General features: G+C 46.2%; 54 protein-coding genes, 1 tRNA gene and 1 riboswitch (2 of these 56 only partly in view). Of the genes, 16 read left to right on the plus strand and 39 right to left on the minus strand.

Annotation, left to right across the window (positions count from 1 at the left end; translation table 11 throughout):
• Together FHW36_RS20510 and FHW36_RS20515 are read left to right on the plus strand one after the other, a co-directional pair.
• Positions 1-1,624, plus strand: partial view of a DUF4954 family protein gene (locus FHW36_RS20510; RefSeq protein WP_145671457.1) — the 3' portion only. 578 nt of this gene lie to the left of the window's left edge; the window shows 1,624 of its 2,202 coding nt (coding positions 579-2,202); its start codon lies off the left edge, out of view; it ends in the stop codon at positions 1,622-1,624.
• Entirely contained in the window at positions 1,612-2,220 is a 609-nt protein-coding gene (locus FHW36_RS20515; RefSeq protein WP_145671458.1) for a DNA-3-methyladenine glycosylase I, read from the plus strand. The genes FHW36_RS20510 and FHW36_RS20515 overlap by 13 nt, the downstream gene beginning before the upstream one ends.
• On the opposite strand, the gene FHW36_RS20520 is transcribed toward FHW36_RS20515, so the two are convergent.
• The 9 genes from FHW36_RS20520 to FHW36_RS20560 form a co-directional block, all read right to left on the minus strand.
• On the minus strand, positions 2,217-3,266 hold the full coding sequence (locus FHW36_RS20520; protein ID WP_145671459.1) for a cytochrome-c peroxidase: 1,050 nt from the start codon (positions 3,264-3,266) through the stop codon (positions 2,217-2,219). The two genes, FHW36_RS20515 and FHW36_RS20520, sit on opposite strands and share 4 nt — an antisense overlap.
• An 8-nt stretch (positions 3,267-3,274) precedes the next feature.
• Entirely contained in the window at positions 3,275-4,024 is a 750-nt protein-coding gene (locus tag FHW36_RS20525; protein ID WP_145671460.1) for an MbnP family protein, read from the minus strand.
• Positions 4,025-4,087: 63 nt separating this feature from the next.
• A complete protein-coding gene (locus tag FHW36_RS20530) occupies positions 4,088-5,326 on the minus strand; it encodes a sugar MFS transporter (protein ID WP_145671461.1) in 1,239 nt (412 codons plus the stop codon).
• Between the two features lie 61 nt (positions 5,327-5,387).
• Positions 5,388-6,170 (minus strand): L-fucose dehydrogenase, encoded by a 783-nt coding sequence (locus FHW36_RS20535; protein WP_145671462.1) that lies wholly within the window; start codon positions 6,168-6,170, stop codon positions 5,388-5,390.
• A 20-nt stretch (positions 6,171-6,190) separates the two neighbouring features.
• Positions 6,191-7,018 (minus strand): amidohydrolase family protein, encoded by an 828-nt coding sequence (locus FHW36_RS20540; RefSeq protein ID WP_145671463.1) that lies wholly within the window; start codon positions 7,016-7,018, stop codon positions 6,191-6,193.
• A 60-nt stretch (positions 7,019-7,078) separates the two neighbouring features.
• Entirely contained in the window at positions 7,079-7,408 is a 330-nt protein-coding gene (locus FHW36_RS20545) for an L-rhamnose mutarotase (RefSeq protein ID WP_145671464.1), read from the minus strand.
• Between the two features lie 92 nt (positions 7,409-7,500).
• Entirely contained in the window at positions 7,501-8,352 is an 852-nt protein-coding gene (locus FHW36_RS20550) for a fumarylacetoacetate hydrolase family protein (RefSeq protein WP_145671465.1), read from the minus strand.
• 22 nt (positions 8,353-8,374) lie between these two features.
• The gene (locus FHW36_RS20555) at positions 8,375-9,124 is read right to left on the minus strand and encodes a hypothetical protein (protein WP_145671466.1); all 750 of its coding nucleotides are present in this window, start codon (positions 9,122-9,124) and stop codon (positions 8,375-8,377) included.
• A 74-nt stretch (positions 9,125-9,198) separates the two neighbouring features.
• Positions 9,199-9,981 carry an SDR family NAD(P)-dependent oxidoreductase gene (locus FHW36_RS20560; protein ID WP_211172592.1) on the minus strand — a complete coding sequence of 261 codons (783 nt, stop codon included), beginning with the start codon at positions 9,979-9,981 and terminating at the stop codon, positions 9,199-9,201.
• A 147-nt stretch (positions 9,982-10,128) separates the two neighbouring features.
• Here FHW36_RS20560 and FHW36_RS20565 point away from each other — a divergent pair, with 147 nt between their 5' ends.
• Positions 10,129-10,806, plus strand: coding sequence for a M15 family metallopeptidase (locus FHW36_RS20565; protein WP_145671467.1), 678 nt, complete (start codon positions 10,129-10,131; stop codon positions 10,804-10,806).
• 2 nt (positions 10,807-10,808) lie between these two features.
• Here FHW36_RS20565 and FHW36_RS20570 read toward each other — a convergent pair whose 3' ends face one another.
• From FHW36_RS20570 to leuC, 6 genes are all read right to left on the minus strand, one after another.
• Positions 10,809-11,201, minus strand: a complete 393-nt coding sequence (locus tag FHW36_RS20570) for a hypothetical protein (protein WP_145671468.1) — start codon at positions 11,199-11,201, stop codon at positions 10,809-10,811.
• Positions 11,202-11,307: 106 nt separating this feature from the next.
• Positions 11,308-12,813 carry a 2-isopropylmalate synthase gene (locus tag FHW36_RS20575; RefSeq protein ID WP_145671469.1) on the minus strand — a complete coding sequence of 502 codons (1,506 nt, stop codon included), beginning with the start codon at positions 12,811-12,813 and terminating at the stop codon, positions 11,308-11,310.
• 27 nt (positions 12,814-12,840) lie between these two features.
• The gene (leuB, locus tag FHW36_RS20580) at positions 12,841-13,920 is read right to left on the minus strand and encodes a 3-isopropylmalate dehydrogenase (RefSeq protein WP_145671470.1); all 1,080 of its coding nucleotides are present in this window, start codon (positions 13,918-13,920) and stop codon (positions 12,841-12,843) included.
• 44 nt (positions 13,921-13,964) lie between these two features.
• Complete coding sequence (leuD, locus tag FHW36_RS20585; protein ID WP_145671471.1) at positions 13,965-14,564, minus strand: 3-isopropylmalate dehydratase small subunit; 600 nt, start codon at positions 14,562-14,564, stop codon at positions 13,965-13,967.
• A 15-nt stretch (positions 14,565-14,579) separates the two neighbouring features.
• Complete coding sequence (locus FHW36_RS20590; protein WP_145671472.1) at positions 14,580-15,332, minus strand: class I SAM-dependent methyltransferase; 753 nt, start codon at positions 15,330-15,332, stop codon at positions 14,580-14,582.
• A gap of 11 nt (positions 15,333-15,343) precedes the next feature.
• Positions 15,344-16,741 carry a 3-isopropylmalate dehydratase large subunit gene (leuC, locus tag FHW36_RS20595; RefSeq protein ID WP_145671473.1) on the minus strand — a complete coding sequence of 466 codons (1,398 nt, stop codon included), beginning with the start codon at positions 16,739-16,741 and terminating at the stop codon, positions 15,344-15,346.
• Between the two features lie 296 nt (positions 16,742-17,037).
• Between leuC and FHW36_RS20600 the strand changes: the two genes are divergently transcribed.
• Both FHW36_RS20600 and FHW36_RS20605 read left to right on the plus strand, forming a co-directional pair.
• Positions 17,038-18,447 carry a hypothetical protein gene (locus tag FHW36_RS20600; protein ID WP_246121202.1) on the plus strand — a complete coding sequence of 470 codons (1,410 nt, stop codon included), beginning with the start codon at positions 17,038-17,040 and terminating at the stop codon, positions 18,445-18,447.
• Positions 18,448-18,480: 33 nt separating this feature from the next.
• On the plus strand, positions 18,481-19,044 hold the full coding sequence (locus FHW36_RS20605) for an NADPH-dependent FMN reductase (RefSeq protein ID WP_211092307.1): 564 nt from the start codon (positions 18,481-18,483) through the stop codon (positions 19,042-19,044).
• On the opposite strand, the gene FHW36_RS20610 is transcribed toward FHW36_RS20605, so the two are convergent.
• Positions 19,039-20,166 carry a hypothetical protein gene (locus FHW36_RS20610; RefSeq protein ID WP_145671476.1) on the minus strand — a complete coding sequence of 376 codons (1,128 nt, stop codon included), beginning with the start codon at positions 20,164-20,166 and terminating at the stop codon, positions 19,039-19,041. The genes FHW36_RS20605 and FHW36_RS20610 overlap by 6 nt on opposite strands.
• Before the next feature lies 1 nt (position 20,167).
• Positions 20,168-20,809, minus strand: coding sequence for an ABC transporter ATP-binding protein (locus FHW36_RS20615; RefSeq protein WP_145671477.1), 642 nt, complete (start codon positions 20,807-20,809; stop codon positions 20,168-20,170).
• Positions 20,810-21,260: 451 nt separating this feature from the next.
• Here FHW36_RS20615 and FHW36_RS20620 point away from each other — a divergent pair, with 451 nt between their 5' ends.
• From FHW36_RS20620 to FHW36_RS20630, 3 genes are all read left to right on the plus strand, one after another.
• Entirely contained in the window at positions 21,261-22,235 is a 975-nt protein-coding gene (locus FHW36_RS20620; RefSeq protein WP_145671478.1) for a ribonucleoside-diphosphate reductase small subunit, read from the plus strand.
• 104 nt (positions 22,236-22,339) lie between these two features.
• On the plus strand, positions 22,340-24,718 hold the full coding sequence (locus tag FHW36_RS20625; protein ID WP_145671479.1) for a ribonucleoside-diphosphate reductase subunit alpha: 2,379 nt from the start codon (positions 22,340-22,342) through the stop codon (positions 24,716-24,718).
• A 117-nt stretch (positions 24,719-24,835) separates the two neighbouring features.
• Complete coding sequence (locus FHW36_RS20630) at positions 24,836-25,402, plus strand: ester cyclase (protein ID WP_145671480.1); 567 nt, start codon at positions 24,836-24,838, stop codon at positions 25,400-25,402.
• A gap of 156 nt (positions 25,403-25,558) precedes the next feature.
• Here the strand turns inward: FHW36_RS20630 and FHW36_RS20635 are convergent, their stop codons facing one another.
• The 6 genes from FHW36_RS20635 to FHW36_RS20660 form a co-directional block, all read right to left on the minus strand.
• Positions 25,559-25,960, minus strand: a complete 402-nt coding sequence (locus tag FHW36_RS20635; protein WP_145671481.1) for a hypothetical protein — start codon at positions 25,958-25,960, stop codon at positions 25,559-25,561.
• Positions 25,961-26,085: 125 nt separating this feature from the next.
• A complete protein-coding gene (locus FHW36_RS20640; RefSeq protein ID WP_145671482.1) occupies positions 26,086-26,496 on the minus strand; it encodes a hypothetical protein in 411 nt (136 codons plus the stop codon).
• A 423-nt stretch (positions 26,497-26,919) separates the two neighbouring features.
• Complete coding sequence (locus FHW36_RS20645) at positions 26,920-27,228, minus strand: hypothetical protein (protein WP_145671483.1); 309 nt, start codon at positions 27,226-27,228, stop codon at positions 26,920-26,922.
• A gap of 355 nt (positions 27,229-27,583) precedes the next feature.
• Positions 27,584-27,868: a hypothetical protein gene (locus tag FHW36_RS20650; RefSeq protein ID WP_145671484.1), complete on the minus strand. Its 285-nt coding sequence runs from the start codon at positions 27,866-27,868 to the stop codon at positions 27,584-27,586.
• A gap of 12 nt (positions 27,869-27,880) precedes the next feature.
• Entirely contained in the window at positions 27,881-28,051 is a 171-nt protein-coding gene (locus tag FHW36_RS31085; protein WP_145671732.1) for a colicin E5-related ribonuclease, read from the minus strand.
• Positions 28,052-28,213: 162 nt separating this feature from the next.
• The gene (locus tag FHW36_RS20660; RefSeq protein ID WP_145671485.1) at positions 28,214-28,822 is read right to left on the minus strand and encodes a TrmH family RNA methyltransferase; all 609 of its coding nucleotides are present in this window, start codon (positions 28,820-28,822) and stop codon (positions 28,214-28,216) included.
• A 111-nt stretch (positions 28,823-28,933) separates the two neighbouring features.
• On the opposite strand from FHW36_RS20660, the gene FHW36_RS20665 reads away from it, so the two are divergent.
• Positions 28,934-31,633 (plus strand): AsmA-like C-terminal region-containing protein, encoded by a 2,700-nt coding sequence (locus FHW36_RS20665; RefSeq protein ID WP_145671486.1) that lies wholly within the window; start codon positions 28,934-28,936, stop codon positions 31,631-31,633.
• Between the two features lie 85 nt (positions 31,634-31,718).
• Positions 31,719-32,102 (plus strand): SdpI family protein, encoded by a 384-nt coding sequence (locus tag FHW36_RS20670; RefSeq protein ID WP_145671487.1) that lies wholly within the window; start codon positions 31,719-31,721, stop codon positions 32,100-32,102.
• A 57-nt stretch (positions 32,103-32,159) separates the two neighbouring features.
• Here the strand turns inward: FHW36_RS20670 and FHW36_RS20675 are convergent, their stop codons facing one another.
• The 5 genes from FHW36_RS20675 to FHW36_RS20695 all read right to left on the minus strand — a co-directional run bounded on the left by FHW36_RS20675 (position 32,160) and on the right by FHW36_RS20695 (position 40,041).
• On the minus strand, positions 32,160-35,342 hold the full coding sequence (locus FHW36_RS20675) for an efflux RND transporter permease subunit (protein WP_145671488.1): 3,183 nt from the start codon (positions 35,340-35,342) through the stop codon (positions 32,160-32,162).
• A 28-nt stretch (positions 35,343-35,370) separates the two neighbouring features.
• On the minus strand, positions 35,371-36,507 hold the full coding sequence (locus FHW36_RS20680; RefSeq protein WP_145671489.1) for an efflux RND transporter periplasmic adaptor subunit: 1,137 nt from the start codon (positions 36,505-36,507) through the stop codon (positions 35,371-35,373).
• 19 nt (positions 36,508-36,526) lie between these two features.
• Positions 36,527-37,861: a TolC family protein gene (locus tag FHW36_RS20685; protein ID WP_145671490.1), complete on the minus strand. Its 1,335-nt coding sequence runs from the start codon at positions 37,859-37,861 to the stop codon at positions 36,527-36,529.
• Positions 37,862-38,268: 407 nt separating this feature from the next.
• Entirely contained in the window at positions 38,269-39,168 is a 900-nt protein-coding gene (lipA, locus tag FHW36_RS20690; protein WP_145671491.1) for a lipoyl synthase, read from the minus strand.
• Between the two features lie 36 nt (positions 39,169-39,204).
• Complete coding sequence (locus FHW36_RS20695; RefSeq protein ID WP_145671492.1) at positions 39,205-40,041, minus strand: hypothetical protein; 837 nt, start codon at positions 40,039-40,041, stop codon at positions 39,205-39,207.
• Positions 40,042-40,210: 169 nt separating this feature from the next.
• Between FHW36_RS20695 and FHW36_RS20700 the strand changes: the two genes are divergently transcribed.
• Entirely contained in the window at positions 40,211-40,618 is a 408-nt protein-coding gene (locus FHW36_RS20700; RefSeq protein WP_145671493.1) for an OsmC family protein, read from the plus strand.
• Positions 40,619-40,725: 107 nt separating this feature from the next.
• Here the strand turns inward: FHW36_RS20700 and FHW36_RS20705 are convergent, their stop codons facing one another.
• Positions 40,726-42,009, minus strand: coding sequence for a DUF2851 family protein (locus FHW36_RS20705; protein WP_145671494.1), 1,284 nt, complete (start codon positions 42,007-42,009; stop codon positions 40,726-40,728).
• Between the two features lie 129 nt (positions 42,010-42,138).
• Positions 42,139-42,256: riboswitch (SAM riboswitch) on the plus strand.
• A 185-nt stretch (positions 42,257-42,441) separates the two neighbouring features.
• Between FHW36_RS20705 and FHW36_RS20710 the strand changes: the two genes are divergently transcribed.
• Both FHW36_RS20710 and FHW36_RS20715 read left to right on the plus strand, forming a co-directional pair.
• The gene (locus tag FHW36_RS20710) at positions 42,442-43,620 is read left to right on the plus strand and encodes a trans-sulfuration enzyme family protein (protein ID WP_145671495.1); all 1,179 of its coding nucleotides are present in this window, start codon (positions 42,442-42,444) and stop codon (positions 43,618-43,620) included.
• 96 nt (positions 43,621-43,716) lie between these two features.
• Complete coding sequence (locus FHW36_RS20715) at positions 43,717-44,898, plus strand: homoserine dehydrogenase (RefSeq protein ID WP_145671496.1); 1,182 nt, start codon at positions 43,717-43,719, stop codon at positions 44,896-44,898.
• Between the two features lie 59 nt (positions 44,899-44,957).
• Here FHW36_RS20715 and FHW36_RS20720 read toward each other — a convergent pair whose 3' ends face one another.
• The 4 genes from FHW36_RS20720 to FHW36_RS20735 are packed head-to-tail and all read right to left on the minus strand — an operon-like array spanning position 44,958 to position 47,867.
• The gene (locus tag FHW36_RS20720) at positions 44,958-45,527 is read right to left on the minus strand and encodes a Maf family protein (RefSeq protein ID WP_145671497.1); all 570 of its coding nucleotides are present in this window, start codon (positions 45,525-45,527) and stop codon (positions 44,958-44,960) included.
• Positions 45,528-45,529: 2 nt separating this feature from the next.
• A complete protein-coding gene (locus FHW36_RS20725) occupies positions 45,530-46,471 on the minus strand; it encodes a geranylgeranylglycerol-phosphate geranylgeranyltransferase (RefSeq protein ID WP_145671498.1) in 942 nt (313 codons plus the stop codon).
• Between the two features lie 14 nt (positions 46,472-46,485).
• Complete coding sequence (locus FHW36_RS20730; RefSeq protein WP_145671499.1) at positions 46,486-47,007, minus strand: KdsC family phosphatase; 522 nt, start codon at positions 47,005-47,007, stop codon at positions 46,486-46,488.
• Between the two features lie 44 nt (positions 47,008-47,051).
• The gene (locus FHW36_RS20735) at positions 47,052-47,867 is read right to left on the minus strand and encodes a Rossmann-like and DUF2520 domain-containing protein (RefSeq protein WP_394349243.1); all 816 of its coding nucleotides are present in this window, start codon (positions 47,865-47,867) and stop codon (positions 47,052-47,054) included.
• 415 nt (positions 47,868-48,282) lie between these two features.
• Between FHW36_RS20735 and topA the strand changes: the two genes are divergently transcribed.
• Complete coding sequence (gene topA, locus FHW36_RS20740) at positions 48,283-50,631, plus strand: type I DNA topoisomerase (RefSeq protein ID WP_145671501.1); 2,349 nt, start codon at positions 48,283-48,285, stop codon at positions 50,629-50,631.
• 127 nt (positions 50,632-50,758) lie between these two features.
• Positions 50,759-51,631: a transglutaminase-like domain-containing protein gene (locus tag FHW36_RS20745; RefSeq protein ID WP_145671502.1), complete on the plus strand. Its 873-nt coding sequence runs from the start codon at positions 50,759-50,761 to the stop codon at positions 51,629-51,631.
• A 101-nt stretch (positions 51,632-51,732) separates the two neighbouring features.
• Here the strand turns inward: FHW36_RS20745 and FHW36_RS20750 are convergent, their stop codons facing one another.
• The 5 genes from FHW36_RS20750 to FHW36_RS20770 form a co-directional block, all read right to left on the minus strand.
• Positions 51,733-51,951 (minus strand): hypothetical protein, encoded by a 219-nt coding sequence (locus FHW36_RS20750; RefSeq protein ID WP_145671503.1) that lies wholly within the window; start codon positions 51,949-51,951, stop codon positions 51,733-51,735.
• A gap of 87 nt (positions 51,952-52,038) precedes the next feature.
• A complete protein-coding gene (gene der / locus FHW36_RS20755; protein ID WP_145671504.1) occupies positions 52,039-53,352 on the minus strand; it encodes a ribosome biogenesis GTPase Der in 1,314 nt (437 codons plus the stop codon).
• Between the two features lie 57 nt (positions 53,353-53,409).
• Complete coding sequence (gene era / locus FHW36_RS20760) at positions 53,410-54,279, minus strand: GTPase Era (protein WP_145671505.1); 870 nt, start codon at positions 54,277-54,279, stop codon at positions 53,410-53,412.
• Between the two features lie 100 nt (positions 54,280-54,379).
• Positions 54,380-54,451, minus strand: a tRNA-Met gene (locus FHW36_RS20765).
• A 110-nt stretch (positions 54,452-54,561) separates the two neighbouring features.
• Positions 54,562-54,966, minus strand: coding sequence for a single-stranded DNA-binding protein (locus FHW36_RS20770; RefSeq protein WP_145671506.1), 405 nt, complete (start codon positions 54,964-54,966; stop codon positions 54,562-54,564).
• Positions 54,967-55,207: 241 nt separating this feature from the next.
• On the opposite strand from FHW36_RS20770, the gene FHW36_RS20775 reads away from it, so the two are divergent.
• Positions 55,208-57,583 (plus strand): TonB-dependent receptor, encoded by a 2,376-nt coding sequence (locus FHW36_RS20775; RefSeq protein WP_145671507.1) that lies wholly within the window; start codon positions 55,208-55,210, stop codon positions 57,581-57,583.
• Positions 57,584-57,649: 66 nt separating this feature from the next.
• Here FHW36_RS20775 and FHW36_RS20780 read toward each other — a convergent pair whose 3' ends face one another.
• A protein-coding gene (locus FHW36_RS20780) for an alpha-L-fucosidase (protein ID WP_145671508.1) crosses the window boundary here: on the minus strand, positions 57,650-57,671 show its 3' end. It continues 1,787 nt past the right edge of the window; 22 of the gene's 1,809 nt are visible here — the last part of the coding sequence; its start codon lies off the right edge, out of view; its stop codon occupies positions 57,650-57,652.

Consider the following 57,671-nt stretch of genomic DNA (forward strand, 5'->3'; position numbering starts at 1 on the left):
CCTGTGGACCCGCTACCGCGATGACGACGCCCTGCAACAGCAGTTTAAAAACTTTACCGAAAAACAATTCGATAAAAGGCGCGGTTATTACGGCATGGTAGGCGATCGTACCGTGATCAAGAATTGTAAGATGATCAAAGACGTGACCATTGGTACGGATGCCTATCTAAAAGGAGCCAACAAGTTAAAAAATCTCACCATCAACAGCAGCGCCGACGCCTCTTCCCAGATAGGAGAAGGTTGCGAAATGGTAAATGGTGTAGTAGGCTATGGATGCCGTGTATTCTACGGCGTTAAAGCCGTTCGCTTTGTGATGGCTTCCCATTCCCAGCTCAAGTATGGCGCCCGGCTAATCAACTCCTACCTGGGCAACAATGCCACCATTTCCTGCTGCGAAGTATTGAACTCATTGATTTTCCCGGCACACGAGCAACATCATAATAACTCGTTCCTTTGCGCCGCACTGATCATGGGGCAAAGCAATATGGCAGCCGGCGCCACCATCGGTTCCAATCACAATTCCCGCGGGGCTGACGGCGAAATCATTGCCGGCAGGGGATTCTGGCCGGGACTCTGTGTGAGCCTGAAACACAACTCTAAATTTGCCACCTTCACGCTGATATCCAAAGGTAACTATATGTCTGAACTGAATATCCCCATTCCGTTCAGCCTGGTGGTAAATGACGAACACGATAACCGGCTCAAAATAATCCCTGGTTATTGGTTTCTCCATAACATGTATGCCATTGCCCGCAATTCCTGGAAGTATGTAGACCGCGACAAACGTACCGATAAAGTACAGCTCATTGAATACGATTACCTGGCGCCCGACTCTGTAGAAGAAATGTTCCATGCGCTGGCCATTATGGAAACAGCTACCGGGAAAGCCTGGTATGCCCTCCCGGAAAATACGCCTAAAAAGGAATTAACGGAAAAGGATCTACGCAAAAAGGGGAAAGAACTGTTGCTGCATCACCAGGAAGAAGTATCCAGGCTCCATATCCTCGCTACCGGCTTTGAAAACAGTTCCCGCGAAGTACAGCTGCTCAAGGTGCACCGTGCTTACCCGGTGTTCCGGGAGATGATTGTACTCTACGGTATCAAAAATATCCTGGCTGCCAATAAGCCGTCCTTCCTGGCTTTACAGGCTGTTGCCAAAACTGCGAAAAGAGGCGAATGGCTGAATATCGGCGGACAACTGATGAAAGCCGATACGGTGACCCTGCTCAAATCGAAGATCAAGAAGAATAAAATCAGCAGCTGGCCACAGCTACACGCCGCCTATGAAGAAATAGGCAGCGGCTATGCCGCCGATAAGCTGCAACATGCTATCGCCGCCCTGCTGGATATCAAAGAAGTATCGCTGAAAGATTTAACGCCCGCCCTGCTGGCAGAGTGGATGAATGAAACCACCCGCACCATGGAGTGGATCACGATACAAATAAAACGCTCCCGCGAAAAAGATTACAAAAATCCTTTCCGCCGCCTGGCCTATGAAAGCGAAAAAGAAATGAATGCCGTAGTGGGCAGCCTGGAAAATAATAGCTTCATTCATCAAACTATTACCGACCTTGAGTCCTATAAAGAAAAAGTACATCAAATTATAGGAGAATGGGAACTGTAGAAAAAATACGCTGCGGTTGGGCAGGTAAAGACAAGCTTTACCAGGACTACCACGACCAGGAATGGGGCACCCCCCATCATGATGACACCCACCTGTTCGAAATGCTTTGCCTGGAGGGGGCCCAGGCGGGACTTAGCTGGTACACCGTGCTCACTAAAAGAGAAAACTACCGCAAAGCATTCAGTAACTGGGATGCTAAAAAAATAGCGAAGTACGACGAAAAAAAGGTAGCGCAACTCATGCTCAATGAGGGCATCATCCGCAACCGCCTTAAAATAAACTCCGTTATTGGTAACGCAAAGGCTTTTCTCGCTGTTCAAAAAGAATTCGGCAGTTTTGATCAGTATATCTGGTCATTTGTCAACCACCAGCCCATCCACAACCACTTTAAAACAATGGCGGAAGTACCTGCCAAAACAGCGATCTCCGATGCTATGAGTAAGGACCTGCTGAAACGGGGTTTTAAGTTTGTGGGCTCTACTATCTGTTATGCGTATATGCAGGCAGTAGGAATGGTAGATGATCACATAGCGGATTGCTGGAGGAGTGGGAAGGGGAATATGACTACCAGCATATCACCTGAAAAAGACAACTAATTAATCAACACCTCACTCAATTCCTTATTATTTAAAAACGAATAATCTGTCAGTGTGTTCAGGAAAAAGTAAAGCTGCCTTTTTTCTCTATCGGAAAGTGGGATACCTGGTTTCACCAGGGGATCGGTGGTTGGAGTTACTTTAATACCGTGGTCGTAGAAGTCAAATACCTGGAAGATATCGAAGAAACGGCCGTCGTGCATATAAGGGGCGCTTTTAAGGATATTGCGCAGGGAAGGCACCTTAAAACGAAGATTATCGTCGGTATTACCGGTGATTTTCATACGACCTACATCGTTCAGGGCAGGCAGATAGGGAAGCCCGTTACTGCGGTAGGTTAGATCGGTAAACAGTGGTTCTTTATGGCAGGCAGCGCATTTCTCCTGGAATACGCTATAGCCGGCTTTTTCCTCATCTGAAAAGGTGGCTCCGGGTAAGTGTTGTATAACGCTATCGTATTTGGAATTGGCAGATACCATAGTGGCGATAAACTGGGTAAATGCCTTAAACATGCGTTCACTGGTAATTTCGGGAGAACCGAAGGCCGCTTTGAACATTTTACGATACTGGGGATCTGCCTGCATTTTCTGCAACAGCTCTTTCAGGTCCATGGCCATTTCATTATGATCGGTGAGCGGGGTAAGCGGCTGTATTTCGAGATGATTCACACCCCCATCCCACATAAAAGCTTTTTGCCAGATCATATTGAATAGTGTGGGTACGGATCGGGTGCCCTGCTGACCGGCTACGCCGTGCGCCAGCGCATGATCAAAATGTCCGAATGCCGCGAACTGCTGGTGGCAAAAGCCACAGGATACAGTGCTGTCTTTCGACAGGCGGTAATCATAAAACATGAAACGGCCCAGCGCTACCCCGGGTTTAGTAAGCGGATTGCGGGAGAAATCGTATACCGGCCGGGGAAAGTGCGATGGCAGCTGCAAAAAATAAGGCGCAGGCTCGCCACGGTGAGGCTTTCGGGCACCCGCCTGCACCAACGCCAGCCAGGCGCAAAACGCTGCTATGATATATATCGCTTTATGCTTCATGTACGCTATCAGTCGGATATACCCGTTACCCGGAACATATGCTGGTAATTACTGGCTACCTTACGCGCATTCACCCCTGGCGCCATAATGACCGCCACCTGTTTGAAGCTCACGGTATCTGGTAAAAACCATTTGGCGACGTCGGCGCTGAGTTGCACCTGTGGCTGTTTTCCGGTGGCTATGGTTAATGGCTGCGGGAAGGGAAGCTCCACATATTTCAATACCTGGTTGGCAGCTTTATAACCACCTGTATGAAACAGAAATTCCTTTGTGGGAGAAGTTATTACCGGGGAATATCCTTCCAGTTGCGCCATAATATACCCGCTGTTCCAGGTCCAGAACATGCCCGATTCCACTGCCAATGCGCCGGCTTGTACGCCGCTTACATTGCGGATACTGTCCACCCCGATAAGAAAACGAATACTTTTATATTGCCCGGCGGGTACGTTATCTAACCGTATTATTTTAGAACTGTCGATAGCATCATCTACCAGGAAATAAGATACGGGCAAGATGCTTCTTTTGCCATCTACTGTTTCCAGGGAAAAATTACTGAGGAAATAACGGAAACGGCTAATCGTAAAAGGCTCGCCGGAGGAATTAGTATAAGTTACCTGTTTTCTTTCCAGCGGCTGTGCGCCCATGATATGCGTGATATGCAGCTGCAGGGACGGATCACCGTTGCCCGGAGCGCCGGCAAACAGGATGGCTATCAATAGGAACCAACCAGCATAGGCAAAAAAAGTCCGCAAAATCATGGTATCCTCTTTTACAGGAAGTTACATGATTTTGCGGATTATATATGAAAAAGAAATAACTGGTTATACTCTCTTATACCCCTTCCAACCGTATAGGAACACGATGAAAAAGCAGATAGTAGGAATACCGTAGGAAATAGCCAATGACTGCCATTCGGTAACAATACCCATTACATAAGGCACAGAAGCACCTCCCACTATAGACATTACCTGGAAGGAAGCGCCCCGCTTGGTATTTTTTCCCAGGTCTTTTACGCCCAGCGCAAAAATGGTGGGGAACATGATAGACATGAAGAAGAAAACAGCGATCAGCGCATACACAGAAGGCGCACCGTTACCCGTCATCACAAACGCGCATAAGCACATATTGATAAACGCATAAATAGCGAGTAACTGGTTAGGGGCAACTTTACGCATTAACGCGGTACCCACAAAACGGCCTCCCATAAATAAAGCCATGCCTACAGACAACAGGTAAGATGCGTTTTCGGTGGAAATACCATGCCAGTAAGCGGTAACGTAGTTGATAAACAGCGCTCCTACTCCTACCTGTGCCGCCACATAGAAAAACTGGGCTACTACGCCAAGTACAAAGTGACGGTGGGCAAAAAGCGGGCGGGTATCTTCCATTACTTCCTTTCCCTCCTGCTCTGCTTCTTTAATTTCAGGCAGCGGTGTTCTGTAAAAGAATCCTGCAATCAATAACACCACCACGCCAATGGCGATGTAGGTCAGTTTTACCGTAGTCAGGTCATTGCTGCCACTTCCAAAAAACAACTTGGCGCCGATGATAGGCCCCAGGAAAGAGCCCAGTCCATTAAAGCATTGCGATAAATTGAGTCGTTGTTCAGAGGTTTCTTTAGCACCCAATACTGTTACATATGGATTGGCAGCGGTTTCCAGGCAAGCTAATCCACAAGCCAGGATAAATAATGCCGCCAGGAAAAAATCAAAATTGAGTGCATTGGCAGCCGGATAAAACAGGAAAGCACCAATGGCATATAACATCAGCCCCAGGATAATACCTTTCTTGTATCCGAATTTATTCATAAACATTCCTGCGGGCAATGCCATCAGGAAATAAGCACCAAAATAAGCGCCTTGTAATAAGGTAGAACGTTTGGTGGTAATATTCAATACTTCCTGGAAATGCTTATTCAACACATCTAACAGACCATAAGCCAGTCCCCACAGGAAAAACAGGCTGGTCACTAATATAAACGGGAAAAGGTAGCTACCTGGCTTTGCGCCGGTATCCTTGGTACTGGTATAGGTGGAATTACTTACTGCGCCTCCGGCCATAACGAAGAATTTAATGTTTCAGGTAAAATATATAATGATAACGTGTATTGGCTCTTGTTCCTTAGCTGATGGATCTGTCGAGATGGGTGTAACCACCATCTACATAAACTATTTGTCCGGTTGTATGAGACGAACGTGGCGACAGCAAAAATACGGTGGTGTTGGCGATTTCTGCTGAAGTGGTCATTCTTCTTTCGAATGGAATTTTGGCCGTGATGGATGCCAGCTTTTCCTGCGGGTTAGGTAAGGAATTAATCCATGTTTCATACAATGGTGTCCATACTTCGGCAGGGATCACGGTATTGATACGGATGGAATACGGCAGCATTTCTACCGCCCATTCGCGGGTAAGTGCATTGATAGCGCCTTTGGAAGCCGCATAGCCGCTGGTATTACCCTGACCAGTGGTTGCTACTTTAGAACCGATGTTTACAATATTACCTTTGGTAGCTTTCAGGTAAGGCAATGCGAAATGAGCCAGGTTGTAGTAGTGGGATAAGTTATTTTGCAATGATTGCATAAATCTTTCCGGGCTACCATTTTCCAGGCCTACGCCGTCGTTGGCGCCGGCATTGTTTACCAGTCCGTCTATTTTGCCATACTTAGCTACAGTTTCAGTGATTACTTTTCTGCAGTCATCTACCAGTCCGAGTTCGGCGGTAACAGCGAGTGCCTTACCACCGGCGGCGATGATGTCATTGACTGTTTTTTCATTGTCTGCCGTACTTCTGCCGGCAATTACCACAATACCTCCTTCTGCAGCTACCAGCTTAGATATGGCTTCTCCAATGCCTTTAGCGCCACCGGTAACTATTATCACTTTCTCCTGTAATCCTAAATCCATAGTGTGTATGATATTATTTTTTATAGATGATAAAATGAGCAGGCATTACCTCCCATTATTTGTTGTTGTTCTGATGTTGATAACGTGCTGATGAAATCGGTGACGATATGTTTCACCTCATGGTATTGTGCTGCCAGCAGACATACGGGCCAATCGGAGCCATATACCAGCCTGTTGGCGCCAAATGCCTCCAGGGCCACTTCCAGGAAGGGCCGGAAATGCGCGGGCTTCCACTGCTGCCAGTCGGCTTCTGTAACCAGTCCGCTCAACTTGCAATAGACATGCGGAGCCCGGGCGATGCGCCGCATTTGTGCGGCCCATTCTGCCAGTTCACCGGTTTTAACATACGGTTTGGCCAGGTGATCGATGATGAGCGCCTGGTCGGGAAACAGCTGTACAAACTCTTCTACGGCAGGTAACTGTTTTGGATATACGAGGATATCATACGTGAACTGGTGTTGCGCCAATGCTTTGATACCCCGGCAGAAATCTCCTCCCAGCAGGAAATTGAAATCCGGTTCTGCCTGTACAATATGACGGAAGCCTTTCAGCAGCGGGTGGCCGGCATATTGTTGCAATTGCTCATGGATGTTATCGGCCCGCAGGTCGATCCAGCCCACTACTCCCTTGATAAAGTCGTGCTTTTCGGCAAGCGACAGTAAAAAGGAAGTTTCTTCGACCGATTGATCGGCCTGTACGGCTATACAGCCATGAACACCATTATCTTCCAGCACCGGTATTAAATCTTCCGGCAAAAAATCGCGGCGGATCACCTGCATGGATTCATCTATCCAGGCATCCCGAACCGGCTGATACTGCCAGAAATGTTGGTGTGCGTCAATAACCATATAAGTATTTGTGTGATACTCCTGTCCCCCGCCATGCGCAGGGGACAGGAGCACATAGTATTACAATGCAAAAATTTGTTCCATGATCATCCACTTCTCGCCGTTTTTGGCTACCGGCAAAGATTGCTGGTATTTCCACATCAGGTCTTCCCATACTTTTACCGCAGGGTTAGCCGCATCCATGGCTGCTTTACGTTCGAAAGAGAAAGTATCATCTACTTCCATGATCATAAATAAACGGTTACCGATGCGGTAAATGTCCATGACCGTAATACCGGCGTCCGTAATGCTTTTCTTTATTTCGGCAGATACGTTGCGGTGATAAGCTTCGTATTCACTGATCAACTGCGGATCATCTACCAGGTCCAGTGCCAGACAATATCTTTTCATCCGTTAATATTTGTTTTTTAGTTGTCGGATGGAACCTCGCATTAACATTGCCTTATGTGATGAAGAATTTATCATGCTCGGTTTCATACCGGTTATTTATAAGCTACTGCTGTTTGTTTGGAAGTGCCCAGGCCATCAATGCCCAGTTCAATCACATCGCCTGCCTTCAGGTATACCTGTGGATTCATACCCAGGCCCACTCCTGCCGGTGTACCAGTAGAGATGATATCTCCCGGGAGCAAGGTCATAAACTGGCTGAGGTAAGAAACCACGTATTGTACATTGAAAATGAAGTTGGAGGTGTTGCCATCCTGCATTTTCTGGCCATTAACGGTGAGCCATAAACGAAGATTATTTACATCGGCAATTTCATCTTTGGTAGCCATCCATGGGCCCAGGGGAGCAAACGTATCGCAGCTTTTTCCTTTCACCCATTGTCCGCCTCTTTCAATCTGGAAAGCTCTTTCGCTATAGTCGTTGTGGAGGCAATAACCGGCTACATAGTCCAGCGCATCTTTTTCCTCTACATAAGTAGCTTTTTTACCAATCACGACTACCAGTTCCACTTCCCAGTCTGTTTTTTCACTGTTGCGGGGAATTACCAGGTTATCATTAGGTCCTACCAGCGCGGTAGTGCTTTTGAAGAACACGATAGGTTCTGCGGGGATAGCAGCATTGGTTTCACGGGCGTGGTCAGCATAGTTAAGACCAATACAAATGATTTTGGAAGGACGTTGGATAGGGGCTCCGAGGCGGGTGCCTGCAGGTACCTGCGGGCATTCGCCGGCGTGCTGGGTAAACCAGGCAGCCAGGCGCTCCAGTCCATTAGTGGCAAAGAATTTCTCTCCATAGTCTTCTCCAAATGCACTCACATCAAACATACCGGCATCTGTTACAAGACCTGCTTTTTCTTCTCCCGGTAAACCGAACCTGATCAGTTTCATTTCAATATATTTTTTATTATGCTTACTTAATTTCTTTCAATGTTTTTACCTGCAACCGTCCATTTTCTACATGCAGATCAATCATCGGTTCTGCCTTGTTGTCTTTTACAAAGGAGAAATACACATGATCTGGCTGACCGGTTGGTTGAATCACTCCTTTGGAACCTTTAGGAACGGCCATGAACATGCTTTTCCTGATACCGCCAAATTCCACATACAGCTCCAGGCTATCCGGTGAAGCATCGGGCTTGATTTCTGCAATGAAATCGCCGATGATGTTGCCTGACTGGAAATTTTTCTTGTATTGCTGCACCATGTCGCTGCCGGCAGATACTTTACCCAGTCCCATGGTATTTTCCATGTAGCCCCAGATACGTTCTGACGGAGAAGCAAACCATAATATCTTCAGATCATTTTTATCACTCACGGAGGCGTGATAATAACGTGGCTGGTGGTTAGCTTTCAATACGCCGATATAACAGCTGTTTGGCGCATCCCACAACACTTTGTACAGGTCGGCATCTGATATCTCTTTTAAAATAGTTTGTTCAAAGGTCTTTTCCTTGGTCTGACCATTCAGCTGGAAGTTGATGGTGACCAACGCCGTATCTTTATCCCGGTTAGCAATACTAACCGCTATTTTTCCTGCGGGTGTAGCCGGTACCACGGCAGATGTATCTGCGCCGGGTTTACTGTTTGCAGATTGATTGCCGCTGTTACAGGCAGTAAATATGGCCAATGCGATTGTCAGCCCTATCCGAAATTGTTGCATGATATAATTAAAAATTAATGAATGAATAAATCGAAAGATACGGGTAATCGTCCGCACTTTGATACCCCATTCTATTAATTATTCAACCTGATAAAACCACCATCAATAGGATAATCGGTACCGGTAATAAATCCTGCTTCATCGGAGCAGAGATATAATGCCAGGTTACCTACTTCCACGGGTTTGGCCATGCGCCCGATAGGCTGTGTTTTACTCAGTTTTTCAAACATTTCCGCCTCTTTACCGGGATAGTTTTTGGCAATAAACCCGTCTACAAACGGCGTATGCACCCTGGCAGGAGATATGCAGTTGCAGCGGATATTGGCGCCCAGGTAGTCTTTCGCCACGGATAAAGTGAGCGTTAATACGGCTCCTTTACTCATAGAGTAGGCCAGCCGGTCTGGTATGCCCACGCTGGAAGCAATGGAGGCTACGTTGAGGATGACCCCGCCGCCTTGCGCTTTCATTTGTTTAATTACTGCATACATGCAGTTATAAGTCCCTTTTACATTGACCTGGTATACCCGGTCGAAGTCCTGTTCTGTAGTATTCTCCAAATTCCCCACATGTGCAATACCGGCGCAATTCACCAGGATATCCAGTTTTCCGGCTGTTTTCACAATACCATCCATTACCCGGATCACTGCTGCCTGATCGGCCACATTGCAGGCATGTACCGTAGCCTGACCGCCTGCCGCCCTGATTTCCTCCGCTGTAGTCTTCCCGCCATCTTCATTCAACTCCAGGATATGCACCTGTGCACCCTGTGCGCCAAATGTTTTCGCTATTGCCTGTCCTATGCCGCTACCACCACCTGTGATAACCGCCACTTTACTATCTAATCTGAACAGTTCCATCATTAAAAATTTTAAGGGTTCTAAAATACCTATTAATATAAGGCGATTACAATTGTATTTTCACTGTATTTCATACTTTCTTGCCTTATTTTCGCAAAATTCAATAATTAGGCGCGAATTTGATGCTTTTTTGAGAATTTTAAGGACATGAGAATACGATTGCTATTACCACTGCTGGGCGCTATTATCAGCCAGGCAAACGCCCAGAAAATACCTGTTAACAAGTACGGATTAGCGGTGCTCAACACCCAGCAACAATACGAACAATTGGTAAAAAATGACAGCAATCAACAGCTGGTAAACCTGGAGCATTATATCCCCGGTATCAAAAAAGATATACGGTATGCTACCACGAATAATTTTACCAAACAACGCCTGTATACCCGGACCGATATTTACCTGCGGCTACCCGCTGCCAAAGCGCTGAAGGCCGTCCAGGAAGCCTTACGGAAAAAAGGGTACGGGTTATTAATATATGATGCGTACCGCCCCTATCATGTAACGGAGGCCATGTTTAAAATAGTGCCCAACGATCTGTATGCCGCCGATCCCCGCAAAGGATCAGGGCACAACCGTGGCGTGGCCGTAGACCTCAGCATGGTAGATCTGACAACCAATAAGCCCGTGGCCATGCCTACGGACTTCGATGATTTTACGCTGAAAGCACATGAAAACTATACACCTGCCGACCCGGGGGTGACAGCCAACCGCAAACTACTGCGGGATACCATGAAACAACATGGATTTAAGGGAAGTTCTACGGAATGGTGGCATTATTACCTGCCCGATTATAAAAAATATCCCCTGATGGATATCTTCTTTTAACATCAACGGATAAAAACAGTGTCTATGCGATTGGGTACTCCCTTCCACTTTATATAATAAGTACCGGCAGCACTGGGGGTAAACACAAAATTTTTGGTAGCAGAGATCGGCATGAGGATGCAGGCAGTACAGGTATTCAGAACAGATTCCGCCCCTACAACAACGGTATCTTTATCTTTTGTTAATATAAATTTATTGATAGCATAACAACCATGGGGAAACACACAGGTAACATCAAAAAAGGCAGTGCCCTGTTGTCCTGCTTCTCCCCGGCTGGTGCCTATATATCTGACGCCGTTGATATCAGCCATGCCATATCGGGAGCAGTTATCACTGTCTTTCTTACAGGCAGGGAATATCAATAATACTATTAGTAGTATAAATGCTGTTTTCATCGGGTTGTATTATATATCTGTATAACGTGAACCCGCGTTAAAAGTTACAGGGGTGATCTGAACGGACGTCCGTTCAGATCACCCCTGTTCAATGCTATCGTATAACTTAATATATCTTATTCAGGGCATCTACATAAGCATGTACAGAAGCATTTACGATATCGGTAGAGATACCGAAACCATAGTACGACATACCGTTATGTTTCACCCGCATATTTACTTTACTTACGTCTTCGCTACCGCCGCGCATAGACTGGATATTGAATTCGTCCAGTTCAATCTCATCTTTCACAATATTATGAATAGCGTTGATGGTAGCATTTACCGGGCCATTGCCGGCTGCGCTGGCTTCTCTTTCTTCCCCATTGATTTTGAGTTTTACGGTCGCCATCGGGCGGAGCGGATCACCACATACCACCTGTAACAGGGTTACCTTGATCGCTTTATCATCGTAATTCTTTTCGTCGCCATCGCCCATGAGCTGTAACAGGTCGGCATCGCTGATTTCCTTTTTGGAATCGGCCAATACCAGGAAGCGCTGGTATACTTCATCAACGTTTACGATATCGAGATTGTAGCCCAGGCGCTGCAGGTGGTGCTTCAGGGCATGCCGTCCGCTGCGGGCAGTGAGAATAATGGAGTTGGAGTTGATACCTACGTCTTCCGGATTCAGAATTTCGTAGTTTTCGCGGTGTTTCAGTACCCCATCCTGGTGAATACCGGAGCTGTGTGCAAACGCATTACGGCCTACAATTGCTTTATTAGGCTGTACCGGCATATGCATCATGGTTTCTACGAGATTACTGATTTCGTAGATACCTTTTGAGTTGATGTTGGTATGATATCCCAGCGCATGGTGCGTTTTCAGGATCATGGCCACTTCTTCGAGTGAAGTATTACCGGCACGTTCGCCGATACCATTGATGGTACATTCTACCTGGCGGGCGCCATTCACTACACCGGCAATGGTATTGGCAGTGGCCAGTCCCAGGTCGTTGTGGCAATGTACGGAGATAATCGCTTTATCGATATTGGATACGTGATCTACCAGGTATTTGATTTTAGCGCCGTATTGATCCGGGAGGCAATACCCGTTGGTATCGGGGATATTTACGGTGGTGGCACCTGCTGCAATCACCGCCTCGATCATACGGGCCAGGTATTCGTTGTCGGCGCGACCGGCGTCTTCTGCATAAAATTCCACATCATCAGTAAACTTGCGGGCATATTTCACTGCGGCTACCGCACGTTCCAGGATTTCGTCCCGGGTACTGTTGAATTTATACTTGATGTGCATATCAGAAGAACCGATACCAGTGTGGATACGTCCGCGTTTAGCAAAACGCAACGCATCGGCGGCGGCGTCAATATCTTTGGTATTGGCGCGGGTAAGGGCGCAGATAACGGGTTCCGATACTGCTTTGGATATTTCCACTACGCTCTGGAAATCGCCAGGGCTGGAAATGGGGAAACCGGCTTCGATAATATCTACGCCTAAAGCTTCCAGTTTTTTCGCTACTTCAATTTTTTCTACAGTTGTCAGCTGACAGCCAGGAACTTGTTCTCCATCACGCAAGGTGGTATCAAAGACGTATACACGATTTTTATCCATGATAGGTGTAATAATTTTATTGAATGATTAATTCAGATTCTCTAATACTTTGGCACCCATTGCATCGGTGCCCATGATACAATCGTTAACGGTATGTTTGTTGGCAATATCCATTGTCCTGAAACCTTGTTTGAGTGTAGCTTCTACCGCTTTAATCACCCGTTGTGATTCGGTTTTCAGCCCAAAGGAAATATCCAGCAGCAGGGCGGCAGATAAGATAGACGCCAGCGGGTTGGCAATACCTTTACCGGCAATATCATGTGCAGAACCGTGGATAGGCTCATAAAATCCGGTGCTGTCACCTACGGAAGCAGATGCCAGCATCCCCATGGAACCAGCTATCTGTGACGCTTCATCGGTGAGGATATCCCCAAACAGGTTACCGGTTACCACTACATCAAAGCGTTTAGGATCTTTAATCAGCTGCATAGCGGCATTATCAATAAACATGTGCTCTGTTTCCACATCTGGATATTCTTTGGCCACTTCCTGTACTACTTCTCTCCAGAGGCGGCTGGCTTCCAGTACGTTTGCTTTATCTACGGAGCAAAGCTTTTTACGGCGGGTACGGGCAGCTTCATATGCTTTGCGGGCAATACGCTCTACTTCGTAGCGATGATAGATCATGAGATCGGAAGCGGTATTACGGTCGGCAGTCCTGATCTTTTCTCCGAAATACACATCCCCGGTCAGTTCCCGGAAGAAGAGGATATCCGCTCCACGCAGTATTTCCGGCTTAATGCTGGAAGCTTCCAGCAGCTCATCAAACAACTTTATCGGGCGAAGATTAGCATATAATCCCAGTTCTTTCCTGATTTTCAGCAATCCCTGTTCTGGTCTTACTTTCAGAGTAGGATCGTTGTCGTATTTGGCATGACCGATAGCCCCGAAGAGGATGGCATCTGAACGCCTGGCCTTTTCTAACGTTTCGTCGGGAAGCGGGTTACCCGTAGCTTCAATTGCTACGTGTCCCATGATCCCTTCTTCGAAAGTGAAAGTGTGATGATAGTTTTGTGCAATCGCCATCAGTACTTTCTGTCCCCATGCCGTCACTTCCTGTCCGATCCCATCACCGGGTATTACTAATATTTTCTTGTCAACGCCCATAAAGCTTTATTTTGTTAGCTGTTTTTTTCGTTAGTATTTAACGGTTAGAAATTAAATGGTCTGGTGGTTTCGTATTGTTCGATTTCCTTACGGAGACTGAGCAGGTAATCGATATCATCGTAACCGTTCATTAAACAGGTTTTTTTATACTGGTTAATGTCGAAGCTTTCTTTTTCGCCGGTAGCCACAATGCGGATAAACTGGTTTTCGAGATCTACTTCCAGCGCTGCTTTAGGATTGGCGGAAATGGCTTCAAATATTTTGTCGAGGAAAGCCTCTGTTACCTGGATGGGCAGGATGAAGTTGTTGAGGGCGTTATTTTTGAAGATGTCTGCAAAAAAGCTGCTCACTACTACTTTAAACCCTGCGTCGGCAATAGCCCAGGCTGCGTGTTCGCGGGAAGATCCACATCCGAAATTCTTTCCTGCTACCAGGATTTCACCGCTGTAGAGCGGGTTGTTCATGACAAAGTCGGCCTTAGGTGTATTATCGGCTTCGTAACGCCAGTCGCGGAACAGGTTTTCCCCGAAGCCTTCCCGGGTAGTAGCCTTCAGGAATCGTGCCGGGATGATCTGGTCGGTATCTATATTTTCGATCGGTACAGGTACCGCAGGTGAAACGAGATGTTGGAATATTTTACTCATGGTGAATATTACATTTTAAATTTTTGTGGCAGCCACCCGTAAGCGGACGTAATCGGCATACAGCGCGTTGTCTTTCATCAGTTGCCCCGCTACTTCCTGCTGCACTTGCGCCAGTATGGCCATTTTATCGGTTTCCGGTACGGTGGCGAAGAAATGTTGTCCGAACATTTCGAGCCAATCGCTGATTCCCGTTTCGGGGTTTACCAGTTTGGAAGGACGATCAAAGAAGTGTACGCGGTCTACCCGGAACCCCGCCTTTTCCAGCAGGGTAGTATATTCTGCCGGGGAAGGGAAGTACCAGAAGGGCGCATAGCTATATCCTCTTTGCTGCATCGCCTTTTCCAGGGCGGCAAGTATGGTTTGTACGTTGCCCTTACCTCCCATTTCAATCGCCAGGCGGCCGCCCTTTTTCAGCTGGGCGTACATGCGGGCAATCGCTTTCTCTTTTTCGCGCACCCAATGCAGGGTGGCATTGGAAAAGATACCATCGAAAGCTGTTGGCAGCACGAAAGTGGTGGCATCGGCTACTTCAAAGTGGATGCCCGGGAAATGCGCGTGGGCGCTTTGAACCATGGCTGCGGAGGCATCTATGCCTGTTACTTCCGCGCCGGATTGTGCCAGTTGCGCCGTCAGTTCGCCGGTACCGCAGCCCAGGTCCAGGATTTGTTCCCCGGCCTGTGGTTGCAACCAGTCGATCAGACTGTTGCCATATTCAAATACAAAGGCATGTTTCTCCTTATATAATTCAGCGTTCCATTGATCTGCCATCGTTGTTGCTTTTATAATAATTCCCTTACGTCTGCTACTTTACCGGTAATGGCTGCTGCTGCTGCGGTGAGCGGGCTGGCCAGGAAGGTGCGGGCATTGGGCCCCTGGCGACCTTCGAAGTTACGATTGGAAGTAGAGATGCAATACATACCGGCAGGCACTTTGTCTTCGTTCATGGCCAGGCAGGCAGAGCATCCGGGTTCACGCAGCTGAAAACCAGCCTCTGCAAAGACTTTGTCGATGCCTTCTTCTTTTGCCTGTGCTTCCACCTGTTTGGAGCCGGGTACAATCCATACCACCACGTCATCGGCTTTGTGCTTGCCTTTCACGAAATCGGCTACCAGTCGCAAGTCTTCGATGCGGGAGTTGGTGCAGCTACCGATGAATACGTAGTCTACTTTTTTGCCCAGCAGTTCAGCACCGGGTTGCAGGTCCATGTATTCGAGGGATTTTTTGAAAGAAGGCCTTTCCTTTTCTTCCAGTTGCTCCAGGGCAGGAATATGGCGGGTAACGCCCATGCCCATTCCTGGATTGGTACCGTAGGTAATCTGTGGTTCTATATCGGCGGCATCGAAGGTAAGTACCTTGTCGAAAGTGGCGTCTGCATCGGAGTACAGCGTTTTCCAGTATTCCAGGGCTTTATCCCAGTCGGCGCCTTTGGGAGCAAACTCCCTGCCTTTGATATAATCGAACGTGGTGCTGTCCGGAGCAATGAGTCCACCGCGTGCTCCCATCTCAATACTCATATTACAGATGGTCATACGGGCTTCCATGCTCAGGTTGCGGATCGCTTCCCCGGCATATTCCACAAAGTAGCCGGTAGCACCGGAAGCGGATATTTTGGAGATGATATAGAGAATGATGTCTTTAGAGAGTACGCCTTTGCCCAGCTGCCCGCTCACTTCAATCTTCATGCGCTTAGGCTTGTATTGCAGGATACACTGGGTGGCCAGTACCTGCTCTACTTCGGAGGTGCCAATGCCGAAAGCAACGGCGCCAAAAGCACCGTGGGTGCTGGTGTGGCTGTCGCCGCATACAATGGTCATACCCGGCAGGGTGATACCCAGCTCGGGACCTATCACGTGTACAATGCCCTGGTAGCGGTGACCTAATCCATACAGCTCTACGCCGTATTCACTGGTATTTTTGGTCAGCATTTCCACCTGGTGGCGGCTCAAAGCCTCTTTGATGGGCTGATCCTGGTGTAAGGTAGGTACGTTGTGGTCGGCGGTGGCCCTGGTTTTGGCCGGACGAAATACCGGGATACCACGCTTACGTAATCCATCAAATGCCTGGGGGCTGGTTACCTCGTGGATAAAGTGTGTATTGATGTACACGGCATCGGGATGCCCCGGCTTGCTCATCACAATGTGACTGTCCCAGATTTTATCAAATAACGTTTTTCCCATCCTTTTGCTTCCTTTTAGAATTGTTTATACCTTCAAATCTAATGGTCATTAATAAATGCCATATTGCTAAATTTGCTTTAATTACAACCTTTAACAGCACTTGATATACACTAAAACACTGTTTATCAGTCACTTACAAGATTTTAATAACGATGCCCAACAGTCAAAGTGATGCCTTATTCATATTAATAAAAACACTCACAAAAGCCGAAAAACGTAGTTTTCAGCTGGCGTTCAATAAAAATAACACCAAGGAAGACGTCTTATTCATCCAACTTTTTAACACGTTGGACAAAATGAAGGAATATGACGAGGAGCAGATACTGAAGAAAATTACCGATATCAAGAAACAGCAGTTGTCGAATGTAAAGGCACATCTTTACAAACACCTGTTATCCAGTTTAAGACAATTGTACAAGCAGAAAGATCCGCTGATCGACCTTCGGGAGCAGTTGGATCATGCGCGGGTGCTGTACAATAAAGGGTTGTATAACCAGAGCCTGAAAATATTGTCCAAAGCCAAGTCCATGGCCATGGAGCAGGAAGAAGTTATGCTGACCTACGAAATTGTGGAGTTTGAAAAACTGATTGAGTCGCGCCACATCACCCGCAGCCTGGAAAACCGGGCGGAAGTGCTCAGCAGCGAGTCCCGGCAGATAGAGCAACAACTCACCAATATCAGCCGCCTCTCTACCCTGTCGCTCCGCATGTATGGGCTGTACCTCAAACTCGGCCATGCCCGCAATGAACGGGATGGGGAAATGGTGAAATCCTTTTTCGAAAGCCAGTTGCCGGCCCTCCAGCATGCGCATATGAGCTTTTACGAAAAAGTATACATGTACCAGGCCTCCAGCTGGTATTACTATATCCTGCAGGATTTCCTGATGTATTACCGCTATACGCAGAAATGGGTAGACCTGTTCCGCAAATACCCTTCCCTGCAGCAAACCGATATGGACCTGTACATCAAGGCGCAGCATAACCTGCTCACCGCTCATTTCTATACTTCCAATTTCGAAAAGTTCAAAGCGGCATTGCAGGACCTGGAAGATTTTATACAGGCCAACCAGGATAATTTTCATGAGAATACCCGCACGTCGGCTTTCGTATACCTATATACCGCCAAAATCAACCGTTACTTCCTGGAAGGCACATTCAGCCAGGGTTTAGCAATGGTGCCGGAACTGGAAACCGAGATCAGTAAACATACGCTGAAAATAGACCAGCACCGGGTGTTGGTGTTTTACTATAAGATAGCCTGTTTGTACTTTGGTAGCGGAGATAACAGCAAAGCCATTGTTTATCTCAATAAAATCATTAACCTGAAGATAGGTAACCTGCGGGCCGATATCCAATGCTTCGCCCGTATCCTGCACCTGATCGCCCATTACGAGCTGGAAAACTACAGCCTGGTAGAATACCTGATTAAATCGGTGTATCACTTCATCTCCAAACACAAAGACCTTGGACTGGTGATGGAAGAAATTATGAAGTTCTTGCGCCGGTATATCTATGCCAATCCTAAAGCGTTGCGCAATGCCTTTGCCGACCTGAAGGAAAGACTGGAACAGATTTCACAGGATCCGTATGAACGCCGTTCCTTCCTTTACCTGGATATCATTTCCTGGCTGGAAAGTAAAATTGAAGGCATCCCTGTACAGGAAGTTATTCACCGCAAGTTTGTGAATAAAGAGAAACGCATATAAATGTATATATTCGTTGGCCAAAATGATGAGCATATGTCTGACGAAAAACACTATCACTTTGTAGCCATCTCCGGCAGTTTACGCAAAGGTTCCTACAACACGATGGCCTTAAAAGCCCTGCAGCAGCTGGCGCCTTCGCACATTCACATTGAGCAGGTACATTACGATAATATCCCGCTGTATAATGCCGATCTGCACACCGAGCAATTACCGGAACAGGTAGTACCGCTGGTAAAGAAAATAAAAGAGTCGGATGGAGTGATCATTGTATCGCCTGAATACAACTACTCCGTGCCCGGCGCGTTGAAAAACGCGATAGACGTGGTTTCCCGCCATCCTGACAAACCTTTTAGTGAAAAGGCGGTAGCTATTATGGGTGCTTCACAGGGACAAATAGGTACGGCCCGCATGCAGTACCACCTGCGCCAGGTAATGGTATTCCTGAATGCTTATATTATCAACAAACCGGAAATTATGATTGCGCATGCACAGCATAAATTTGACGAGGCCGGTAATTTAACCGATGAATTCCTCATCAAACAATTCCCATTGCTATTGGAATCGCTGGCTAAGCTGAGCGATAAGATGAAGTCATGATTCCGGTGGAATATAGGGCTCGTACGAACGATACTTTTTAAAGAAAATGATGGCCGATGCTGCCTGTAACAACAGGATAGCCGGCCATTCGTAATGTCCGAGGATCATGAACAATACGATGAAGGAAGTGAGCATAGTATATCTCACATGAATTTCCGGGTTCATTTTCGGAAAATATAACAGGCAGCGGAATAAAATGAGTAACGACAGTGCCGTACAAAAAACGGTAATGAGTCCGCCGATAGGAGTTTTCGTATAGGCGTTTACCGTAATCATGATCATCTCCGGTAAAAACATGATCAGATATACGCCTATAAGCCGGGCGTAGTGGCCGGCCAGGCGTATGGGCAGGTTTTCCATGAAGTGGAGATACGTATCATCAAAGGCGCGATGGTGTACCATCAGCTGCATATGAATCATTACGCTTACCATCACGCCGATCTGCAATCCACGCAAATCAAAATATTCCCCTCTCTCCATGATCAGGAAAGTAAGCCACAATACGCCGGCAGAAAACAATTTAGTGCTGACAATGCGGCGCGGGAAATTGGTCAATAATTCATAAAGGAAAAACAGCACGGGCGGTTTGGTGAAATGCCGGTTGAGCCAGCGTTGCAGGTGGCTGGTAAAAAAGAGAACATCCGGTTGTGCCAGTTTCCGCTCATATAACCTCAACGGCCAAACGCAGTTGGCCATATTCAATACCACGATCAGGGCGGCGGGCACGTAGTACTGGTGTTGTATCGCTATGATGAGGGCGATGCCGGCGTATACCAGCACCGGCATATAGATGGCGGTATGCAGCAGCAGCCATAATCGTATGCGTGCCGGTTTGCTGACGCTGCCCAGGGTAGGGAAAAGGAAATCGTACCCTTGCAGCTGGAATGTTTTCAGGATAAATCCCACGCATTTGAGGGCATAGGACGTCCATAGCAGCATGACGAGAAGCAGGAAAGAGTAGTTTCCCAGGAAGCCGAGCATCAGTGCTTTGTGATAGGCGACCAGGTTGGCGCCGTTGACCACGCCGAAGAGCAGGTAAAACAGTACCAGGAAAAAGCCCGTATTCTGGATATAGAATCGTTGAGTGAATATCTTACTGAGTATAGCCGATGTGGTACGCATATTAACTGAGCGTAATATTTTTATGAGCTACTTTCAGTGTGCCCGTGACCGTTAATTCTTCCGCATCCAGTGCCTGGTGGGAAGTAATGCAAAAAGAAACGCCTTTGGCGCTATAAGTCCGAATGAGGTCGTAGAGTACCGTCAGTGCGCGGGTATCGATGGTGATGAGGGGTTCATCGAGCAGGATGAGGGCGGGGTTGCCGGTAAAGGCCAGGAGCAGGGACAGCTTTTTCAGCATGCCGCTGGAGTAGCTGCTTACCGGGTTATTCACATAGATATCCACACCCATACTGTCGCTGATGTCGCGTACCGCTTCCCGGTCGCCCCCTTTGGTATTGAGGTACAGCTCCAGCAGGTCGCGCCCTGTAAGGAAAGAGGGGTACAGTGGCTCTGCTTCAGCGTAATTAATAAGGCGGCGGAACTGTACCGGGTGCTGGCGGCTGCTCACATTTCCCTGCAGGAGGATTTCGCCTTTGAAGGGAATGAGCCCGGCCATCACCTTCATACAGGTGGTTTTGCCGGCGCCATTTTCGCCCTGCAGCCAGTAGATGCCCTTTGGAAGCTCCAATTGGGGGATATCCAGGATAGGAACATCCTGGTAATTCTTCTTAACCGCATGTAGGGCGATAACCGGGTCGGGCATATGTGTATATCTTAAAGATGTAAATATGAAAAATTATCGCATATATATCTATAAGGGGAAGTCTTTTTAACAAAAGTTTTTTTCGGGCTTTTTTCCTGTTGAAGTTCATGGATTTAGCAGTAAAGGGGAAAAAAATGTCATATATCTACACTTTTTTACACCACTTTTTCACATACAAATGATATTACATATACAGGGTATACAAAACCCGTGAAACATGCTACACCACTGCGTTCTGATAATGTTCCCACTGTTTTTCCACACCTGTTGAAAACTATATCTTCCATCCCTTAACCGGATGCTTACATTTGTAATCCTGAGCGTATGGATTTTTAGGATGCAGAGATGTTGAAATATGAATGGTGGCAGAGGAAACGTGTAGATTTCAGTATGCTGACCCCAATCAGAAAAACCAAAAACCTTTCGACAGTACCCATATAAATAATTAACGATGAGTAACGAGAATGAAATTCTTCTAAGAGAGAACAAGGAGCGTTTTGTGTTATTGCCGATCAAATTCCCGAAAATCTGGGAGCAATATAAGAAGCACGAAGCCAGTTTCTGGACAGCCGAGGAAATAGATTTGAGTAGTGACCTGAAAGATTGGGCCTCCCTGAATGATGGGGAACGTCATTTTATATCGCATGTACTGGCTTTCTTTGCCGCCAGCGACGGTATCGTAAATGAAAACCTGGCAGTCAATTTTATGAGTGAAGTACAGATCCCGGAAGCCCGTTGTTTTTACGGTTTCCAGATCATGATGGAAAACATTCACTCTGAAACATATGCTTTGCTGATCGACACTTATGTGAAAGATCCGGCAGAAAAAGACCGTTTATTCCACGCTATCGACACCGTTCCTGCAGTGAAAAAGAAAGCCGAATGGGCATTGCGCTGGATTGAGAACGGTACGTTTGCTGAGCGCCTGGTAGCCTTTGCCGCCGTAGAAGGGATCTTCTTCAGCGGTAGCTTTTGCTCTATATTCTGGTTAAAGAAAAGAGGACTGATGCCCGGCCTCACCTTCTCTAACGAGCTGATCAGCCGGGATGAAGGTCTGCATTGCGAATTCGCCTGCCTGTTATACAGCATGCTGGAAAACAAACTGAGTGAGGAACAGGTACATACCATTATCCGTGATGCTGTGTCCTATGAAAAAGAATTCATTACAGAAGCCCTGCCGGTTGGACTGATCGGAATGAACGCCGAACTGATGTCGCAATACATCGAGTTTGTAGCCGACAGATGGATCGCAGAACTGGGCTATCGCAAAATATTTAATGCCTCTAACCCATTTGACTTCATGGAAATGATTTCATTACAGGGTAAGACCAACTTCTTTGAGAAACGTGTGGGAGATTATCAAAAATCAGGTGTAATGGGCGGTAGCAAGGAAGCTCAGACCTTCAGCCTGGAAGAAGACTTCTAGCAGGAATGGCCCGCACAACGCCGGGCAGCGAACAAAATTCATATTTACTAACCTCTTTGGCTGTTGGCAAACGGCTGACAGTTAAAATCTAAATTCACAAACCCATGTTCGTAATCAAAAGAGATGGAAGAAAAGAAGCAGTAAAATTCGACAAAATTACTGCCCGTATTGAAAAACTGTGTTACGGTTTCAATACAGAATATGTTGATGCGATAGATGTAGCGAAGAAAGTGATACAAGGTTTGTATGATGGGGTAACCACCAGCGAACTGGATAATCTCGCCGCCGAAACAGCGGCCTCCCTGACCACGAAACACCCGGATTACGCCCTGCTGGCTTCCCGCATTGCAGTAAGTAACCTGCATAAAAATACCATCAAGTCGTTTTCCAAAACGATGAAGAAACTGTATGAGTACATTGATCCTAAAACCGGCAAATCAGCCGCCTTGCTGTCTGATGACGTGTGGGAGATCATTAAGAAAAATGCAGATATCCTGGATTCCAGCATCATCTACGACCGCGACTTTGCCTATGACTACTTCGGCTTCAAAACCCTGGAACGCTCTTACCTGCTGAAAACAGACGGTAAAGTACAGGAACGCCCGCAACATATGCTGATGCGCGTAGCCGTAGGGATCCACAAAGACGATATTGATGCTGCCATCAAAACATATAACCTGATGAGTGAACGCTGGTTTACACATGCCACGCCTACCCTCTTCAACGCAGGTACACCCAAACCACAGATGTCTTCCTGCTTCCTGCTCACCATGCAGGACGATAGCATTGAAGGCATCTACGATACCCTGAAACAAACAGCTAAGATTTCCCAAAGCGCCGGCGGTATCGGTTTAAGCATTCATAACATCCGCGCAACTGGCTCTTATATCAGCGGTACCAACGGTACTTCCAACGGTATCATTCCCATGCTGCGCGTATTCAACGATACCGCACGCTATGTAGACCAGGGCGGTGGTAAACGTAAAGGCGCCTTCGCTATTTACCTGGAACCCTGGCATGCCGACATCTTCGAATTCCTGGATCTGCGCAAGAACCACGGTAAAGAAGAAATGCGCGCCCGCGACCTGTTTTACGCCCTCTGGATGCCCGACCTGTTCATGAAACGCGTAGAATCCAATGGCGACTGGGCGTTGTTCTGTCCACATGAAGCACCAGGACTGCATGACTGCTGGGGCGAAGCTTTTGAAACCCTGTACGAGCAATACGAAAGAGAAGGCCGTGCCCGCAAAACCGTGAAAGCACAAGACCTCTGGTTTGCCATCCTGGATGCACAGATCGAAACCGGTAACCCTTACCTGCTGTATAAAGATGCGGCTAACCGCAAATCCAACCAGCAGAACCTGGGCACCATCAAGAGCTCCAACCTCTGTACAGAAATCATCGAATATACTTCTTCCGACGAAGTAGCCGTATGTAACCTGGCTTCCCTGGCCCTGCCACGCTTCGTTATTGACGGTAAATTCGATCACGAAAAATTATACGAGGTAACCTACCAGGCAACCCTCAACCTGAATAAAATCATTGACCACAACTACTACCCGGTAGAAGAGGCCAGACGCAGCAACATGCGCCACCGCCCCGTTGGTCTGGGTGTGCAAGGTCTCGCCGATGCTTTTATCCTGATGCGCTATCCATTTGAAAGCGACGAAGCTAAAAAGCTGAACAGCGAAATATTTGAAACCATCTACTTCGCTTCCCTATCTGCCTCCAACGACCTGGCCAAGAAAGACGGCGCCTACGAAACATTCGCAGGCTCCCCAGCCTCTAAAGGCATCCTGCAGTTCGACATGTGGGGCGTAACACCTTCTTCCCGCTGGAACTGGGCTTCCCTGAAAGCATCCATCGTAAAAGATGGTATCCGTAACTCCCTGTTACTGGCGCCAATGCCTACCGCTTCTACCTCCCAGATCCTGGGCAACAACGAGTGCTTTGAACCATATACTTCCAATATCTACACCCGCCGTGTACTCAGTGGAGAATTTGTAGTGGTAAACAAACACCTGCTGAAAGACCTGGTAGAACTGGGCCTGTGGGATAATGACATGAAGACTAAAATTATTTCGCACAATGGCTCTATCCAGAACATTGCCGAAATACCAGCTAATATCAAAGAACTGTATAAAACAGTTTGGGAAATCAAACAACGTAACCTCATCGACATGGCCGCCGACCGCGGTGCATTCATCTGCCAGTCACAGTCACTGAACCTGTTCGTAGACACCCCTACAACGGGTAAACTGACCTCCATGCACTTCTACGCCTGGAAGAAAGGACTGAAAACAGGTATGTATTACCTGCGTACACAAGCAGCTGCCCAGGCGGTACAATTTACCGTGGAAAAACAAGGCGGTCAGCAAATTCAACCTGTAGTAGCAGCCGGCAGCGGTGGCAACCAGGAAGAAGAAATTATTGTGGGCGCAGTATGTACCATGGAAGAAGGTTGCGTTACCTGCAGTGCATAAGGGTTTATGTAAGTATAAATGCAAATCCCCACCGCTACAGCGGTGGGGATTTTTTTGTGATGCTACAACACAACCAACCAACACCTTCCATTGTTATCAGGAGTAAAACACCCCTTTATGAAAAACAAATACTTACTTCTGCTATTGCTTATAGCAATTATAAGCAGCTGTCAGCAAAACACCGGCAGCAACAACCTCCAGCAAAAGGTGGATTCCTTACAAAAAGCACTACAACAATATACCGACGAAGCAGCCCTCACCCAACAAAGACTACAACGATTCGATACCCTCGACTTCGACTTTTACAGCCACCAGCAATGGGATTCTTTAAGTGTCAGCCATGCGCAGGATATTGTAGTCACCTACCCCGATGGCAGTCAAACCAAAGGACTCCCAGATCATATTAAACAACTGGAACCACTCTTTACCTTTGCCCCCGATACCAAAATCAAAGAACACCCCGTTAGATTTGGTTCCGGCGACTGGACCTGCGTCATAGGCATAATGACCGGCACTTTCAGTAAGCCCATGTCTATGGGAGATGGAAAAACGATAGCACCCACAGGTAAGTCATTCCGCTTATCGATGTGTACAGTAGGCCATTGGGAACATGGCAAAATGAAGGAAGAGATGTTGTTTTGGGACAATGCGTCAATGATGCAGCAGATTGGGTTGGGGAAATGATTGGTGCTGGAATTAATGTTGCTTTTGAGGTGGCTGCGAAATGCGGCCACCCCTACACGCTATATATTTACCCTTTGAGGTGGCCGCGTTTTGCGCTACCTCATATTCTCATTCGCCTGGAAGCATCTATTAAAGGTTGCAACGATAATTTCCTAATTATCTAAAAGGTTCATAATTGCCGAGACCACCTACCTCATAATCATAGTATACATCAATATCTCCTTTCATACTACAGCCAACATACCATCCTTTTATCCATTTAGGATGAAGATAAAAAGAGGTATCTCTACTATTAATCCTGATTTTTATTAGTGTAGAATCTTCACTTATGCACCATGTTGCCAGTCGGTCTTTTCTATCGCGAAAACGGCCATTGTAGCCATGGTAAATTACCTTATCAACCACTATTTTATCATTCAAAATGATCTTCAATGAATCATTTTCATTTGCGTATATCAACCCAACGGAGACTCTTTTTCCGCTGCAAATTAAGTTGCAGGAATTTGAGAGGAATAAAAAGACAAAGCTATATAAAATTACTACTACTCTGTACTTCATACTTTGCTTAAGGCATTTATATAAGATCTGTTCTTGTTATCAATAAGTAATATTCTCTGACGCCGCCTCTTTTATTCTTATCTTTCAAAATATTCTTCAGGGAATTCACTTAATACATTGTATAGTTATCGAATAGTTTCATACTCCTTAAGCCCGCCAACTTCATAGTCATAGTATATATCAATCCCTCCTTCTATGTTACGACCAACATAGCATCCCTTTATTGCTTCAGGATGAATATAAAAGGATGTATCGCTTCGATTAAATTTTATACTCAAGAGAATAGAATCTTCACTTATACACAATATTGCAAGCCGATCCTTACTATCACGAAAATGCCCAATGAGATCCTTCTTAACTACTTTATCAACAAGTATCTTATCATTCAAAATGATCTCTAGAGAGTCATTCTCATTTGCATAAATAAGTCCCAAATGGATTCTTTTACCACTACAAGGCAAATTACATGCAACTCCCAGAAGTAAAAAAACAAAGCTGACTATAATTGATATTTCATACTTTATTATTCTTTTCATACTTTAACGATCCTCGTGTAGAATATATGCCAAATTCCGGTATTATTTCACTATGATAATTCGTACGAAAATTATTTTTACGATTTAATTTTCCATCCTAATAATTTGAATTCATTAGCTTCAACTGTGTCGTGCTTATACTAGTCGCGTCCCTGGGTTTGACCTTAAATTTTCCAAGTGTATAAAAGCTCCACATGAAGTTATGCTGATTATCTTGATTATTTATATTGAGGTATTGCTCTAACGAACTCCATTTTCCGCTCTTATCATAATCTTCGGGGTGTATAAGCCCTGCAACGGAAATATTTTCACCCTTGCAAACCAAGTTTCAGGCACTACAAAAGAATAAAAGGATAAAGGTGATTATAATGCTTTTTTATACCATCCCCATGGTTAATGCATTCCTTTGAGTAACTAAGGTTGTTATCGAAAAGGTGCATAGTCTCCAAGCCCTCCTTTCTCGTAGTCATAGTATATATCTATATATTTCTGCAAATCACAACCAACATACCATCCCTTTATCAACTTAGGATGAAGGTAAAAAGAGGTATCTCTGCTATTAAATATTATTTTCACTAGCACAGAATCTTCGCTTATACACCATGTTGCAAGTCGATCCTTTTTAGACTCAAAATGCCCATCATATTCTTCCTTAATTACTTTTTCAATCATCACCTTATTATTCAAAATGACCTTTAGAGAATCATTTTTATTTGCATATACCAGGCCCAATGGAATTTTTTTACCGTTGCAAATCAAATTGCAAGAACTTCCTAATAGCCAAAAGGCAAAACTTGTTGTAGTTAATATTCAATTTATCATACTTATTCCTTTTCATATTTTAATCCACCACGTGTAGTGGTTATAAATTTCTTCAAATCAAAATGATAATTCGTTCGAAAATTATTCTTCCTCGATTCCTTCATTGTTAATAGAAAAATCAAAAACGTATTGCAATAAAAAACGCAAGCGGTATTGCCTGCGTTTTTTATTGTGAGCTATCCTCTTACTTGATTCGACCACCTCTTTAAAAAAGCTAGTTTTTTGGGACCCCTGCACCGTAATAAACTGTTACTATTATACTTATTTACTCGCATATTATCTCGAAAAACATACCAATTGGTCTTTTTTCTAAAAAATCTATCGCTTTTTTGTATACATCCCCTTCAAAAAACAACGATGAAAAATCTATACTATCCGCCATGCTTGGTTGAGTACTATTATCTATCAAAAAAAATCCATCTATCCCTAACAAATGGATATTTTCATTTCTACACTCTTTTACAAATTTTAAAGCAATTTCCCTGGTATAAAGAAGCAGCCCTCCTCTTTCTAATGCCTCTTCTACAAATATTTGTTCTACTTTATTCATGAGGAATAATGTTTATTTATGAGGAATAAATGGAATTGTTATTGTCGCATCTGGTATCCAATTTGGATCCAGTCGATAAATAATTTGTATAATTTCATTAGTAATATTATCTTTTACAACATAAGAACCGGTATTCTCAAAAAATACTGTCGCAGCATTACCTGTTGCTCTATTTGTTGCTATTCTTACGGTAAGATATTATATATCGGTTGACGTTAGTGAAATACAAGTACAGAGAATTAATTGCTAAAATTCGGGATTATAGGTCACTGATTCACGTTATTTTAAGGATAAGTCAAACATTTAAATAAAAAAAATGGCCTTTTTAAAAATATGGTAGCCCTCTTACTGCTGCTCCTCTTCCAGTTCCTCTCCTCTAAACCCCCACTCCTCCAGCAAACTATTATACTGCGCATCCGGCAACCCCTGCTGCTGATAATGCCCTGCCAATGTTTTCTGACGCATGGCTTCATAAATACTCACGGCACACGCAACGGAAATATTTAACGAACGGATAATACCCATCTGGGGAATAATAAAATTGCCATCTGCCAGCGCACGGGCTTCCTCGCTGACCCCATTTTGCTCATTGCCAAAAACCAGGGCGATGGAACCGGTAAAATCGATGTCATAAAGACTTTGGGCATCGGCCGCCAGGTGGGTGGTTAATATTTTATCGTATTGACGGCGTAATGCAGCAAAGCACTCCGCTGCACTATCGAAATCATGAATGCTGAGCCACTGTTTGGCACTACTGCTACTCCGATGCCCCCAGTTTTTCCTGCGGGGCTCCCGGGAAGTGATAATGTAAATATCCTGTATGCCCACGGCATCGCAGGTACGCATTACGGCCGACACATTATGGGGATCCTGTACATCCTCTAACACAACTGTTAAATTAGCCTGCCGTTTCTTTAAAACCGACAATATCTTTTCCCTTCTTTCTGGTGTCATATGCTGCTATTATGACGCAAAAGTACAAAATAGCCCAGAGATGGTATTGACACCCCTATTTCCTGCTTTCCACATTATGCTTATCTTCACCCCCAAAACAAAAATTAACCTATGCTCAAGAAGATCCTGAAAATTGTGGGCATCACAGTACTGGTCTTGATAGTGGCCGCTTTCGCCATTCCCTATTTCTTCAAAGACAAAATCATCGCCATTGTAAAAACAGAGCTGAATAACCGGCTCATCGCCAAGGTGGATTTTAAAGACATGGATATCAGCCTATTCCGTCATTTTCCCCGTTTGTCGGTAGGACTCGAAAACCTCCAGGTAGTAGGTACCGGTGAGTTTTCTTCGGATACCCTGCTGGCTGCCAAACAGATAGACGTGGCGCTCAACCTGATGAGTGTTATCAATGGCGGTAAGATGGATATTTATAATATCGCGCTCTCGCAACCACGCATACACGCCATTGTGAATAAAGACGGCGCCGCCAACTGGAATATCATGAAACCTGATACGGCGGCTGCACATCCGGCAGATACCACGCAAAGTAAATTTGCCCTCAGCCTGCAGCAGTATAAAATCGAAGATGCATGGATCAGCTATGAAGACCGCCAGGGTAATATGGCCTTGCTGGTTACCGGCCTTACCCACCAGGGACAGGGCGATTTTACACAGGACCAATTCCTCCTGCAAACCAGTACGGTAGCCGATGGCATTACCTTCCGGTATGGCCTCATCCCGTATTTATCGCAGGTAAAAACCAAGCTGGATGCCGGTATCCAGATCGATAACAAAACCAGTACCTATACGCTGAAAGACGGTAAAGCTTCGCTCAATAACCTGGAGCTGGCCCTGCAAGGCCTTTTTAGGCTGGTAAATGATTCTACCTACGGTATGGATATGAGCTTTAAAGCGCCTTCCACTAACTTCAAGGACCTGCTGTCGCTGGTACCTGCGGTATATAAAACGGATTTCGATAAGATAAAAACCAGCGGAACCGCCGCTTTTGCCGGGTTCGTAAAGGGCAACTACTCTCCTACGCAAATGCCGTCATTTGGACTGGACCTGAACGTAAAAGATGGCTTCTTCCAATATCCCGATCTGCCCAAGCCAGTGAAGAATATCCAGATAGCCATGAAAATTAGCAACCCCGATGGCGTACCTGATCATACCGTGATAGATATGCCTACCGGCCACCTGGAAATGGATAATACCCCGCTGGACCTGCGTATGCTGATTAAAACGCCGATATCCGATCTGTACGTGGATGCTGCAGCCAAAGGCAAACTGGATCTTTCCAAAATCAGCCAGTTCGTGAAACTGGAGGCAGGCACCAACTTAACCGGGCTGCTGGATGCCGATATCAGTGCCAAAGGCAATATGAGCGCCATCGAAAAACAACAATACGACCGCTTCTATGCCGCCGGTACCCTACAATTGAGCAATATGCTCTATAAAAGCAAGGATTATCCCGATGGCGTAAAAGTGAATAACCTCTTCTTACAATTCAACCCGAAAAATGTAACGGTAAAAGAACTGAACGGACAATACCTGGGCACTAATTTCGAAGCCAATGGTGCGGTCAATAACTTACTCGCCTATACGTTGAAAAACGCGCCCCTGGATGGCCAGCTGAATTTCAAAGCCGATGAAATCAACCTGGATAAATGGATGGGGACTACTAGCTCCACTCCTGCCGCCAGCAAGGAAACTGCTAAGCAAGACAGCGCTGCTGCCATGCCGTTTGCCGTGCCGGCCAACCTGAACATCGGCCTGCAAACAACCGTTAATAAAATCCATTACGATAAAGCCGATCTCACTAATGTATCCGGCAACCTGCTGGTAAAAGATGAAACGGTGACCATGCAGCAGCTCAAAGCCAATGCCCTGCGGGGTACCATGGAAATCAACGGTAGCTATAGCACCAAAGCCAGCAAAACCAACCCGGATATTAACCTTTCGTACAATGTACAGAACATCGACGTACAACAAACGTTCAATACCTTCAATACGGTACAAAAGTTAATGCCTATCGGTAAATTCCTCTCCGGTAAAATTACCTCCCAGCTCACCATGCACGGTAAACTGGGCAAGGATATGTCGCCGGAACTGAATACCCTTACCGGAGATGGTAACCTGCTGCTGATCCAGGGATTCCTGAAACAATTTGCCCCGGTAGACCAGCTTGCCAACACCCTGAATGTAGCCCAGCTGAAAGACCTGTCGCTGCGTGATATCAAGAACTACTTCGCCTTTGAAAACGGTCGCGTGAAAGTGAATCCGTTTAAGGTAGTGGTGAACGGCGTGCGGATGGATATTGCCGGCTCACATGGATTTGACCAGTCGCTCGATTACACCCTGCAACTGGCCCTCCCCCGCAGCCTTATGGGCGCCGCTGGTAATAACCTGATCAACAACCTGGCATCGCAGGCACAAAGCAAGGGTATTCCTGTAAATATCGGCGACAGCGTTCACCTGCAAGTATTAATGGGTGGCAACATCCTGAAGCCCAGCGTAAAAACTGACTTGCGCGAATCGGCCAACAGCCTGAAAAACCAGGCAGCAGCGCTGGTAAAAAATAAGATAGATACGGTGAAAACCACGGTAAAAGACAGCCTGAACCAGATCAAAAATACCGCTGTCAACACCCTGAAAGACGAATTAAAAAATCAGCTCAGCGGTAAAAAAGATTCTGCACATAACAGCAAACCACTGGAAAATGTGGGCAAACAAGCCGGCGAATCAGTGAAGAATACCTTAAACAACCTGTTTAAAAAGAAAAACAATACCGCCGATACAACCAAACACTAAAGATATAAGTTCCGCCCCGCCACAGGTGGGGCGGAACTTATATTCACTTTTTTTCCGTAACTTATGGTAACCAAAACCCCGGACCATGTTGTTACCTTTCCTCCACTCCACCTGGTGTAACGCTGCTATCTTTGCGGGTGCATTATTCTTTTTCATGGGCTTCTTTATTCACCGTTATCCACCCAAAAGCACCAAATCATGGTATGGCTACCGCAGTTTCCTGTCTACCAAAACACCTGAAATGTGGCGCTCCGCCAATGAATACGCCGCCTATATTTCCCGTCGTATAGGCGTGATATTGATATTGACAGGCATTGCCTGCGCGCTGCTGTTCAACCGCCAATCCGACTGGTTCCTGTACATTACTATCGGCGCTGTAGTAGCTGGTACTATGTACATGGTGGGCGATACCGAGTGGGAACTCACCCGCCACTTCGATAAAGACGGCAACCGCATACTTCCCGAATAAAAACAAAGAAGGCGCTGCTTTCGCAACGCCCCCCTGTAATTATAAACCCTAATACTATTAAAGTTTTCCCTGTACATCATGTTCAGGTACAGACTGATAGTTTTCCTTCATCTTCTGTAATTTCTCTTTACCATATGCCAGTCGCGTAATCACTACGAAGAGCACCGGTACAATGAAAATGGCCAGGAAGGTAGCGGTAAACATACCGCCCAACACCGTCCATCCCATGGTTTTACGCGCTTCTGCACCCGCACCGGAAGAAAATACCAGTGGCAGGATACCCAGCAGGAATGCCATAGACGTCATGATAATGGGGCGCAAACGCAGTTTGGCCGCTTCTACGGCCGCTGTAATCAAATCCATACCCCTGTCTACACGCTCTTTCGCAAACTCCACGATCAGGATCGCATTCTTGGCCGACAAACCAATCAACGTAATCAAACCAATCTGCGCATATACGTTGTTACTCAGCTTAGGCAGGAAGGTAAGCACCGTAATGGCCCCAAAGGCGCCAATAGGCACGGCCAGCAATACCGAGAAGGGTACCGACCAGCTTTCATACAAAGCGGCCAGGAACAGGAATACAAAGATGATTGACAAGGCAAAGATGTAAACGGTTTTGGAACCCGACAACAACTCCTCGCGGCTCAAACCGGAGAACTCATATCCATATCCATCCGGTAATGTTTGCGCCGCCACTTCCTTCAATGCGTTGATCGCATCACCGGAACTATATCCCGGCGCAGGGTTACCGTTAATTTCCGCAGAACGGAACAGGTTATAGTGCGAAATCACCGGGGCGCTTTCTATCACTTTATAAGAAGTCAATGCACTCAAAGGCACCATAGAACCCGCCGCATTGCGCACAAATAGCTGATTCAAGTTTTTAATATCCCCACGGTAAGTAGAATCCGCCTGTGCTACCACGCGGAAGTTACGGCCGTAAATAGTGAAATCGTTAATATAGGCACTACCCATATACGTTTGCAGGGCAGATGCAATGTCCGATATCTTCACGCCCATTTTCTTAGCCTTCTCACGGTCAATATCCAGCTGGTAGCCGGGCGTACGGGCCGTAAAGAAGGAAAATGCCTTGGCTATTTCAGGGCGGCTGTTAGCCGCTGCCAGGAACTTCTGCAGTACCCCTTCAAATGCTTTTACTTCACCGCTTCCCCTTTGCTCGAGCACAAACGAGAACCCAGCGGTAGAACCTAACCCCGGTATAGCCGGCGGTGGAATCACCACCACATTGGCTTCCTTGTATCTCGACAACTTCTTCTGCAAAGCAGCTACCAGGCCAAACACCTGCAGGGAGTCTGGCTTACGCTCATCCCATGGCTTCAGCTGGCAGAAGATGGTGGCACTGTTGGATTTAGTAGCAAAGTTTACTACGTTCAAACCTCCCAAAGCCGCATAGTGCGCAATACCTTCTGTATGATCCAGGTCTTTCATCATCTGCTGCATCACCGCCAGGGTACGTTCGGTAGAAGAAGATTCAGGAAGGTCGAATGTGATGTAGATACGTCCGTCGTCCTCCGTAGGAATAAACCCGGTAGGCTTGCTCTTAAACAGCATCATAGTACCTACAAATATGCAGATCAGGATCACCACTACAAACCGGAAATAGCGGATACTCTTTTTCACCCCCATGGAATAACGGGAAGTAGTATGCCCGAACCAGCGGTTGAACTTGTAGAAGAACTTATTCAATCCTTTGGAATCCTTATCCAGGTGCATGGGTCTCAGCAACAGGATACACAATGCCGGTGTTAACGACAACGCCACGAATGCGGAGATCATTACAGAGATGGCAATGGTGATAGCAAACTGCTGGTATAAACGCCCTACGATACCCGGTATAAACCCTACAGGAACGAATACCGCCGCCAGGATCAGCGCAATCGCGATTACTGGGCCGGAAATCTCTTTCATGGCCTGCGCGGTGGCATCCCGTGGCGTCATTTTCTCGTGGTCAATATTATGCTGTACCGCTTCCACCACCACAATGGCGTCATCCACCACAATACCGATGGCCAGCACGAAACCGAACAGCGTTAAGGTATTGATGGTAAAACCAAGTGGTATGAAGAAGATGAAGGTGGCAATAATGGATACCGGGATGGCCAATACGGGAATCAGTGTTGCGCGCCAGCTTTGCAGGAACAGGAATACCACGATCACCACCAGTATCAGCGCTTCTACCAGGGTATGCAATACCTCTTCGATAGATACTTTTACTACGGACACAGATTCAAATGGTACTACGTATTCAACGTCAGAGGGGAATTGCTTTTTCAGTTCCTCCATGGCGGCAGTCACATTCTTTGCCGTTTCAATGGCGTTACTACCCGGGGCCTGGTAAACGAGCAGGTAGGCTGCACGTTTTCCATCTACGAAGTTATTACCGGCATAGTTAAATTTACCCAGTTGCACGCGGGCCACATCTTTCAGGTATACCAGCGTTCCATCAGAGGGACGGGTTTTCACAACCACGTTACCAAATTCTTCCGGTGTGGATAAACGCCCTTTGGTGAAGATGTTGTATTCAAAGGTTTGACCGGTTTGCTGCGGCGGCGCACCCACGGAACCTGCGGTGATCTGCGCATTCTGCTCTGCCAGGGCGGCACGGATATCATCGGCAGTAACGCCCATTTCCGCCAGCTTATCGGGTTTCAGCCATATACGCATACTGAAATCATCTGCGCGGGTAAAGATATCCCCTACTCCTTTTGCTCTCAGCAACGCGTCTTTTACATATACGTTGGTGTAGTTGTCGAGGAAGGTAATATCATGTGTGCCTTTGGGAGAATACAGGGCTACGAGCATCAGGATGCTCGGGTTACGCTTCCTAACGGTTAAGCCTAAACGCTGTACTTCCTGTGGCAGGGTGGGCTGTGCAATTCCTACACGGTTCTGTACGTCCAGTGCGGCAATGTTGATGTCGGTACCTACTTCAAAGTTAACCGTCATACTCATTTGTCCGCTACTGGTATTGTTGGTATTGATATACGTCATACCAGGCGTACCATTCACCTGTACTTCTACCGGTGTTGCCACGGTTTGTTCTACCGTTTGTGCATCTGCACCGGTATAGGTACCCGTTACCTGTACAGTGGGGGGTGAAATTTCCGGGTACTGGCCAATGGCCAGGTTCATCATCGCCAATATCCCCACCAATACCAGCACGATAGAAATCACTATCGCTGTTACGGGTCGTTTTATAAAAGTATCTGCAATCATGATCTTCGCTGTTGATTCTACTGATAAACTATTTCTTCGCTGCGGCGTCTTGTGGTGCTGCAGGTATTCCTATCTGTATTTTGCCGCCATCGCGCAAACGCTGGAAGCCTTCTGTGATCACTTTTTCACCGGGCTGTATACCGTCCATGATTACTATTTTATCGCCAATCCTGGGTCCCAGGTGTACTTTCTTTTGCGTAGCTGTGCTGTCGCCAGCCACAAATACAAAGTATTCACCCATCTGCTCTGTGATCGCTTTGTACGGGATCAGGAGGCGGTGGCCCGACTGGTCGTTGAGTACGCGGAGTACACAGCTCATACCGTCTTTCAGCTGATCATCCGGGTTATTGAATTCAATACGTACGCGGATGGTACCGGTTTGATTATCCACACCACGGTCGATGGCCAGTATCTTACCACCATGCGTATATTGGGTACCGTTAGACAGCTGTAAGCGGAAAGTAGAATCGCCAGTAGCGGCATTGCCCTGCAACGCGGCAAAACGGGCAATATCATTTTCGTTTACCACAAAGTCTACCGCAATAGGATTTTCACTGGAGATGGAGTTCAACAGGGTGCTCCCAGGGCTCACCTGGGCGCCCAGTTTCACCTGGGAAATACCAATGCGTCCGGTAAACGGCGCTTTGATGAGCGAGTAATCAAGATCTGTACGCACCGCAGCGAGATTGGCTTCTGCGGCTGCCAGCTGGCTACGGGAAGTTTCCAGGGTAGCCTTGGCATTATCCACAATCTGGCGGGCTACCGCATCCTGGTCGGCCAGGCGCTGGTAACGGTCATCATCTTTCTTTGCCCTCTCAAAGCTCGCACGGGCACTGGCTACGTTGGCCTGTGCCTGCAGATAGGCAGCCTCATACTTACGGCGGTCTATTTCATACAACACTTTTCCCTTCTGCACAATTTCTCCTTCTTTAAAAAAGATACCCGTGATAAAACCTGATACCTGGGAACGCAGCTCTACCTGGTTCAACGCTACCACGGTGGCGGGATATTTATCATAATAAACGGCCGGCGCCTCCGTAGCGGCGATAACATTTACCGGTGTAGGGGGAATAACAGGTGCGCCTTTCTGACCGGGACCCTTACAAGCCGCAAAGCCCAGCATAGTGGCAGCACTGATTAAGACGATGTTGTTCATTTTTTTCATATCCGTTCCGGTTACCATTTTAATAATTAGCTGTTAAGGTTCCTAATGCTTTTTGCAGATCTATCCGGCTGGACAGCACCTGGTACATAGAGTTATAAAAATTGAGCTGTGCTGTACGCAGATCCGTTTCCGAAATCAGCACATCGAGATAGGTTTTGATCCCTTCTTTATACTGCAATTGCAACATATCATATACATCTTTCGCCATCTGCACATTTTCTTTCAACGTCAGGTAGTCGTTATAGTTACTCCTGTAAGTAGCCATGGCCTGTGCATATTGCGAGTTGATCTGGCTTCTTAATGCCGCAAAGTCCCATTGGGTACGCTGCAACTGCATTTCCGCCATGCGGATATTATGTACCCGTTTTCCTCCCTGGAAAATAGGCAATGATAATTTTAATCCCAGCAACGAGTTGGGATAATCGTTACTATATAGTTTTCCGAAATCAGCGCTCTGATAGGCAAATGCATAGTTCACAAAGGCCGATACGGTAGGCAGGTAACTCCATTTATTGTATTTCACATTGGCCTGTTGCAGGCTTTGTTGGGTTTCGAGCAACTGGTATTCAATACGGTTCTTATAGTCGGCAACCAGCAGGGTATCGTCCCCGGTTACCTGTGCCGCCAGGGAGGAGGAGTCTTGCACCAACGGTACATCGCCGCTGTTGGCAGGATATCCCATTAATTGCTTCAGGTAGGCCTGCTTGGCGGTGAGCAGTTCCCTGGCCGACTTCTGCTGGGCCCTGGCATTGTTCAGCGAAATAGTGGCCCGCTTGGCATCTATTTTATCTACCACCCCACTGGCATATTGATTATTCGCATCTTTCAAACTACGTTCCAACCGGGTGATGTCTTCATTGAGTACTTTAATCTGCTCTGCTGTCAGCAATACATCATAGTATGCTTTGCTCACATCGGCTACCAGGTCTATCTGGTTACGCATAGTGGTTTGACGGCTTTGTTTCCGTACTTCCTTTGCCGTGTTGGTAGCCAGTAACAGGTCGCGGGTAAAAATATTCTGGTTCAACCCAAACTGCGCCGTAGAAGTATTAGCCACGCCTACTTTCGTAGGATTGCCACCGAAAATAGAAGTGGGCAATTCCATGTAATGCTGGATATTATAATCCAGATTGATCTGTGGATACCAGTCGGCCAGCTTACTCTTCACCGTTCTATCGGTAATGGCTTCATCCAGCAGCGACTGACGTATGACTGGCTGGTGTGCAATCGCATACCGGATACATTCCTGTAGCGTGGCGCTGGTTAAAAGGGAATCGGCAGGTTGCTGTGCAAATACCTGCGGGGAGATAAACATCCCGCACATTACAGCTAACAAATAAAATGCTCTTTTCATAAAAGGCTTTTGACATTCAGTTCATCATTGTACCAATCGAAAGGGAATAATACCCGCATAAAAACGAGTCAGATTTTTATAACATGGCAGCATTGTTCCCCTGGTTGTTGCACAGATTTTTAAGTCTATGTAACATTAATATTAGTCGCAAAAACATGTCTATGCTGTAGTTACTACAGCCAACAGGCAGGTTGATATGAGAGTTGCTTATTCGATACTATCTGAAACTAGTCAGCACGGTTTTCAGGTGTGGTTCCAGGTATCTGAATCAACGTTTAACAGTGAAGTAGGTAGAACAACTTATGGTTGCTTAGGTAAAAGTAAATTCGGGCGCTAAGATAACGTTATACAAACAAAAATCCACCCATGAGGGTGGATTTTAACAATTCAGTGAGAATCAGCTCCGGTTATCCTTTATTCCGACCGCTGAAAATATGTTTCTCCGCATGGTAAGAAGATCTTACTAACGGTCCTGACTCTACGTAGTCAAGGCCCATGTTATAGCCAATCTCTCTCAGTTCGGAAAATTCATCGGGATGTACGAAACGTACTACCGGCAGGTGTTTAGGGGTAGGCTGCAGGTATTGACCCAGCGTTACCACATCACAACCATTGTCGTACAGGTCTTGCATAGCCTGTACTACTTCTTCCTTGGTTTCTCCCAGTCCCAGCATAATACCACTTTTGGTACGCATACCACCTTCTTTCAAGCGGCGGATTACTTCCAGGCTACGGTGATATTTTGCCTGTATTCTTACCTGTTTGGTTAAGCGTTCTACTGTTTCCAGGTTATGAGACACGATTTCAGGCGCAGCATCGATGATGCGCTGGAGATTTTCCCACTGACCACGAAAATCCGGGATCAGGGTTTCCATGGTGGTTTGTGGGTTGAGGGCTCTTACCGCATTGATGGTGTTGGCCCAGATGATAGAACCTCCATCTTTCAGTTCGTCCCTGTCTACCGAGGTGATAACGGCATGTTTTACCTTCATCAGGTAAATAGCTTCTGCCACCCGTTGAGGTTCGTCAAAATCTGCTGGTTCCGGCCGGCCGGTGGCTACGGCACAGAAACCGCAGCTACGGGTACAGATATTTCCGAGGATCATGAAAGTAGCGGTACCAGCGCCCCAGCACTCGCCCATATTGGGGCAGTTGCCGCTTTCACAGATGGTATGTAGTTTATGGGTATCAACCAGGTTTCTTACCTGTTTGTAAGTTTCGCCTATCGGTAATTTAACGCGCAGCCAGTCAGGCTTCTTTACTCTTGTGGTAGCCGGTTCGGCGGCTATTACGGGTAGTTCTTGCATCGCTTATTCCTTTCTTTAGAAAAGCAAAGTTAATACTTATCTCTTATTCCAGCGTTTTCCGAATTGAATGCCCACATATGCATTAAAAAAGAACTGTTTATTGTAGTCAGTGCCATTCACCGGCACCATAATAGGTATCTTTTTGGTATACATTTCAGCGTTTACTCCAATTTCCAGGGCACTTACCACTTCATTAAAGTGAGCCCAGTCGAACCGGAGGCCCAATTTGGCATGAGCGCCCGGCACCACGCTCAGATCGCCCCAACCCTTACCGAAACCTGCTGCCCCATTGATCTTGTCTTTATTCAGGAAAAGATTGGCATTCTCCGCGCTATATTTTAAGTCGATATTATCCCCGGCAGGATCCTGTACATTCACATAGTAAGGTTTTAACAAACCCAGGGACAGGCCACCATAGTAGATCGCATCCACTTCTACCCCGTTCTTATTGGCTTTGCCACCAATCAGGTAACGTTGCCCGATACCCAGTTTTACCGGGTAAAAATTGTTTTGTTTACCAAATATATAAGGTCGCTGCGTAAAGGAATAGCCTCCACTTTGCTTGTATTCCTTGTTGTTTTTCTTTTCGGAAAACTCAATCTGGAAATAAGTTACTTTTTTCCGGCTTTTACGATATCCTTTTTCCACGAAACCGGACCATCCATCAGTATTTAAACGGGCACCGGCTGAGAAATCACGCTGAAATACATTTTCCCCCTCTTCCTGCTCACGGAAAATGGCAATCTTCTTCAGCTTACGCTGTTCCTTCTCTTTCTCCTTCTGGGCTTTGGAAGCAGGAGCAGGAGTCGTGGTTTGAGCAAATAAACCGCCGGATAGTGTCGCTAAAAACAGGATCAAGTATATTTTTTTCACAGTGGGCTATTATTATATATAAATTAACGCTTTATCAAAGGTATTGTTATGTATATATTACAAACGTAGCTAATTTTTTTTGAGTTTAACAGCGCCGCCGCCTGCCATATTACACTTATACTAAAAATACATTTAATTTTACTGTCTGATCATAAAAACAGCAAGCACTATGCAAACGGCATCAATTATTTATAACGGCGAATTACGTACTACTTCTACCCATCTGCAATCCAGCACAGTGATCGAAACAGATGCTCCTGTGGACAATCGTGGAAAGGGAGAGCGTTTTTCCCCTACCGACCTGGTGGCCTCCGCCCTGGGTTCCTGCATGCTCAGCATCATGGGCATCAAGGCGATGGACAATGGATGGAATATTGAAGGTACCAAGGTAAGTGTACAAAAAATCATGGGGTCTGATCCCCGTCGCATTATCGGTGTTACCATCGTAATGGATTTGCCTGCCGGCCACAACCTGGGTGAAAAAGAAAGAACCATCCTCGAAAGAGCTGCGCTTACCTGCCCGGTGGCTAAAAGCCTGCACCCGGATTTAGTGCAGGATGTGACTTTTAATTGGTAAGCAGAAAGCGTAAAGTATAAAGCAGAAAAGCTATTGTGGAGATTCATCTAAGCGGATTTTTAAATACTCGCTAATTGTTTCTCCACAATAGCTTTCTGCTTTATGCCTTACACTCCTTTAATGATCTTCGCCCCGATAGCGCAATACAGGCATTTCTTCTCATTACAATAGTATTGCTTTAACTGCAGCAAGGCCTGCGACTCCAGGGCATTCTCCTGCTTTACCCCCAGCAATGCCCACTGATGGGTGATATTATTTTTCTCCGGCGGCAGCTGCTGTAGCAGATGAAGCGCTTTTTCCTGGTAGTATTTCTGCTGCTTTTGTTGCCCGTAAAAAAACAGGAGCGGCAATACCGTGTTGATAAGAATAGTATGCACCGCCTGCCGGCCGGGGCATTGGGTTTGCGCCACCGGTTGCCCGAATCGGTAATGCGTGCGCCAGTACGCAGACGGTTGTACGAAAAAAAGCTGCTCCAGCGCAGTTATATCTTTCGCTTCCAGTACCTGGGAAAAAATATGGGTAGTCTTTCCCAGCAAGGCAGCCAATGTAGCTAGTCTCACCGTAGGAAAGGCGGCAGGGCGCATGCGCAGCCAGTTCCACTGATGTGCCGCCATGGGCTGGAGCCGGTACTTATGCCGCAGGTGCGTAAAAATATCCTGTAGCTGCAACGCGTAAGTATCCGTGTGGGCTGCTTCCAGCATACCCGCCTGGCCAAAAAGAAAGGCTTCCAGCTGTATCAGTTGGTGCCGGTGCCGCATCAGCGTTCTGTAGGGAAGGGATTGGGCCACCTGCAGAAATGGCGCTGCATTTACCGGGATGCCATAGCTCTGGGCAATGGCCCAGTAACACACTTCTTCCCAGTTGCCATGCGTGGCCAGTAACCAGAACTGCAGGCCCCTGATCTTTCGCTCCCAGCGTTCGGCCAGCAGTCGCTCTTTCCAGCTGATCCAGGTAAGCGATGGCACCTGTGCAGCCTGGGCGGCGCAGGGCACAAAAGGCGCCAGGCTCCGCAACGCTTCATAACGTTGCAGCAACAGCTTGGAAATACGCTCCTGTAGCTCCAGGCATGGCACGCCCGGAATGCCCTTACCCGGCATGTCATGTATAAATACCACATGAAGTATGATCCGCCCATATTGCGGATTATGCTGGTGCCCATGCCGGAACCAATCCGACGTACGCAGGTGCAGCTCTACCTGCCCTATCCACAAGGCGGTTCCGATCCTGATACGGGCAGCGGAAAAATCGGGTCCTCCGTGATGATTGAGTACACCGGGATGCAATATCTCCACCGGCTCCCCGGTAACAGTTGTCAAATGATCCTGGCGGAATAGCCGGAAGGCCCAGATATGCTGGAATAGCTCCTCTGAGAGCGGGGGATTAACAAACATAAACAAACAGGATTGGGGTATAAAATAATATCATTCAAAGGTAATAAATCATCATTTAATAAATAAATTGTAACAGCAATTTGGAATTTTGATAAAAGTGATATTACCTTTGCGCCAGTTCTTACACATCACTTATCCAGAAAGGCGGAGGGACTTGGCCCTGCGATGCCTTAGCAACCTTTCCTGATTACGATCAGGAAAAAGGTGCTAATTCCTGCCCACGGTGTAACCGGGGGAAAGATAAGTTGGCAGAGATTATACTTCACAGCTATATATAACTTTCTAAGAAAGCTCTTCCAACACCATGGAAGAGCTTTTTTTATGCCCACTTCCCACCCCATTCATGGATTTGTCGTTGTTTAAGTTGATCTTTAATGATAAAGTTGCAGCAGATTTTTGTGCACATTGAACATCATTAAAATATTTTAACAAATGAAAACAGCTACACAACTGATTCATAGCATTCCGGTAGACGAACTGACAGGCGCCATTTCAGTGCCTATCTATCAAACATCCACCTTTGTGCAGGAATCACCGGGCATCAATAAAGGCTTTGAGTTTTCGAGGGCCAACAACCCTACGAGAAAAGTGCTGGAAGACCTGATCTGCAACCTGGAAGAGGGTTTCGCAGGTTTTGCATTCGCCAGCGGCATGTCGGCCATTGATGCAGTACTGAAGCTGTTAAAAACCGGCGATGAAATCATGGCGGTGGAAGATACCTACGGTGGCATCTTCCAGATCTTTAACCACATGTTTGAACGCTTCGGCATCAAAGTTAATTTCGTAGATACCAGCAACCTCGATAAAGTACTGGCTGCCATCACTCCCAATACAAAAATCATTTGGCTGGAATCCCCTACCAATCCAACACTACGCATTTCTGATATAAAGTCTATCAGTAAAATTGCCAAACAACATAATATACTGCTGGTAGTAGACAACACTTTCAGCACGCCCCTGTTACAACAACCGCTAACACTGGGCGCCGATATCGTGATACACAGCGCCTCCAAATACCTGGCTGGCCACTGCGATGTAATAGCCGGACTGGTAGTAGCCAATTCTAAAGTACTGGCCGACCAGATCCGCTATAATCAAAATATTTCGGGGAGTATACTTAGCCCGTTTGAAGCCTGGCTTACCATACGTGGTATTGAAACCTTATACCTCCGGTTCGAAAAACAATGCAGCAACGCTTCGGCTATCGCCAACTGGCTTGTTGCCCACCCAGCGGTGGATAAAGTATTTTATCCCGGACTGGTTACACATAAAAATCATCATATTGCCCGTAAACAACAAAAAAGCTATGGCGCACTGGTGAGCTTTTCCCTGAAAAGCGACAACATAAAAAACGCGATCCGCATTGTAAATGCCACTAAACTATTTAAACTGGCAGAAAGCTTCGGCGGCGTAAAAAGTATGCTGGCCCACCCGGCCACCATGACACATCGCAACATCCCGGAAGAATTCCGGAAAAAAACAGGTCTACAGGACTCCTGTATCCGTTTATCAGTAGGCATTGAAGATGCCGATGACCTGATCAACGACCTGAAACAGGCACTGGATAAACTAAATCATCCAGCCGGCAAGCAAATCACTGTTTTACAATAAGCCGTTGACAGTTAGTAACAACTTTGACACCATCAGAACCTGATCAATCCTGGTAGTATCAAGGCTCACTGCCAAAGGCGAAAGCTCAAAAAAAGTATGGAAAATAAGATCATCAATTTAGGTATTTTCGGATTCGGCGTCGTAGGACAAGGCCTCTATGAAGTATTGAACAGAACCAAGGGTATCAATGCACGTATCAAAAAGATATGTATTAAAGACCCTAACAAGTCAAGACCCATCGACAGCAGCTATTTTACGACGGATAAAAACGAAATCCTGGAAGATCCGACCATTGACGTTGTAGTAGAACTGATCAATGACACAGAAGCAGCCTTTGAAATCGTAAGCACCGCCCTCCGTAACGGTAAAGCCGTGGTAAGCGCCAGCAAACGCATGATCGCAGAAAACCTGCCTACCCTGTACCAGTTACAGGCAGAAAACAAAGTGCCCTTCCTGTACGAAGCTTCCAGCTGCGCCAGTATTCCCATTATCCGCAACCTGGAAGAATACTACGACAATGATCTGCTCAATGCAGTAGAAGGTATCTGTAACGGCTCTACGAACTATATTCTCACGAAAATATTCGAAGAAAACCTTAGCTTCGCAACAGCCCTGCAACAGGCGCAGGACCTGGGTTTCGCCGAAACAGATCCTACCCTCGACATTGAAGGATATGATCCTAAATTTAAAATCGTTATCCTGCTCCTGCACGCATTCGGTACTTTCGTAAAACCGGAAGAAGTGTTCAATTTCGGTATTCACCACCTGAACGATTTTGATATACAGTTTGCCAAACAACGTAACTGTACCATCAAGCTGATTGCACAGTGCCGCCGCCAGAATGGCCACGTATCTGCTTATGTGCTGCCACACCTGATCAAAGAACATAACCTGCTCTTTGATGTGTACAACGAATACAATGGTATCCTGCTGGAAAGCGCCTTCACCGACAAACAGTTCTTTGTAGGTAAAGGAGCCGGTGGTACCGCTACCGGTAGTGCCGTACTGTCGGATATCTCCGCCCTGCTGTATAACTATCGCTACGAGTATAAAAAGATTAAACAAAATAACCAGCCCAGCTTTACCAACGACGTAAAACTGAAAATATACCTGCGTTATAAAACACCTAACCAGGTGGACCTGGCAGAGTTTTTCAGCATCTCTGAAAAGTATGAATCATCAGAATGGCGTTATGTGGTAGGTACCATTAACCTGCAGAAACTGAAAGAAGCCGGCTGGCTGAAAAATAAAGACGTGAATGTCCTCGTATTGGAGTAAATATATTAAATAAGCAAAAACCAATCATGAAAACGGCGCAGTTCCCTGCGCCGTTCGAATTATAGCTGGTTCAATGCAGCTACTACCTTGCTCACCGGCAGTCCCATTACATTATAGAAACAGCCGTTGATACGATCAATCCCCACTGCTCCAATCCATTCCTGTATGGCATAAGCGCCGGCCTTGTCATAAGGCTTGAACTGATCCACATACCAGGTGATCTGCTCAGTGGTTAAAGGATTAAAGTGCACGGTCGTTGTATGGGAAAACGCCGTTTCCTCGGCGCCTTTCCGGATCACCACCCCGGTAATTACCCGGTGTTCCCGTCCGCTCAGCCGGGAAAGAATCGCAATGGCATCTTCCCGGTCCGTCGGTTTCCCGATAATGGTATCATCCAATACCACTACGGTATCTGCGGCAATAATAATATCGGTGTCAGTACACAATGCTTTTACGGCAACAGCCTTTTGACGGGCAATATACACGGGGATATCCGTAATAGCCAATCCTGGTGGAAAAGTTTCCGCCGTTTCCACCACCTTCACTTCGAAAGGGATGCCTGCCTGTTCCAGCAGCTGCTTCCTGCGCGGTGACTGGGAAGCCAGGATAACAGGTGTTCCTTTATACATCACTATAAATACAGTTTAAAAAATATCATCGATAAAATGCCTGTCAGCATAATCACTTTTACCAAAGTGCTTACCTTATGGTAATGCGCCGGCAATGTAGCCTTTTTCAGCTGCAGGTAAACGTATAGGCATGGCAGTTGTACAAACAATACCAGGTAAGCAATTGCAATATACCATTCCAATATCCACACGCGGATTTCCACTGCGGCAATGATTACGACCAATGCCAGCAACAGTACATTACACAAGCGTTTAGCGGCGAGTACCCCCCAGGCAATCGGCAGGGTGCGGCAACCATCTTTGCTGTCGCCCATCATATCTTCCAGGTCTTTCACTATTTCCCGGACCATCGAAATCAGGAAAGCAAACAAGGCGTATACCCCAATTACCTGGATCAGTTTGCGGCCGGTAGCCGACATGATGGCTTCAAAGCTATGGTAGATCTGTTTTTCATAGAATCCCACCACTACTACCGCCAATGCGGTTAACAGGGAAATGACCACGTTACCGATCAGCACCTGTCTTTTAAACGAGGTGGAATAAAACCATAGCAAGAGCGAACATACTACCTGGGTAAAGCCGAGGTAAAACTGGCCGATACGCCAGGCTACCAGGAAGCCCAACGATACGCCGGCCATATTCAGCATGGTATGCCAGGCCATGGCCCAGCGCCGGCTGATAATTTTATCCAGTATCATCTTATCCGGCTTATTCACAATGTCGATGTTGATATCGAAATAATCATTGATGATATAGCCGGCTGCCGCTACCAGTATGGTCGACAAACTCAATAATACAAACTGGGGAACAGGCAGGGAGGGCTCTTCCCCGGAGCTGCGTAACACCGGTTCTACTACACAATATTGCAGTAAAAACTGGGTAAGGCCAATGTATACCAGGTTTGGGTACCTGATCAGTTTAAAAAATGCAGCCCAGAGCTTCATAGTTTTCTCTTTTATTATTTCGATGCAATTCCTTCATCCATTAACCAATGTCCGTTCAGTTTGAGCACTTTTTCCATTACCTCTCTTACGCATCCATGGCCTCCGGGCAGGGGGGATATGTATTTTGAAATGCTTTTTATTTCCGGTGCTGCATCTGCAGGGCAGGTAGGTAATCCCACCAGTTGCATAGGCTGGTAGTCCGGGATATCATCTCCCATATATAAAATTTCATCCCAGCGCAGGTCAAGCTCAAATACATAATCCTGTAACTTTTCTTTTTTGTCAAGTACGCCGGTATAGATATCTTTTATACCTAATCCCTGTAACCTGCTTACCACGCTTTCCGATTTTCCTCCGGAGATGACAACCACCCGGTATCCTTTTTTCACCGCCAGCTGCATGGCGTAGCCGTCCTTGATATTCATTTTGCGGGACATCTCCCCTCCTGGCAACAATTGCAGGGTACCATCTGTTAACACACCGTCCACGTCCAGCACAAAAGTGCGAATAGATTTAAATAAAGCCAATACGTTCATGGGGCCAAAAATAGCCAATTACGGATTAACAGCTCAGTAATTCTCTATTTATTATGAAACTGGTAAATAGCATCAGACATCACCTGGTATACCAGTTGCAGGTATTCGTTGCCGGCCAGCAACTGCCGGTGCAGTTGCATGGTGACTTCATCCTGGCGCAGGGCGGGTCCTGTTTGCACCGTTTCCGGCGGATGCTTTTCCAGGCGGTCGAATGTTTCCTTTATAATGGGTTGCAGCAAGCTGAAATCCAGCTGCTCGGCTTCACAGTAAGCTTTGGCCTGGGCAATCAGGTGATTGGTAAAGTTGTTACACAATACCGCGGTAAGGTGATATTTCAGCCTTTGTGCCGAGGTGGTAACGGTAACGCTGCCGGAAATACTTTGTGCCAAAGCCTGCAGGCGCCGGAGCACCTCATCGCTGCTGGCCTCCAGCATGACCGGGATAGGTGGATAACTTTTAATTTCCTTGCGGATCGACTGTAAAGGATACAGCACGCCTGTATTGGACGATATCCGGGAGATGGCGGATAAAGGGACTGCTCCGGCGGTATGCGCTACAATACGTTTTCCCAGGCGCAACTCATCGTTTAACTCCGGTATGGCCGAGTCACTTACCGCCAGCAGGTAAATGTCTGCGTCCATATTAATATCCTGCAAATCATTTGTATAAGCTGCGTTCAGCATTTCCCCCAATTCCCGTGCATGTTCCAACTGCCGGCTCACCACCTGCTTTACCTGGTGGCCATGAATCTTCAGGAGTTGTCCGAAACAATGTGCTACATTGCCAGTGCCAACTATGACTATATCCATTGTAATTAGTTTTAAATTAATACCCGTCTGCCAACCGCCATACAGGAGGATTTATCTTTTCTAATATACGCGATTTAATGGGTGCGCCGTTTTTACACGCGTTCCCAAATATAAAGACTATTGTATCAACAAGGTGGATCTGGCTGCGGCCGATTGGTCGTTTTTTTCCAATATTAGCGATATTAATAGTTTCATTATCTTTAACCACCCTCGGGAATAACTGTTATCGTCTATATTAATTATTAATGACCGGTGTTTGATATCTTTCTATAAGCCTGAATAGTTAATTATTTGATAACGAACCATCATGAATGGTCGCCATATTGTACACTCCCGGTGGAAAATATCTGGTGGGAATGGGTACCATATCAACCAATATCAATATAATTTTATATCATTGCAGAATTCATTGAAGTAATTATTTCACAGAATTTTGCGTATTTAGCAGCACATTAAAGAAGCATACATGGCAAAAAATTTAGTTATAGTTGAGTCCCCGGCGAAAGCCAAGACCATAGAAAAAATACTGGGCAAAGACTTTGAAGTCAAGTCCTGCTTCGGTCACATACGTGATCTGGAGAAGGATGACATGGGGATAGACATAGAAAATAACTTTAAGCCGAAGTATGTGATCCCGGACGACAAGGAAAAGGTGGTGAAGGAACTGAAGAAGCTGGCGAAGGATACCGATGAGGTATGGCTGGCAACGGATGAGGACCGTGAGGGGGAGGCTATTTCCTGGCATCTGTGTGAGGTGTTGAACCTGGATCCAAAAACTACCAAGCGTATTGTTTTTCACGAAATCACCAAGCCGGCCATCGAGAATGCCGTTCAGCATCCGCGTAAGCTGGATATGGACCGCGTAAACGCACAACAGGCCCGCCGTATACTGGACCGTATCGTGGGATTTGAAATTTCCCCGGTATTGTGGCGCAAAATGAGCATGCGTAACTCCCTTTCTGCCGGCCGTGTGCAGTCGGTAGCAGTGAGACTGATTGTGGAAAGAGAAAGGGAAATCAATGCTTTCCAGACGGTTAGCACCTTTAAAGTAGAAGCATGGTTTACCGGTAAAGACATTAATGGTAAAAGCATTTCCTTCAAAGCAGAAGGACCTGGTAAGTTTAAGACCGCAGAAGATGCCGAAAAGTTCCTGCAGGAATGCGTTGGCGCCGCCTATACGGTAAAAGATATCCAGGTAAAACCGGGCAAAAAATCGCCGGCAGCACCTTTCACCACTTCTACCCTGCAACAGGAAGCCAGCCGTAAACTCGGCTACAGCGTTTCCAAAACCATGTTGCTGGCCCAGAAGCTGTATGAAAGCGGTAATATCACCTACATGCGTACAGACTCGGTAAACCTCTCCGATACGGCCATCACGGAAATTGAAAAAGCGATTAAGGGTAACTTCGGTGAAAAATACCACCAGCACCGTAAATTCAAAAATAAAAACGAATCCGCACAGGAAGCGCACGAGGCCATCCGCCCTACCTACATGGAAAACGCCACAGTAGATGACAGCGATACCCGCAAACTGTACGAACTGATCTGGAAACGTACTATCGCCAGCCAGATGGCAGATGCCGAACTGGAAAAAACCATCGCAAAAATTGATATCTCTACCAACCACGATGAGCTCACCGCCAGTGGAGAAGTACTGAAATTTGATGGTTTCCTGAAAGTATACCTGGAAGGCCATGATGACGAAGATGAAACGGAAGAACAGGAAGGATCTTTACCTCCGTTGGCGGTAAAACAATCCCTGGACCTGAAAGAAATGAAGGCTACGGAAAGATTCTCCCGCCCGGCTCCCCGCTATACAGAAGCCAGCCTGGTAAAGAAACTGGAAGAGCTGGGTATTGGTCGTCCATCTACCTATGCGCCTACCATTACCACAATACAGAAACGTAACTACGTAGAAAAGAGAGATAAAGAAGGGGTAAAAAGAGATTTCCGCATCCTGATACTGAAAGCCGATAAGATCAGTAAACTGACAGAAGCTGAAAATACAGGGGCAGAAAAATCCAAATTATTCCCTACCGACCTGGGTATGATCGTTACCGACTTCCTCAACCAGTACTTTAATAATGTAATGGACTATGGCTTTACCGCCAAAATTGAAGAGGAATTCGATGAAATTGCCAGCGGTAAAAAGGTATGGAATAAGATGCTGAAAGAGTTTTATTCTCCTTTCCATAAAGATGTGGAAAACACACTGGAAAATGCCGAAAGAGTGAAAGGCGAACGCCCGCTGGGTGTAGACGCCGCCTCCGGTAAACCGGTGGTAGCCCGTATGGGACGCTACGGCCCCATGATCCAGATAGGCAGTGTGGAAGACGAGGAAAAGCCACGTTTTGCCAAATTGAAAGCCACCCAAAGCATTGAAACCATCTCTATGGAAGAAGCCATGGAGTTGTTTAAACTGCCCCGCAACCTGGGACTGTTTGAAGGCACGGATGTGATCATCAATATTGGCCGCTTCGGACCTTATGCACAACACGATAAAAAGTTCTATTCCCTGAAAAAGGAAATGGATCCATATACCGTAGAGCTGGATGAAGTAGCTCCGCTGATCGCAGAAAAACGTACCGCCAAAGACGAACGCACCATTAAGATATTCGAAAAGGAAAAGATCCAGATACTAAAAGGACCTTATGGCCCTTACATTAAACAAGGTCTGAAGAATTATAAAATACCGAAAGAAAAAATTGAAACGGCTGCCGACATCACCCTGGAAGAAGCCAAAGCAATCATCGAAGATGTGAAGGCCAATCCACCGAAGAAGAAAGCGCCGCCTCGTAAGAAGAAAGCTGAATAACGCCGTGGTAACAGATGATGAAAAATGAAGGCAAGGAAAATAACTGCAGTGTGAGTGATATGCGTATTATTTAATTTGCCAGCAGGATCACATTATTTGATGATTACCACCTGATCATAATAATGGCATGAACGAAAACAGAGAAATAAACGCTTTGTTCCACCTGTTGGATGATCCTGATCTGGAGGTATTTGACACTGTTGCCAGTAAAATATTACTGTACGGTAAAGATATCATTCCCAATCTGGAGAATTTGTGGGAGAATACGGTTGACGAGGCTATTCAGGAAAGGATAGAGCTGCTCATTCATCGGGTACATTACCAGGATTTGCAGGCGGCCGTACGTGCGTGGGGACTTTCAGATTCCCAGGGCTTGTTGCAGGGAGCTATCCTGGCATCACGGTACCAGTTTCCCGACCTCATCGACACACAGATTTTAACAGAAATAGATCGGATTAAACGTAATATCTGGCTGGAACTGAATAACTACCTGACACCACTGGAACAGATCAATGTGCTGAACAGCATGGTTTATAATTACTTTGGATTAAAAGGAGAAGAAGTATCCTACCAGCGTAAAAACCAGTTTTTCGTTAACCAGGTAATAGAATCCAAGAAAGGTAATCCCATTACCAACGGCATCATTTATCAAAGCCTGTGCGCCATGCTGGATTTGCCCGTATATGCTGTTAATATACCCAGGCAGTTTATCCTCGCGTATTTCGATAGCTACATCGATTTTTCCGTACCGGTAGATCCTGCCGACCATCGCATCCTGTTCTTTATAGATCCTATCCAGGGACAAATTTACACGCAACAGGATGTAGATACTTACCTGAAAAGAGTATCGGTACCTTCCGTTCCCTCTTATTTTAAGCCACAGTCCAACAAACGGATTATCCAGTTCCTGCTGGAAGAATTATCTAAATGCTTCCGGGATGACAAAGATGCATACAAGCAGGATGAGCTGATGAACCTGGCGAGTATACTGGAAGACTAAATAGATTTTTCCCTTTTTTTATATGCAATTAAAAAGCCCACCGCATAAGCGATGGGCTTCTTAATTTCTTGCAAGAAAGATATATTATATGAAATAATATCTTACTTAGCGTGAGTTGCAGCAGCAGAATCAGCAGCAGGAGCTACAGTTGCAGCAGAATCAACGTGAGCAGCAGAATCAGCTGGAGCTGGAGCTACTGGAGCAGCGTTCATAGTGTCAACAGCTGGAGTTGCAGTAGAATCAGCAGCTGGAGTGCTACCACCGTTACAAGCTACGAAGAACATACCAGCGGCAACTGCGAATACAAATAATTTTTTCATTTTAGTTCGTTTTGTTTTTTAAAACCGGCGCAAAGGTATGCAAATTTTATAAAATACAAAACCTGATAGCTTTTTTTAACACGGGTTTTACTTTTTCCTGAAGAATATCTTCAAAGGCACCCCTTTAAAGTTAAAGTTCGAGCGAATCTGGTTCTCCAGGTAATTACGATAAGGCGTTTTAACATCATCCGGGAGATTACAGAAAAAGGCAAATGCCGGCGTATGGGTAGGTATTTGCGTTACATACTTAATACGGATAGGCACTCCTCTTACTACCGGTGGGTGATAAGATTCGATCGCTTTCAGCATTATTTCATTCAACACGGAAGTCTGTATACGGCGTAAGCGGTTATCATATACTTCCAGCGCCGTTTCTATCGCTTTGAAAATACGTTGCTTTTCTGTTACGGATGTAAAGATGATGGGCACATCAGAAAATGGCGCCAGGCGTTGCTTCAGTTCCTTTTCATAATCACGGGCGGTGTTGGTGCCTTTCTCCATCAGGTCCCATTTATTCACCAGGATCACCACACCTTTACCTTTACGGGCTGCCAGGCTGAAAATGCTCAGATCCTGCGCAGTAATTCCTTTCTCTGCATCGAGCAGCAACATCACTACATCCGATTCATCTACTGCCTTGATGGCACGTATCACGGAATAAAATTCCAGGTCTTCCTGCACTTTGTTTTTACGCCGGATACCAGCGGTATCAATCAGCATAAAATCTTTCTGGAACATGTTGTAACGGGTGTGAATCGTATCACGGGTAGTACCTGCAATGTCGGAAACAATGTTACGTTCCGTGCCGATCAACGCGTTCAGCAAAGATGATTTACCTACGTTAGGTTGACCAATAATAGCAATTTTAGGCAAATCAGCGTCCAGGATAGCTTCTCCCATTTCAGGGGTAATATGATTTACCACTTCATCCAGCAATTCGCCGGTACCGCTTCCGCTCATAGAGGAGAGGAAGAAAATATGCTCAAAGCCCATGCTGTAAAACTCCGTGGCTTCCAACTGACGCTGACTGTTATCTACTTTGTTAACTACCAGTAATACAGGTTTGGAGGTGCGGCGCAGGATATCTGCTACATCCGAATCCAAGTCTGTAATACCTGTGGTTACATCACACATAAAAATAATCAGGTTGGCTTCTTCTATGGCCACTTTCGCCTGCTTGCGGATTTCCCGCTCAAACACATCGTCACTATTGGATACAAATCCACCCGTATCAATTACATTGAAGGTTTTGCCATTCCAGTCAGCAATACCATACTGACGATCACGGGTTACCCCGCTCTGGTCATCTACGATGGCCTTGCGCTGTTCCAATAAACGATTAAACAACGTTGACTTACCAACGTTGGGACGACCTACTATAGCTACTGTAAATCCTGCCATGTTATTATATATTTTGTCGTACTAACCTGGATAATACATCCAGGAATTTTTCATGCTTTAATAGCCGTATTCCTTCAGGAAGGTGTCGTTATCGCGCCACTTTCCTCTCACTTTTACAAACAGCTCCAGGAATACTTTTCTTTCTATAAACTTCTCTATATCCTGGCGTGCCAGGGTGCCTATCTCACGGATAGATTTTCCCTTTTCTCCCAGGATAATTCCTTTCTGGGTGTCGCGGGTAACGATAATCTCCGCCGTTATTTTCGTGAGGGTATCCTTCTCCTGGAATTGTGTAACAATTACCGTGGTGTGATAAGGAATTTCCTCTTCGAACAGCTGGAATATTTTTTCACGGATCATCTCTGCTACGAAAAAGCGTGTAGACTTATCCGTTAGTGTATCATCCGGGTAGAAGGCATTTGCTTCGGGCAACAGTTTTACGATAGCCGCCAGGAGTTCTTTGATACCTTTTTTCTGCATCGCAGAAATAGCTACCACCTCCGTGGCTTTGCCCCAGGCTTTTGCACGCTCCAATAAAACAGCCATATCTTCCTTTATGATATTATCCATTTTATTGAGGATGAGGACCACCGGCACTTTCAGCTTCAGGGAATCGAACAACTCCAGGTTTTCCTCCAGCGAATCTTTGGCATCTACAATTAATAATGCCACGTCGGCATCTTCCAGGGCAGATTTTACCGCGCCCATCATTTTCTCATGCAGCTTGTATTTGGGGTCAATGATACCCGGGGTATCAGAAAACACAATCTGGTAACCGGGCTCTGTCAACACCCCTGTAATCCGATGCCGGGTAGTTTGCACTTTAGGAGATATAATCGCCAGCTTTTCGCCCATAATGGCATTCAGCAATGTGCTCTTTCCCGCATTGGGCTTCCCGAAAATATTTACAAAACCTGCTTTATGCATGATGATATTTAAAAGACTGTTGTGACAACCCGGACTGGCAGAAATAAAAAAAGCCGAATTTCTTCGGCCCTTACTTCTTTACTGCATTGATCGCTATTTGTAGCGAGGAGCGGATTCGAACCACTGACCTTCGGGTTATGAGCCCGACGAGCTACCTCTGCTCTACCTCGCAATGAGGGTGCAAAGATAAGAATAATTTAATTGTTGCCAAATCTTTTTCCGAGAAACAGAAAAAGCCAACCATAAAAGGTTGGCTTTCATATTGGAATGCTTGATATACATTTAGAATGGAAGATCGTCAGCAGGCTGCTCCTGTACGGGCTCTGCCTCAGGAACGGGCACCTCCGTGAAAGCTTTTCTTTTTTCCTCTTCCCTGCGGCTGAGTAATTGCAAAGAAAAAACCCTCAGTCTTAACGCACCCGATAAAGCGCCGGTGTTGCTGCTTACATACGCCTCCACTTTAGGAGCGCCCTCTACATACACCATTACTCCCTGTGTCAGGTAAGGAGCTACATTACCCTTGTCCCATAACGAACAATCTACCCAGGTAGTTCTTTCCTCCAGTATGCCCTGCGCATTTTTAAAACGCTCATTTACGGCAACCGGGAAATTAAATACCGTGGCCCCGTTGACTTCTTTTTTCACTACATCGCGGCCTAAATGCCCGATTAACTGAAGCTTGATCATCAGAAATAAAGATTTAAATGGTTAAAAATTTATAAAAGATGACTGAGAGAAGTATCCATGGAATTTACGCCATTTTCACTCCACCAAAAAATAAATTCTGCTTTTTAATGAATACAGCTATACCTTTGCACTAACACAACACATGGGGTGCCTTACTTTCAGGCTGAGATCACACCCAATGAACCTGGACCAGGTAATGCTGGTTAGGAATGACGAAAACAGAAAACAGACATATACTTACATGAAACAGCTAATGTTATTAGCGCTGCTATCTATAGCGGGCGCTTTACATGCACAATCGCTGGTAACCGGTACGGTAACCAGCAAAACCAATGGCCAGCCACTGGAGGGCGTTACCATTTCCATCAACCAAACAGGTACATTAACCAACAGCAAAGGTCAATTCAATATACGGCTTCCTAAAAAAGGAAGCTATACTTTAACAGCCAGCTACCTTGGCTTCAAGGCTTTCAGCACCACCCTCCAGGCGCATAACAGTACCCTGCTACAGGATATCACCCTCGAAGAAACCGGACTGCTGGTAAAACCAGTGGAAATCAGCAGCCTCCGCGCAGGTAAAAATGCACCATTCGTCAACACCACGATATCAGCTGCAGATATCAAAAAACAAAACCTGGGACAAGACCTGCCCATACTGCTTGATCAGCAACCCGGCGTAGTGACCAACTCCGATGCCGGCACCGGTATAGGTTATACGGGTATGCGTGTACGTGGTTCCGATATTACCCGCATCAACGTTACCGTGAACGGTATCCCGGTAAATGACGCAGAGTCGCAGGGAACGTTCTTTGTGAACATGCCCGACTTTGCCTCGTCCGTCAGCAGCATTCAACTGCAACGTGGCGTGGGTACCTCTACCAACGGCGCAGGCGCTTTTGGCGCCACGCTCAACCTCAGCACCAACGAATTTAATGAAAAAGCCTACGGCGAAATCAGTAACAGCTACGGTTCTTTCAATAGCTGGAAACATACGGTAAAAGCAGGTTCCGGCCTGATCAACGATCACTTCACCATCGACGCGCGCCTGTCGAAGATCAGCTCCGATGGTTACATCGACCGTGCTTCTTCCGACCTCCGCTCTTTCTATACCTCCGCGGCATATATCTCTAAAAAGACAGCCATACGGCTTAATGTCTTCTCCGGAAAAGAAAAAACATACCAGGCCTGGTATGGTGTACCTAAAGCATTACTGGCCACAGACAGGACTTACAACATGGCCGGCACCGATAAACCCGGCGCCCCTTATGATAATCAAACCGACAACTACCAACAGGATCATTACCAGTTGTTCCTGAACCAGGAAATCAAATCCAACTTAAACTTCAACGTAGCCTTCCACCTTACCCGCGGAAGAGGCTACTACGAAAATTATAACGGCCACAAAAGCCTGGCTGACTATGGCATTCCCATTGTCAACATCAACGGCGTTAAAAGAGATTCGGCTGATTTAATCAACCAGTTATGGCTGGACAACTATTTCTACGGTAGCGTATTTTCTGTAAACCGTACCGGCGAAAAGTTCAATTGGAGCCTGGGTGGCGGCTGGAACAGGTACACCGGCGACCACTTCGGTAAAGTGATCTGGGCAGATACCCAGTTTGACAAAGACCATGAATATTACCGCTATCCTGCCGCGAAAAACGACTTCAACGTTTACTGGAAAGGCGAATATAAATTTACCAACGCGCTCAGCCTCTTTGTGGATATGCAATACCGGAATATCATGTACAACATGGATGGGTTCGAAGCTGCGCCTGCGTATATTGCCCATGTCAACTACAATTTCTTCAATCCTAAAGCAGGTATTTCCTACGCCATCAACCCTACCAACCGCGTGTTTGCTTCCATTGCCATCGCTAACAAAGAGCCCAATCGTGGCGACTTTGAAAACAACTATGGCGTAGCTACTCCCAAACCGGAAGTACTGCGCGATGTAGAAGCCGGCTATTCCTGGAATAACAACATCGCCGCCATCCAGGCCAACGTGTACTATATGAACTATAAAAACCAGCTGGTACAAACCGGTATGCTCACGGATGTGGGTGCCTATATGCGCACAAACATCCCGAAGAGCTATCGTATGGGTGTTGAAATAAACGGTACTGTAAAACTGGCCAGCATCGTAAGCCTGGCCGCCAATGCCGCGCTGAGTCAGAATAAAGTACTCGACTATCACGCCGTTACTTACGATTCGCTGGGCGCCACGCATACACAGGTATTCAACAAAACCAATATTTCCTTCTCCCCGTCTTTCGTAGGTGGGTTAACGTTATCTGTAAAGCCGGTAAAAAATCTGAATGTAGATGTATTGGGTAAATATGTGAGCCGCCAGTATATGGACAATACCTCCAATATAGCCGGTAGCCTGGATCCTTACTTTGTGAGCAACCTGCGTGTCAACTACGTAGTACCGCAACAGCTATTCCGCGAGCTGGGAGTGCAGTTTATGCTGAACAATATTTTCAATACCAAATATGAGCCCAATGGAAGTACTTACAGCAGCTACGACCTGAAAGGCAACCGGGTGGCCTACGACAGCTATTACTATCCTATGGCAGGCATTAACTTCTTTGCCGGTATTACCGTAGGTTTTTAAAGAGACAAACATATAAACGGGGTGTTGATCTAAGCGATCAACACCCCGTTTTGCATAAAAGACCATTTATTTTTTCACAGGAATAAGA

The sequence above is a fragment of the Chitinophaga polysaccharea genome (assembly GCF_007829335.1).
Taxonomy (GTDB): Bacteria; Bacteroidota; Bacteroidia; order Chitinophagales; family Chitinophagaceae; genus Chitinophaga; species Chitinophaga polysaccharea_B.

Coding starts and splice junctions, on each gene's coding strand:
- FHW36_RS20725 (WP_145671498.1), bottom strand. CDS start 46,471: ATGAAGCTCTGGGCTGCATTTTTTAAACTGATCAGGTACCCAAACCTG.
- FHW36_RS20590 (WP_145671472.1), bottom strand. CDS start 15,332: ATGGCAGATCAATGGAACGCTGAATTATATAAGGAGAAACATGCCTTT.
- FHW36_RS20555 (WP_145671466.1), bottom strand. CDS start 9,124: ATGCAACAATTTCGGATAGGGCTGACAATCGCATTGGCCATATTTACT.
- FHW36_RS20570 (WP_145671468.1), bottom strand. CDS start 11,201: ATGAAAACAGCATTTATACTACTAATAGTATTATTGATATTCCCTGCC.
- FHW36_RS20620 (WP_145671478.1), top strand. CDS start 21,261: ATGAGTAACGAGAATGAAATTCTTCTAAGAGAGAACAAGGAGCGTTTT.
- FHW36_RS20720 (WP_145671497.1), bottom strand. CDS start 45,527: ATGTATAAAGGAACACCTGTTATCCTGGCTTCCCAGTCACCGCGCAGG.
- FHW36_RS20715 (WP_145671496.1), top strand. CDS start 43,717: ATGGAAAATAAGATCATCAATTTAGGTATTTTCGGATTCGGCGTCGTA.
- FHW36_RS20660 (WP_145671485.1), bottom strand. CDS start 28,822: ATGACACCAGAAAGAAGGGAAAAGATATTGTCGGTTTTAAAGAAACGG.
- FHW36_RS20530 (WP_145671461.1), bottom strand. CDS start 5,326: ATGGCCGGAGGCGCAGTAAGTAATTCCACCTATACCAGTACCAAGGAT.
- FHW36_RS20750 (WP_145671503.1), bottom strand. CDS start 51,951: ATGAAAAAATTATTTGTATTCGCAGTTGCCGCTGGTATGTTCTTCGTA.
- FHW36_RS20685 (WP_145671490.1), bottom strand. CDS start 37,861: ATGAAAAGAGCATTTTATTTGTTAGCTGTAATGTGCGGGATGTTTATC.
- FHW36_RS20520 (WP_145671459.1), bottom strand. CDS start 3,266: ATGAAGCATAAAGCGATATATATCATAGCAGCGTTTTGCGCCTGGCTG.
- FHW36_RS20680 (WP_145671489.1), bottom strand. CDS start 36,507: ATGAAAAAAATGAACAACATCGTCTTAATCAGTGCTGCCACTATGCTG.
- FHW36_RS20615 (WP_145671477.1), bottom strand. CDS start 20,809: ATGCCCGACCCGGTTATCGCCCTACATGCGGTTAAGAAGAATTACCAG.
- FHW36_RS20545 (WP_145671464.1), bottom strand. CDS start 7,408: ATGAAAAGATATTGTCTGGCACTGGACCTGGTAGATGATCCGCAGTTG.
- FHW36_RS20575 (WP_145671469.1), bottom strand. CDS start 12,813: ATGGATAAAAATCGTGTATACGTCTTTGATACCACCTTGCGTGATGGA.
- der (WP_145671504.1), bottom strand. CDS start 53,352: ATGGCAGGATTTACAGTAGCTATAGTAGGTCGTCCCAACGTTGGTAAG.
- FHW36_RS20515 (WP_145671458.1), top strand. CDS start 1,612: ATGGGAACTGTAGAAAAAATACGCTGCGGTTGGGCAGGTAAAGACAAG.
- FHW36_RS20525 (WP_145671460.1), bottom strand. CDS start 4,024: ATGATTTTGCGGACTTTTTTTGCCTATGCTGGTTGGTTCCTATTGATA.
- era (WP_145671505.1), bottom strand. CDS start 54,279: ATGCATAAAGCAGGTTTTGTAAATATTTTCGGGAAGCCCAATGCGGGA.
- FHW36_RS20745 (WP_145671502.1), top strand. CDS start 50,759: ATGAACGAAAACAGAGAAATAAACGCTTTGTTCCACCTGTTGGATGAT.
- FHW36_RS20630 (WP_145671480.1), top strand. CDS start 24,836: ATGAAAAACAAATACTTACTTCTGCTATTGCTTATAGCAATTATAAGC.
- FHW36_RS20635 (WP_145671481.1), bottom strand. CDS start 25,960: ATGAAGTACAGAGTAGTAGTAATTTTATATAGCTTTGTCTTTTTATTC.
- FHW36_RS20710 (WP_145671495.1), top strand. CDS start 42,442: ATGAAAACAGCTACACAACTGATTCATAGCATTCCGGTAGACGAACTG.
- leuD (WP_145671471.1), bottom strand. CDS start 14,564: ATGAGTAAAATATTCCAACATCTCGTTTCACCTGCGGTACCTGTACCG.
- FHW36_RS20675 (WP_145671488.1), bottom strand. CDS start 35,342: ATGATTGCAGATACTTTTATAAAACGACCCGTAACAGCGATAGTGATT.
- FHW36_RS20550 (WP_145671465.1), bottom strand. CDS start 8,352: ATGAAACTGATCAGGTTCGGTTTACCGGGAGAAGAAAAAGCAGGTCTT.
- FHW36_RS20640 (WP_145671482.1), bottom strand. CDS start 26,496: ATGAAAAGAATAATAAAGTATGAAATATCAATTATAGTCAGCTTTGTT.
- FHW36_RS20665 (WP_145671486.1), top strand. CDS start 28,934: ATGCTCAAGAAGATCCTGAAAATTGTGGGCATCACAGTACTGGTCTTG.
- FHW36_RS20770 (WP_145671506.1), bottom strand. CDS start 54,966: ATGATCAAGCTTCAGTTAATCGGGCATTTAGGCCGCGATGTAGTGAAA.
- FHW36_RS20730 (WP_145671499.1), bottom strand. CDS start 47,007: ATGAACGTATTGGCTTTATTTAAATCTATTCGCACTTTTGTGCTGGAC.
- FHW36_RS20700 (WP_145671493.1), top strand. CDS start 40,211: ATGCAAACGGCATCAATTATTTATAACGGCGAATTACGTACTACTTCT.
- FHW36_RS20670 (WP_145671487.1), top strand. CDS start 31,719: ATGTTGTTACCTTTCCTCCACTCCACCTGGTGTAACGCTGCTATCTTT.
- FHW36_RS20625 (WP_145671479.1), top strand. CDS start 22,340: ATGTTCGTAATCAAAAGAGATGGAAGAAAAGAAGCAGTAAAATTCGAC.
- FHW36_RS20600 (WP_246121202.1), top strand. CDS start 17,038: ATGAAGGAATATGACGAGGAGCAGATACTGAAGAAAATTACCGATATC.
- FHW36_RS20560 (WP_211172592.1), bottom strand. CDS start 9,981: ATGGAACTGTTCAGATTAGATAGTAAAGTGGCGGTTATCACAGGTGGT.
- FHW36_RS20650 (WP_145671484.1), bottom strand. CDS start 27,868: ATGAATAAAGTAGAACAAATATTTGTAGAAGAGGCATTAGAAAGAGGA.
- FHW36_RS20535 (WP_145671462.1), bottom strand. CDS start 6,170: ATGGATTTAGGATTACAGGAGAAAGTGATAATAGTTACCGGTGGCGCT.
- topA (WP_145671501.1), top strand. CDS start 48,283: ATGGCAAAAAATTTAGTTATAGTTGAGTCCCCGGCGAAAGCCAAGACC.
- FHW36_RS20565 (WP_145671467.1), top strand. CDS start 10,129: ATGAGAATACGATTGCTATTACCACTGCTGGGCGCTATTATCAGCCAG.
- FHW36_RS20705 (WP_145671494.1), bottom strand. CDS start 42,009: ATGTTTGTTAATCCCCCGCTCTCAGAGGAGCTATTCCAGCATATCTGG.
- leuC (WP_145671473.1), bottom strand. CDS start 16,741: ATGGGAAAAACGTTATTTGATAAAATCTGGGACAGTCACATTGTGATG.
- FHW36_RS20605 (WP_211092307.1), top strand. CDS start 18,481: ATGTCTGACGAAAAACACTATCACTTTGTAGCCATCTCCGGCAGTTTA.
- FHW36_RS20775 (WP_145671507.1), top strand. CDS start 55,208: ATGAAACAGCTAATGTTATTAGCGCTGCTATCTATAGCGGGCGCTTTA.
- FHW36_RS20540 (WP_145671463.1), bottom strand. CDS start 7,018: ATGGTTATTGACGCACACCAACATTTCTGGCAGTATCAGCCGGTTCGG.
- leuB (WP_145671470.1), bottom strand. CDS start 13,920: ATGGGCGTTGACAAGAAAATATTAGTAATACCCGGTGATGGGATCGGA.
- lipA (WP_145671491.1), bottom strand. CDS start 39,168: ATGCAAGAACTACCCGTAATAGCCGCCGAACCGGCTACCACAAGAGTA.
- FHW36_RS20610 (WP_145671476.1), bottom strand. CDS start 20,166: ATGCGTACCACATCGGCTATACTCAGTAAGATATTCACTCAACGATTC.